We start from the raw sequence: 57,671 nt of genomic DNA on the forward strand, positions 1-57,671 counted from the left end.
GTACCAGATGTCAAAATTATATTCTCAGCTAAAACATCTATCTGGAAATTCAAGAGCCACTTTTGTGCAATTTGTCTATGATGACTCTGCCCTAAAGTATAACCAAATTCAAACAGTTTTTCAGATTGTTTTCTTTGTAATATGGCTCTTGCCGTTTCGGTCACAATAGCATTGAATTGATAATAGGGTTGTATAGAACCAAGTTCTATAAAGTCTCCTTCCTCCCGCATGTATGTATTTGATAAGGCCGCATTTGGGGAAACAAACGTCCCTTTTCCAATCGTTGCATAAATCAAACCTTTCGTTTCACAAAGTTTAAAGGCACGGGTAATTGTACTCAGATTCACATCCAGATAATCAGCTAATTCTCGTTGGGGCGGCAGCTTCGTATTAGGATATATCCTATGGTTTAATATATCCTGTTCCAAAAGCTCCGCAAGGGAAATATAAATCGGAAATTTCAACATAGCCCGGTTTGGTCTCCATGTCATCGGATAATCATCGAATGAATTAACAGGCATGACATACCTCCTCATATAACATTGTCTTGCATACATTATTGCGTTTGAAACCAAACAATGTCAATGATAATATTTATTTTGTATTGATTGTATGTATTTTAGGACCTTATGTACAGCCAATCGAAACGAAAGGAGACTATATGAAAGATTTAACACAGGGAAACGTATTTAAAACTATTTTCTATTTTTCACTGCCTATTCTGGCAGGCAATATTTTTCAGCAGCTTTATAACATAACAGACAGCATAATTGTCGGCAATTTTTTAGGAAAAGAAAGCCTTGCAGCAGTAGGTTTCAGCTATCAGATCAATTTTTTATTAATTGCCCTTTCAATGGGAATCTCATTAGGCGCAAGTGTCCTGATTTCCAGGTATTATGGTGCAAAAGAGCTTCAATTGGTGAAAAAGGTTGTTGACACCGGCTTTTTGTTTTCAATAATTCTATCAATTATCATTTCGATTTCAGGAGTCTGTCTTTCCTACAAAATATTAGTGTTTTTTCAAGTTCCTGAAAATCTTCTTGCCATTGCAAATACATATTTAAAAATTATATTTATTGGTGTAATCCCTACTTTCGCCTATAATTCCTTAACTAATATTCTAAGAGGTGTCGGTGATTCCAAAACACCAACCAATATTTTAATTATATCAACGTTTATCAATATTGTTTTGGTTATTCTCTTTGTCAAGGTAGTACGGCTGGGGGTGGCCGGTGCTGCTATTGCAACTGTAATCTCACAGTTTTTTTCTTTTATCGTATGTATGTTGTACATGGTACGCCGCTATCCGGAATTATCTATCCACTTTTTTAGTCTGCAGTTTGATTGTCACGAATTAAAGAAAAGTGTGGTAATTGGAATGCCCGCCATGCTTCAGACGGTATTTATCAGTGTTGGTTTTATGACCATACAGTATTTAATCAATGGTTTTGGAACTGACTGCATGGCTGCATTTGCTGCCGCTTCAAAAGTAGATTCCTTTGCAGAAATGCCCGCTTTGAATTTAGGGCAGGCTATGACAAATTTTACAGCACAGAACTTTGGAGCAAGGAAAAAAGACCGGATCATCAGGGGAGGAAAGTCTGCACTAACCATGGGAATCAGCATATCCGGCCTATTATCCATTATAATATTCCTGTTTCCGTCATTCTTTATCTCACTATTTAACCGCGACCCGGGCGTTGTCCAAATTGGAATCGGTTATTTGCGAACAGTATCCGTCTTTTATCTGGTTTTTGCTGCCATGCAGATATTAAACGGTCTGCTACTTGGTTATGGGAAATCCTTTGTTCCAATGCTTGCATCCATTGGTTCCCTGTGCCTTTTGCAAGTCCCTGTGGCAATTCTACTATCAAGAACAGACCTAATCTATAATGGTATATGGATTGCCGCACCTGTTGGCTGGATTGGCGGGTTGCTGATCCGTTCCCTGTATTTTCGGTACATCGCTAAGAATTGTTAAAAATACCACAGGATATGTTACATATACTATCCTCAACTTAATTAAATTGGTTATATCCATAATATCACACTTATTTCCATTTTTCTACAAAAATAAGTAAATCTTGAAATCTGAGGATAAATCTTACTAATGGTTTCGTATTATATTGAACTCTTCAGGGAAACATATTCATCAGTTAATAAACAACCAAGTACTTCGGTATAAAAGTGGAAAAGAGGTATAAATGAAATTGGAACTTTTAAACAAGTTTATTGAAACAATAAAATTTCAAAGCAAACATCCTCTTCCCCTGACCGTGGAAACCTTTAAAGCATTGGCCGATGCTGTAGTTCCTAAGACTTCGGAGCTTTCCGTTGGAGCATTAAAATTGCACACACAAGATTATTTAATCTGGACTTTAAATCATTTCGTAACACTGGTATTCGTGAAAAAAGGGATACCTGTTCCTTTGGCCAATGCAACAGCAGATATGCTCAATATAGCTGCTAATGAGTTAATTAAAAAGGATGGGAATATAAAACCTATCTGCTCTGATGTAATATCTGAAAAAGGTGCTTTTGCAGCTCTTGAACCAAATGACCGTATTCGTGCCATATCTCTATTGGAAAAGCTGCAATTAGACCTTACAAATTTACCGATTCCCTTTTACCAAAATAAGGGTAATGTACTTGCTGTCACACGTTTATTAACCTCTCTGACCACTTTTGGTTACTATTCTGAGTGGTCCGCTTTTGATTCTACGCGTTTCGTAACACCGGAGAAACGTATCATAGAGGAATTTCCTGCAGGTTGGAAAGAAGTGGGATACCCAGGGATTTCCAAAGGTTATCATGCTCTGCGGGGTTATTTATTTGATCAATTTGAAGAACAGGAAAAGCAAGAATATGACGACTAATGCGGATGTGATAATCATAGGTGCAGGCGGGGGCGGCCCCGTAGCTGCCAAAGAACTTGGTGAAAAGGGAATAAAAGTTTTATTGCTGGAAGCAGGACCATGGTATGGAAATAAAAAATGGCCCCATCCAAACCAGGAGAGAGGTGCCCAAAGCGATTCAAATCCTGACAATTTATCTAATAGGATTTTACAAAACTGTTTTACAGATTATGAAAGTGATATGAATGACACTGTGGCTGGAAAATTCCGTTGGGGTTCTGCCGATAGAAGCAGAGCTCCGTGGTTTCGGGATATTCCCCAAGGGGGATTTGCCTGGCAGATTTCAGGAGTAGGTGGAACTACACTCCATTACCTTGCCAATTCACCACGGGCATTGCCATTGGCAGTGGATGGTGCCTGGCCTATTTCTTATCGAGAGTTAATTCCCTACTACGAGAAAGTCGAAGCTACTCTTCCGGTTTCCGTTGCACCCATAACTACGAAAGAGGAACTATTTTTTTATGGTGCAAAGAAAGCGGGATGGACACTTTTAAAAACCCACGATATTATAACACCGGGATATCAACCCCAGCCCAATGCAATTTTACCTCCTGATCCTGATATCAACAATCCGGATTTTACATTCGATGGAAACAATCCAGGTTGTACGTTAAGAGGTCATTGTATCAATGGATGTAATATTGGACCAACTGTGGAAAAAGTAGCCAAACGTTCAACACTGGTGAGTTATATTCCTCTTGCCCTTAAAACAGGAAATGTAGAAGTTAGACCAAATACCTTCGTCACAAAAGTATTAACCGAAAATGTAAAAGAGGGTTTAAGGGCTGTCGGCATTAAGTATAAGGATACCTGGACAGGTGAGACCGGTGAATTAAGAGCAAAGGTCGTGGTCTTGGCGGCAGGAAGTATTGAAACACCCCGGTTATGGCTGAATTCAATGCTGCCAGGTAATCCATGGGTTGGCAAAGGATTGACAAATCATTGGAATGATATTGTTTCTGGTATATTTGACGAGAAAACGCTAATGAATATCGTAGAGGTACCCAGTACAGAACCATGGATAGGGCAAACTTCAGCAGCAAGATTTGTTTATCCGGGGCTGGGAATCATTGAGGGATTAGGCTTAAGCCCGGGATTTCACTCCTCACTATTATATACTTTGGGTAAAAAATACAATTTTTTACGTAAGCCTGAGCCGAATGAACCCTGGGATATGAAAGGCAGAGTTGTAGGTCAAGAACTTAAAAAATATATGCTGGAATATCCGAGAACCTTAAACATGTTAATCCTTACTGATGATGAAGTTAATCAAAAAAATGGAGTTGACCTTAACCCTATTCTAAAGGATGAGCATGGTTCCATCCCTGTGATTAAGTACAAACCAAGTAAAAATGATAAGGAAAAAAGGGATAGATTGGCCCTTATTGCAGCAGATATGTTAAAAAAAGCAGGCGCCAAGAAAATTCTACGTTCCGATGCTTTACCCAATTTATATGCCCATATACACAGCACCATGCGAATAGGGTTTGTTGTCGATACGAATTGTGAAGCTTTTCAAGTTAAAAGATTATTTTTAGCCGATAGCAGCGTTCTTTATAATAGTCTGGGAGGATCTAATCCAACGCTTACTACCCAGGCCTTGGCTGTGCGTACGGCTGAAAACTTAGCAAAAAAATATTTTGGTTAACATAAAATAGCATCAGCCAGCCTTGTTATTCCTTCTTCAATCTGTGATATGCTCAGTTCTCCATACCCCAGTACAAGCTGATGCTTATGCTTTCCTTTCCGGTATGAATAGTCCTCAACAAAATCCACATCAACCTTTGCCTGGCTGAGCCGCTCAAAATCCATCTCACTTAAATTCCGATCAAAGCTGATCAGAAGATGAAGACCTGCATTTTCTCCCGATATTTTGATGTGGTCGCCAAATGCTTTCATTAAGCATACTATCATATGCTTTCTTTTTCCTTCATATAATTTCTTCATTTTATAAATATGCCTGTCCAAAGACATGGAATCAATAAATTCTGCCATAGCCATCTGTTCCAATGAATTTACCCATATATTTGCTGTTTCCATCTGCTTCACCACTTGATCACGGATTTCATCGGGGACGATAAGATATCCCATTCTAAGGGATGGTGTAAATATCTTACTGAAGCTGCCGAGATAAATGACTCGGTCCGGCTGTAGATTTCGCAGTGGTTGGATTACCTCTCCCTGATACCGGAATTCGCTGTCATAATCATCCTCTATGATATAAGCATTATGTTCACGGGCATAGTGTATCAATTCCACACGACGCGCTGCCGGCAGTACGCCTCCTAATGGAAACTGATGGGAGGGTACAACATAAATGAGGCCGGCTTCCGGTATCGATTTCAGCTGATTAACCTCCATTCCCTGCTGATCCACATCAACCGGACATATTACATATCCGAATTTTTCGAAGGTATTCCTGACGAAATTGATGCAGGGATCCTCCATTATGATTCTGTTATCCCTGCTTAAAAGCACCGGTGCGAGTACCTCCATACCTCCGGAAGCACCCGGAACAATAATTATCTGATCGAAATCACATTGAATCCCTTTTACACGATAAACATAAGAACATATCGCTTTCTGAAGCTTTATATTTCCCGCATAGGATCCATATCCAAGGGTATATTGGTCGGCATCCAAACAGTTATTCTTCAGTATTTTAGCCCATTGGCTTTTTGGAAATGCATTACTGTCAGGATTACCTGCATTAAATGAGATTATACCCTTCTGCAAATTATGATTTTTGATTTGCCTGTCTTTGTTCTTTCTACTGCTATCCGGCAGAATACCGATTACCGATACATAGGTGCCGGAACCTAAGGTACTATTAAGATACCCTTCAGCAACTAGCTGTTCATAAACCTGGATAATCGTATTGCGTGCGACACCGAGTTCTTCAGCCAGTCTTCTCGTCGGGGGCATTTTCGTACCGGAAGGAAGCTTTTTGCAAAGAATCGCATCCCTGATTTGGTTCTCTAGCTGTCTAGCTATAGAAAGAGGTAACGTCCTGTCTATTTCAAATCCATATGTCATAAGTAACCTCCAAATTGGTTCTTAAAAACTTCTATATTATTGGAGCTTTCTGGTATTAATTTTAATTATATAATAGAATTTAGTAATATTCAATCAATAATGTTTTTATATGAAACCAGCATTTATTTGTATGGATTGGCATATAACGGCACGTATTAATCTATTTAACAGGAGGTAATTTTTATGAAACAGGTATATTTAGGTAACTCAATGGAAAAAGTAAGCGAATTCTGTCTTGGTTGTATGCTTTTAGGAACGTCCGTAGATAAAAATGTTTCCTTTCAGATTCTCGATCATTTTCTGGACCTAGGAGGAAATTTTCTGGATACGGCAAACTGCTACGCCTGGTGGGTCGGAACCGGAGAATACATCGGTGATGAAAGCGAAAATATTCTTGGGCAATATATAAAAGAGCGCGGCAACCGAGACAAGATATTTCTTGCAACAAAGGTAGGCGCAAGACTAAAAGATCCATATACCATCCGGGATGCGAATGGAGCTACGGAATGGGACAGGGTAACAAAAGAATATGAGGGGCTTTCCGCTGCTACCATCCGCCGGGAGGTTGAACATAGTTTGAGAAGGCTGAAAACAGATTATATCGACCTTTATTACACTCATGTATTTGACAATAATATTCCCCAGGAAGAAACCCTGGATACTCTGAATTCCCTTATAAAGGAAGGCAAAGTCCGTTATATCGGAGCAAGTAATATTTCAACCAATCAACTGATGGAAGCAAAGAACATCTGTGATATCAAACATCTAACCCCTTATCTGGTGCTGCAGCAGGAATTTTCATACCTGCATCCTAACAAAGATGCCGACCAGGGAATTACTAGACATGCTGATGAGGAAATGTTTGATTTTGTAGAGAAAAACGGCATGGCATTCCTGGCATACTCTCCCCTTCTAAAAGGAATATATGGCGATTATGAAAGAAAAAATAATTATTATAACTGGAGTCATTTTAGTTCAGAAGAATCCTTCCGTAAATTAAAACTGGTGGATGATCTTGCTGCAGACCTTGGCATAACGGCCAGGCAGCTTGTTCTTGCATGGATGCTGAAACTAAAGCCTGCAATCATCCCAATACTGGGCTTCAGCAGGATGGATCAGTATCTTGAGAATATATCGGCTTCAGATATAAAATTGACTGAGGAACATATGGCTCTTTTGGGAAGATGACATGCCCTGATGGCAATCAGATATAAATAATGAGAACACAGCTTTCAGCGTTTCTTTCGGCTCTCTCAAGTTGAGAAAAACGGGCAGGTGTGGTGAAAAAGGGCTGTTGCAAAATTCAAAATATAAAGCATATGCTAGACACAAGTTTAGTAAATTGACTATTTGCAACAGCCCCTTTCTCTTATATCTATACTGCTCTTGGCTGTCTGCCATCAATATCAGTAATCCCATACCTTAAGCCTATTTCTTCCGTGCGTAAAACCTCACCGCTCTGCTCAATGTTACTTTCATCCTGCTCCAACGCCGCAATGCAGCGTCCGACAAACTGCGGTGTTTCCATTTCTTCCGGACGAAGTGACGGGTCATATTTTGACAATTCAATCATTCCCTCTGTCCGTACATTTCCAGGATAGATTGAAAACATCTTTACCCCGTATTTTTTTAGTTCATGAGAAGCATCGGAGGTAAACTTGTCTATTGCTGCCTTAAACAAACCATTCGAAACATTTAACCAGTATTTTTTAGCACTAATGTAAGATATGTTTGCAATTAACCCACTGTGCTGCTTCACCATCATCTGAGCCGCATAACGGCTTGCAAGATAACTGGATCGTAATCCCACCGTATGAAGATCATCGTACAATGACATTGGTTGTTCCCAAAACGGCGTTTGAAAGAAATATTCATTCATGATATGGTCCGCAGCCGCCCACGCATTATTCACCAGAATATCAATTCTTCCCTGTTCCCTCTGAACCCGTTCAAACAGCTTTGTAATCTCCTCATCCTTTGAGAAGTCACAGCGATGAACAATTCCGATACCGCCTAACTGATTCACCTCATTTGCCGTTTCCTGTATAGTGGTATTCTTTAAAAAATCAGGTAATCCCTCGGAGCTCACCGTTCTGCCTGTTACATACACGGTTGCTCCATATTCCGCCAGTCCTAAGGCCACTCCTTTTCCAACTCCTCTGCTGGCACCTGTTATAACTGCTATTTTTCCTTCAAGATTATACATGATACATCCTCCTTAAATCGTTCCGATGCGCTGCAATAAAAAAAGCCATAATATCGATAGCATCTAACTTTAAATGTTATCCATATTATAGCTTATTGTTTCTTCTCTATCATGATGTTTTTTGCTGTTTTAATCCGGTGCCTTGATCGGAACCAGAATGTTTACATCATTACTGTCGTTTAGATTAAAAATGTTCAGCATACCGATTCCATTGGAACTAAGTTCAATTTCTTTCAGCATAATCCACCTGTACAGGTCCTCAACAAAAGTATTTCTTATCCTTAACATATCACCATAATAATGGAAACAAGCGTACCAGCCTTCCGGGAGATTACGTGGTTTTAATCCTTTGACTCTGTCCTTTTGCGATATATGACCACCAAAAAAAACCGTGTATTTTTTGCTTTCATCCTCATGACAGTTTACCACGCCGAATAATTTCCTTTCAGCCAAAAATTCTGAATATTTTAACGCAAAGCTGCTTCCCGTTGAATTAAGTTTATGCTCAAAGTTAGCATTATTTTCATTTACTTCCGTATATACACCATAGATATCCGTGCCTTCCAGGTACAAGAATGAATTTTTTAATGCAAAGGAACCTTTCATGTTCATAATATCTCTTACCACAACATTAGCCTTTTCTACCATATTAATTGGTATGAAACCTTTTCGATATACAATGGGAGCGATACCGAATTGTTTTTTAAATGCCCTGCTCAGTACTTCTGGACTTTCGTAGCCATAATCCATAGCTGCCCTTGTTACTGTGCAGTCTGAGACTTTCAGTTTTTCCGCTACTAATGTCAGTTTTCTCCCTTGTACATACTGCTTTATGCTGCAGCCAATCATGATTTTAAAAATTCTGCTGAAATGAAATTCTGATAAATAGAATTTCTTTGCTATTTCCTGTACCGACAAAGGGTCATTAATGTTGTTTTCAATATATTCAATAACCTCATTCATAAGCTTAACATAAGAATTCATCTGTATTCTTCTTTCCATGGCGGATAAAATACTGTACTACCCAATATACAATATATAATATATTTTTTTAATATTATTTTCATTCTATTCCAAACAACTCTGCCGGATTATCATATAAAATTGCTTTGCCGATTTCACACGCTTTGCTGACAGAGAACAGTCCTCGCCGGACTTTTTCTGAAAGCACCTCAGCGATATTTCTGCGTGCAATATATTGATGTCCGTAAATACCGTCTACGAAGCAATAGTCGCCTCCAAAACCGTTTATTTTATTATACGGTAAAAATTCCAGCCACTCACTGAGTATGTTTCTTGAAGCAACCGGCGATACAATATGCGCCCAACACATATCAATATAAACGTTCTTAAACATCTTGCACATAACTCCCAGCTCACTTTGATACGGGTAGCCGATATGGAAGATATCAAATTTCATATCAGGGTAATCCATAAAGATACGGTTTAGTAATCCGGGATGGCTGTTGGACAGGATATTGCCATGCCCCTCCTGTATTCCGGTGTGTATCTGCATGACCATACCTCGCTCCTGCGCAAGGCTGATAATGTAATGAAACATATAGTTTGAAAAATCAATATCACATTCAAAGCTATCTGATGTCTTATCGGTTTTTTTATTGTTCATGAGCTTATTAAAGCCTTTTTCAGCAATATACTTTTCTGTTCTTGCAAAGTCTAATGAACGTGAATAGGCGAGCGAACATTTAAGTATTTTGCTGGACTTCAAAAAATTATCAATTCGTTTTTCACACGCATGAAGATAATCATCTAATGTACTAATACTGATGCCTGCTTCTTTTTCCAGATCAACTATCTCCTGATAGCTATATGGGTAAACCATTGGCCGTATAAAATTCGCCATAATAAAATAATCCTTGTCACATTCTCTTTCACCAAAGCGGTCAAGTATTGCAATCTTGATTTTAGATTTTTCCTTAATTATTTTATGGTAATGCTGCTGGTTAAAGGTTTCCAGATAACGCCTGTTAAGCTCTTCGATGCTGCCTCTGTTAATTTCATCTATTCCGTAAATATCTCTCGCAGCGAATGCCACAGCTTGGCCATATCCTGTAAACTTGCTTTGTTCCCAATATTTTTCAATGCAATTCCATTTTTCCATAACGGACATTTCTTTACCACGCACCTTATCAAGCTGCTTTAATGGCAGTCCAGCGGTTACAAGGTCAACACTGAAATAATGGGTCAGAAACTCGCTGATTACGTCGCCCAGTTCTCTCTGCGCTTCAAACGGCATAAGATGCTCATGTGTGTCAATAATTTCAAGACTGTTTATATAATCCAGTATTTCTATGTTCAAAAGATTCCTCCAATATAACAATATTTATTAAAAAATCCAGTATTTATGTGGGGTTGCATGCTGATATACCCGCAATATCAATACTACTGCCACAACGTGCCTTGTGGGGATAAAAAATATGATATCACTTACTCCTTATGGTACAAACCCGTATGTCCAGTTAAGATATACTCTGCACTTTCAGCAATAGGACGAATTGCTTCCACACTTTGCATATCCTGGCGATGATTCATATTCATCATCCAAAGAAAGGGCAGAAAACCGCCTTTTCTTGAAAGGCGCAGCAGGTCTCCTGTAACAAGAATACGATTGTCAATCAGGTAAGCCGCTGAACCTGGCGTATGTCCCGGCACAAGGTGAAGCTTTATTGACACACCTCCCACAACAATTGTTTCACAATCGGCCATCGTATGATAAGGCAAAAAAGGTTTGTTATGCATAAATCCACGCCGCGCCGTTTCGCCGTTTATCATTTGTTCCTCCCCAGCGGATAGATACCGCTTGGCTTGAGGAAATGCCGTTAGACCGCCAGTGTGGTCATAGTCGGTGTGTGTTAGAAAGACATGTGTTACCAAATCAGGTGATATTCCCAATTTACGCAAGCCGCGCCCGGCAACGGCCGGATTCATGCCGGTATCGAACAGCACTACACTGTCCGCTGTTTTCAGAGCGTAGAAATTTACAAAACCACATCTGACTGCGAAAATGTTATCTGCAATTTTTTGTGTCGGGGCCGGACGAAAACGGCTGAAAATAAATACCAAGAGCACCAACACAGCTCCAAAAATAATATAAGAAATAATAGGTACCGCCTCCTTTACTATACCTTTATTTGTATTGGAATATGCAAAGGGAAATTTGATGGTTATTTTATTGATTTCTCATTCCGTCCCGTTTTGCATCTAAAAATCATCTCTTTCATTTTGTCTTCAGCCATTCCAGAACTGGCTCAAGATTTTCCTCTTTTACACCATCAAAACCGTTTTCAATGATCGTGATGGCTTCTTCGAGTCTTTCATCCTTGTCCTTGCGGCTTTTAAGCATCTTTAAAAACATGGACAGCATGATTTTATCCGTACCCTTTAACTCTCTCAGGGGAAAACATCCGCCACGCAGATAAAAAAATGGTATACCTTTAATCTTATTCCTTGCCGCAACTGTTTCGGTATCGGGCTCAGCGGTTCGTCCGGTGCCTGATCCACAAACAGCTTTGATGTTATACTTTCGCAATTTATCAAGCCCCTGTATCTTCCCGGCTTTCATCCAGCCAAGAAAAATGACTTCCTCGTCTTGAGTAATCCTTGAAAGTTCCTTTACTCGAAAAACCCTTAGTCCCGTCTTGGCAGCCAGCATATCGGCATACCTCTTTGTAAAACCCGTTTTCGATTCATAAACAATTAACATTATATTTTTAACCTCCCTTTCCTTCTAATTTCCCTAATTCCATTATATAACATTCAATCAAAATTACAAACAATTAATCCAAATTTCTACAGGTAAAAGTTCGCATTTCCTTATGTAAGAGCCAGAAGGCTTACTAAAGTTGATGATATTAAGAAGCAAAGTATACTCTGTACTCAATAAAAATAAGGGTTCCCCGGCACTAGAACCTCTGCATATAGTCTACTGCAAAAATTCCGGCACTTGGAAACCCTTTGTATTCTAGCACTTATATCCCCTTTTGCGGAGTATATCAGCTAATTACTTTCAGTTTCTCAAAATCTTCTCCATTGGCTTGCCTTTTGCCAATTCGTCCACCAGTTTGTCAAGCCACCTGATTTTCTGCATGAGCGGGTCTTTGATTTCCTCAACGCGGTATCCGCAAATCACACCTGAAATTTTGGAGGCATTCGGGTTTATCTGCGGGGCTTCGTTAAAGAAGGTTTCGTAATCGATATTCTTCACAATTTGTACTTGCAAGCCAGAATCATCATACCCCGTCAGCCAGCAAATCACAGCATCAACCTCGGATTTGGTGCGTCCTTTGCGCTCCGCCTTTTGAACGAGTAGCGGATAGACGTTCGAAAACGCCATCTTATATACGCGCTCGTTTGTCATAAAGTGTCACTCCCTTTCGCTTTCTACTTTATTCTACACCATATGATACCGGTGATGAATTCTAATTAATTGCTTTCCAAGCGGCAGCGGAATCGCTCCCTTGGAAATCTTATATCCTGTAAGCCGTTCCGCACTTGCCGGCGTAGCTTCACTGCAGGATTACAGCACTTCGGGCATTTCCATATTTCACCCGCGCTCCTTGTTATTATGCCACTGATACCTACTTGATAATCACCCACCGATGACTTACCAATAATAAAGCTATAAGTAACAAAACCAAAATGGTGAATACCGCGGCAAGTACGCTGATAACCTTATTAGTCCTGCCTTTCAGAGCCTTGGAGAACAAGGCATAAATACCAATCCCGATTATCCCTCCGAGCGTATTGCTAAACACGTCGGTGATGTCGGCTCTGCCGATAGCAAAAATAAATTGTATTATTTCAAAGACAAAAGTCAAGCCAACAATAATAAGAAGCTTTTTCACAAAAGACCACGGGGCTTTAAGCATACAAATATAGACTCCCAAAGGTATGAACGCAAGAATATTCATTATGATTTCGGCAAAGCGAATAACGCCGTTATCACCAAAAGACCCCAGAAGCTGGAACACTAAACAAGACCACATGGTCAAACAGTTTCGAACTCATACTATATCCATAGGAATATATATAATCACAATAAACTTTTTATGGCTCTCGTTAAAACAGTATCCCAAGGTCTTGACTCAATCACTCTAATACCATTCTGATTACAAGTATCTGCTATCCACTTCTCATATGCGATACTTATTTCGGCTCTGTAATGTTGTAATTCGCCACCTTCTCTTGATAAATAATTCTCCACTATTTGATTTATGTCTGATTCAATCACAAAAATTGATTTTACCTCAGGATTCTCGAAAGATTTTGTAAATTCGGGATAGATAAAATCGCCTTCAATAATAATAGGTAATTTATCTTCAATATGCCTGTTAACAATCTCTTTCAATACCGGAATCATTTCTTTGCTTACACCAATCAACCAGTTTACATTGCCGCCAACTCCGATATCTCTCCAATTTACACCAGTATTCCAATAATGTATTGCAGGAAAACTTTCCTTTGTTGTAACCGTTTCTACAGATAGGTGAATATCATCTACTTCCAAGACATTCACACCATAGAATCGAGCAATTTCATAAGCTATGCTTGATTTACCTGTTCCCGAAGCTCCACCAATAAATAAGACGGTCCAGTTTCTATCATTATTCACATCTTAACCCCTTTACAAATTCTTATTTACTAATTATATCAAACTTTCAATCCAAAATATAGTAGTTCATACACAAATCTACTCTTGGAACATATCACACTTTAAATCAGAAATATCAACAAAAGCTATCCTCGTATTTACAATCTCCAAGGTTCTGCCTGCATCATCTATTCGTGTTACCATTCCGGTTACCTGCACATATTCTCTATTCTGAAAATATTCCACAGTAATTATGTCTTCTTTCTGAATCTGTCTTAACTTCCAATCTAACACCTTCTTCTGCTCTTCCGATAAATCACGTTTAGGAACGATAATCCGTTCTTTTTCTGACACTGCTTCCCGAAACCCTTTTAATGCATCAAAGGGCATAAATTGTTTAGCGCGGCTTCTCCTGTCCATTTTAATCCTTCTATTCTCCACTTTTATGACCTCCAATCTGTCTGTTCCGTTCTATGGTGGTACCAGCTTCCTGCAAATCCATCCCACGTACAAGAGCATTTTTACCAAACTTTTCTTTGATTTCAAGCGCTGCCTTCTGTAGCTTCCTATCCTTTTCCAGTTCTGCCGGATTGGTAAATAAGTCATACTGTTCGTAAGCTTCATCAACAATATTATTGCATGACAGACTCAGCCGCCTTATTGGTTTATTCTTATCCACAATACCCTCATACAATCCCATCACATAAGGCAGGATAGTCCGGTAGGAATTAGTAGTAACAGACATGGATGCGGTTCCTATCGCCGGCTTTAATTCCAGCTCATTTGAATATCCAATCATCAATGACACAGAACCGGTAACCACATTTTTATCTACCATATCCAGACATAAGGCATCTGCCATCTCTTTTACAATCAGCTTGCACTCCTCAAAGCTATAATCCCTTGCAAGTACCTGACCGCTGGACATAGAATTGCTTTTTGACCTATATGCCTTTATATCCGCCATGGTGGTTGTTTCCTTTCCCCAGGCGTGGTCTATCAAAAGCTCTGCATCAATGCCAAACAACCGGTATAGCAAATCTTCATTTATGCGGGTAATATCACCCATATTAAAAATACCTATACTATTCAGTCTGTTTGCGATTCCCTTACCTATTCTCCAGAAGTCAGTCAGTGGCTGGTGCTTCCATAATGTTTTTTGGTAGAGTTCCTCATTCAGATATCCGATATTATCTTTCGCATGCTTTGCCATAATATCCAGTGCTACCTTGGCCAGATACAAATTTGTTCCAATTCCTGCCGTAGCAGTAATTCCTGTAGAGTTTTTAATATCCTCCATAATCCGTAACGCCACTTCCCTTGCGCTCATATGATACATGGAAAGATAATGGGTCACGTCAAGGAACGCCTCATCAATGCTATAAACATGGATATCCTCTTTCGAAATATATTTCAAATAAATACCATAAATATCCGCAGAATATTTAATGTAGAGTTTCATTCTTGGCGGTGCCATGATGTACTGCACATCTTTGGGAATCTGAAATACCCTGCATCGGTTCTTTATTCCCAATGCTTTCATGGATGGTGAGATCGCAAGACATATTGTTTTCTCACTTCTCTCAGGGTCAGCCACCGCAAGATTAGTAGTCAGAGGATCAAGCCCACGCTCTACGCATTCTACAGAAGCATAAAATGATTTAAGATCAATACATAAATAAATCTGCTCTTCCATCCAGGAAACACCTCCCTTATTTTTCGTTACCATGGTCTTAATCAAATTTTATTATACCACCAGAACATATGTTTGTATACATGTTTTTTCTGGAATTTTACGCTTTGAAAGGACTATGCCCGGTGTGAGTCTTGATATTTTAGCAAGTCTGGGATATAATATTTTATAAATATATATTCTAAAAATGCGTTGAAGAGAAAGAGTATGTAACAATAGCTTTTACAGAGAACCCAGTTGCTGAGAAAGGGTAAGGCGAAGGTTACTGAACATGGTCTTGGAGCAGCGTACCGAAAAGTTTCCTTTTAGGCTACGTCGGGATCTCCCGTTATAGAGATAGAGTATCGGTTATTTATACCCGTACTTGATGAGGTTCATTTCGTGAGGAATGAATAAATAAGGGTGGTAACACGAAGCATAGGCTCTCGTCCCTGAATATTTCGTATTCGGGGTGAGGGCTTTTTTATTATAAAAATATTAGCGAGATAAATACTTCGTATTATAAAAAAATGAAATGAGGGATAATAGTGAAAAATATTTTAATCGGAGGCGCTTGGCCTTATGCCAATGGCTCACTTCACATTGGCCATGTCGCAGCTTTGCTGCCTGGTGATGTTCTTGCAAGATATTATCGTTTAAAAGGCGATCAAGTTTTTTATGTTTCTGGTAGTGATTGCCATGGAACACCAGTAACAATTCGAGCAAAACAAGAGGGTAGAACCCCAAGAGAAATCAGTGAGCACTATCATAATGAATTTAGTTCTGTGTTTGGAAAATTAGGGTTTAGCTATGATTTATATAGTAAAACTTCAGATTGTTCGCACATAAGTTTTGTGACTAATTTTCATAAAAAGCTTTATGAAAGTGACTATATTTATGAAAAAACCGCGCCTCAGGCTTTTTGTGAACATTGTCAAAAGGTGCTGACCGATCGTTTGGTTAAAGGTATTTGCCCAAATTGTGGAAGCCAGACAAGAGCCGATCAATGTGATAATTGTGGCACGGTTTTAGAAGCCGAAGCAGTAACCGCACCTTTTTGTTCGGAATGTGGTAACGCCGTTGTCTTTTCAGAAACAAAACAGCTCTATATTGCAATATCCAAACTTGAACATCAGTTATCCAATTATCTATCATCAAAATCTTATTGGAGAAAAAATGCGGTTGCTTTTACTAAAAGATATATTGATGAAGGGCTAAGGGATAGAGCAATTACAAGAAATCTTGACTGGGGCATAGATGTTCCCAAAGAGGGTTACGAGGACAAAAAGATATATATATGGGCTGAAAATGTACTTGGATATTTATCCGTAAGCAAGGTAGTTGCAGAAAGCCAAGGAATTAAGTTCAATGAATTATGGGGTAGTAATGCACGGCACTATTATGTACATGGTAAAGATAATATTCCGTTTCATACTATAATACTACCAGCATTATTGCTTGCTCATGGCGAAAGCTTACGTTTGCCGGATGATATTATCTCAAGCGAATATTTAACATTGGAGGGAAAGAAAATTTCAACAAGTCAGAACTGGGCAATATGGGCTAAGGATATTGTTGAGAATTATAATCCGGATTCGTTAAGGTACTTCTTTATAGCTAACGGTCCAGAAAAAAGAGATACTGATTTTTCGTGGCGGGAATTTGTAGAAAGAAATAACAGTGAGTTATTGGGATCATATGGAAATTTTGTAAACAGAACCCTGGCTTTTTTGGTTAAATATAATGAAAGTACAATTCCGCCTGGTAAAATAGAAAATGATATTAAAGAAAAAATAGATGATATTTATTTGAAAGTTGGCCGGAAAATTGAAGATGGCCAGTTTAAGGATGCACTTGATCTTATATTTGATTTTGTTCGATTTGGAAATAAGTACTATGATTCGATGGAGCCATGGAAGAGCAGAGTTGAAAATAAAGATAAATGCGACCACACACTTAATAATTGTGTTCAGATTATTGCAAACTTAGCTGTATTATTGCAGCCCTTTTTACCGTTTTCTTCACAAAAAATAGCTAATTGGCTTAACTTATATAATGAGTGGAAACCGCAATATGTTCAAGAAGGGTATAAGTTTTCAGACATCTCCATATTATTTGAAAGGCTCGATAAAAAAATTATTGAAAAAGAAAGGGGAAAACTTGGATGCAATTAGCTGTCTTTCTTTTCGCGAGTCTGTTTAGGAAAATCAGTCAAAAATTTACTTTCTTTCACTGAATCCTTAAGTTTGACTGCCTTTTAAAGCGTGTTATTGCACGATACGGCATCGTAAATTCATTCGAGGTCAAAGACTGCCTGCATTCGTTGAAAGCAGTTCTTTGATCTCGAATCCAGTTCTTTGTAGTCATTGACTGCTTTCCCATATCTTTCAGAAAAGGCATTACCACAGTCCATTACAAATCCAAGTGCAGCGCAATCGTCTGCCATATAATGGTCTATCAACTCTATGTAATTGATTTTTTGATCTCTGAATTTGTCACACCATTTTACTGCAAAATCATGAACTTGTTTCATGTCTGCCACTATGGTTACCTCCGTTCCTTTAATTTCTAAAACTGGAATATCATATGAGCTTGAAGGAATGGTTTGCTTGATGCAATATCCTCTCCACGGTCTTCCTGATTGCTATAATCACAAAACATGTCCAAAACTTCATCTGTTGTGTTCCAAATTCTGTTTCCTGTCTCTGCTCGGTATCAGATGATGTTTCCGTGGTTGAATCCTCTTCAGCATTTTCAATCTTCTCAACTTCTAATGCCCAGTTGTTTTCATACTTTGTAGACCAATTAGCTTGAATATCTTTGCTTTATATTTTTTCAATTTCTCGCTTGATTTTCTTTTTACTTACTGGACTTACAGCGAACATATCAACGACTTTCGCCTGGTTACTTCAACTGTTCAATAACCAACTGTGAAAGAACCTTTATACCAAAATCAATTTCATCCAATGAAGCATTCGAATATGAAATCCTAATATACTGACTAGAGTGATACTCATACAAATCTCCGGGGTGAATAAGTATTTTATTTTTTAAGGCTTTTACAAACAGCTGATACATTGATATACCATCATTTAACCTAAGCCAGATGAAATATCCACCTGCCGGTATGTTCCATGAAGCGATGCCTTTGAAATATCGATTAAGTGCAGTAAGTGCAGTATCCCTTCTTATCCGGACGTTTTCACGCATCAATTTATTATGTTCAGCGTACAGCCCACTGGCAAACATTTCTGCAGCTACATATTGAGAGAGTGAACTAGATCCGTAATCGCTTTGCATTTTAATATCCGCCAATCTTCCAATAACCTGTTCAGGCCCGACAATCCATCCTATCCTGAGTCCCGGACTCAAATTTTTCGACATACCGCCAACATAAAGAACAAGGCCGTTTTTATCCAATGCTTTTAATGGCATTGGAGGCTGTTCATCAAACCATATCTCCCGGTAAACGTCATCCTCTATAACAGGTAACCTTTCCATTTCGCATTTTTCCAGGAGCGCTTTACGTCTTTCGAGTGACATTACAGTTCCTGTGGGGTTATGAAAAGTAGGTATTGTAAACAGCATTGATCCTCTTTTTCGCCTATGTCGTGCAAACAATTCCTGTATATTAATACCTTCTTCCTCTATAGATATTCCTGATAACTGCATACCAAAAGATTGAAAGGTTCTAAGTGAATAAAGGTATGAAGGCTTTTCCAGGTATACAACCGAACTTGAGTGCAGCAGTCCAAGAGAAATAAGCTGCAAGGCTTGCAAGGCACCGGAAGTAATTAATATGGACGAAGGTTCTGCCGCTATTCCCATAGTATCAAGATATTTGCATATCTCTTTTCTCAAATAAATTGATCCCCTCGGTTCTTCATAGCCAAGGAAATTTGCCGTTTCAGGCAGACCCTTCAATATTTTCTGTATCATTCCATAGGGAATCATTTTTGGAGATGGCTCACAGGAGCCTAACCTAATGATTCCAGGATCAAATTCCGCCTGGTTAATTAGCTGTATTATGTTCTGATTGGACTGATGAGCTCCTGAAGAGATATAGTTATTCCAGTTGTAGGCACGCTCCATAGGAAACAAAGTCCATGTATCGTTAATGATTACTGTACCGCCTCCAGAATTTCCTTCAATAACCCCTTCAGCAGCCAGCTCTTCCATTGCCGCTACTATAGTGCTCCTGTTTACGTCAAAAATATCAGAAAGTGTCCTCTGACTTGGTAATTTTGTTCCAACAATCCATTCTCCGCAGGAAATTTTGTTTTTAATATAACCAGCTATCTGCAAATGCAATTGGGTCGGGCTGCTTCTGTCCGGTCTCCAATCAATATCCAGCATGACATTACCTCCACTCATTACTGATGTAACTATACCACTTGGTTGGCCAAAAATCAACCAAACAATGGTTGGAGACATTTCTATGCGTTTTATCTATAATTATACCGATACAAAGAAATTAACCTATGGAGTAAAGATAAATATGATACCTATAAGAATTTTAAGCGATGATGATATAAAAGTCATCCTGGATATTCGTAATACCATTGCATGTGTTGAAAAAGCTTATATTCTGAAAGCCAATAATCAGGCAAGATTGTTCCCACTGATTTCCGAAGACCTGTCTGAAGGCAAGGCAGACATGGATATAAAATCCGGTGTTTTGTATAGTGATGATACCTTTGGACTAAAGCTTGTTGCATGGTTTGGTGATAATATAAAAGAAGGCCTCCCGTCCTTAACTGGTTTAGCAATGATATTTGACTTGAAAACAGGATTTCCGAAAGCCATTATAAACGCAAGCCATTTAACAGCAATGCGGACAGGCGCCGCTGGTGCAATCGGTATAAAATATCTAGCAAAACATGACTCTAAAGCTCTGGTTGTCACAGGTACCGGAACTCAAGCAGTATTTCAGATCGCAGCTGCCATTTCAGTAATGCCATTACTTAAAAAAGTTTATATCTATCATCCATTGAGATACCAAAGTGCTGAAAAATTTCAAAGCACAATTAAAGAGAAACTTGGTACAATAAAAATTGATATTGAAGGCGACCCAATGAATTACATTTGGATTCAAAAACTAGATTCAATTGATTTCATTGCTGTGGATCGTATTGAAAAAGCCCTTAATGAAACAGAGGTTGTAATAACCGTAACGCCTTCTCAAAAACCATATATTTTTCACAACTGGATTAGGCCGGGTACTCATTTTAGCTGTATTGGGGCAGATATGCCAGGTAAGCAGGAAATAGATGAAAAAATCTTTGATGCAGCTAAGGTTTTTGTTGATGACATTCACCAAGCTTCCTCAGTTGGGGAAACACAAAATTCCATAAAGTCAGGCATTATTAATGAGAAACATTTAATCGAAATTGGCAGGCTACTAAATGGCGATACCTATGGTCGGACATCAGAAAAAGATATTACTATATTTGATAGTACAGGTATTGCCCTGCAGGATCTTGCCGTTTCTAATTATATAATTAAAAAGGCTGAAGAATTGAAGATTGGTACAACGGTTTATTTCTAATATCACAAATATAAAAATCAGGAGATATAACAATGAAAGTGAAAGCGTATACTATTAATTCGTTTGCTAAAACTTCTTTAGGAGGTAACGGAGCAGGAGTTGTTTTAGATGCAGATTACTTGTCGGATGAAGAAATGCAAAAAATAGCTGCCGTCCTTGGCTTTAGCGAGACTGCCTTTGTTTTAAATTCAAATTTGGCAGATTTTAAGGTGAGATTCTTTACCCCGAGCGAAGAAGTCGATCTATGTGGACATGCTACGATAGGGACATTCTTTACCATGGGAACCCTTGGGTATATAAAACCGGGTAACTATTTACAGGAAACCAAAGCAGGAATTTTGGGAGTTGAAATAAAGGAAGACCAGTCAATTATGATGAGTCAGCCACTGCCGGTTTTTTTTGAAACAATTGATAAGAGTGAAATTGCCGATTCCTTAAATATTGAAATTGCCAACATCCATGAAGATTTGCCGGTTCAAATAGTATCTACAGGTCTTAGGGATATCATAGTGCCTATAAAAAACTTGGATGTATTATATTCCATAAAACCGGACTTTAAAAAAATATTTGAGATCAGTAGAAGGTATAGTGCAGTCGGTTATCATGTTTTCTCATTGGAAACAATTAATTTTTCAACCGCATGCTGCAGAAACTTCGCTCCCTTATTTGGGATCCCGGAGGAATCCGCTACAGGTACATCAAACGGCGCCTTAGGCTGTTATCTTTATAAATATGGCAAAATCAACTTTGGTCAAACTTCAAATATTATCATCGAACAAGGTTATGCAATGAAAAAGCCATCGGAAATATTCGTATCCCTAGCTGTTGAAGGAGAAAAAATCACAGGAGTTAAAGTTGGAGGCAGAGCATTAAATTTATCATCCATAGAGATTGATATTGAATAACTTAATCTTATAATAAAGGCATCAGAGCTTCGAGTCTGATGCCTTTACTTACACCTATGAAATTTTTATTTAAACAAGAGCTTTTATCCTTGGCCCCTACTTTAGTTTTATTGCTTTATCTTAGCTTAAAATAGTAATCGAAACATAATTATTCCGAATATATTAGCTATCATATGTGCAATGAAGGAAACATAAATATTCCGTGTTTTAATATAAATAACACCATAAATAATACCATCTAACAAGACACTCGCAAGATCAAACAAAACAGCGGATGGATTTCCCGGAGTAAAATGCATGCTTGCAAAAAGCAACGTTGAAAATGCGATAGCTGCATACGGTTTCATAAACCAACTTAATCTCTCAACAAAAAAACCACGATAAAGCATTTCTTCATATAAACAAACAAGAGAAGTGATAATCAATGTTATGAAAAGGACCATAACTGACTTTAATGAAAATGTCTGCAACGCTGATGGCATTCTTTCTCTTAAATGATCAATATAAGCCGGCATAAATGCTTTTCCAATTAATAATGGTGTTAGCTGTAACACCATGGTAACCAGAAATAGTAATTTTAAATTCTTCTGCAGATCACGTGGTGTTTGAGATATCTTAAAACCTAGATCACGAAACGAACGACGGCGAATTAGCATCTCAATCATCAAGTATAAGAATGCCGGTGCTTCAAGAATATACTTAAGAAAAATATTTGATACGAATACAGACGAAATAGTAATCAGCATAATAATTATCGTTTCAATCAATATTCTTTTGGATGTTAATTTTGAATTAGAATTGGTAGTTGTTTTCATTAGCGTACCTCTCATTTCATTTTTAGCTAATGATACAACGATTTCAGCGTTAACAAAATAATCGAAAGTAATGATATACCATTGACTTTAGTAACTATCTTTTTGCTCTTCCTAGAAATAATAATTAATGGTCCAAGTGCACATTCTGAAGATAGACGAGCAATTCAGCCCTGCTGCTTAGTTCCAGTTTTGATAAAATATGTGAAATATAGTTCTTAACTGTTCCTTCTGTCAAGAATAAAGTTTCTCCGATATCATGATTATTCTTTCCTAACAAAAGCTGCTTTACCACATCCAACTCCCTAGGGGTTAATATACCGTTCAAATCCTCTATCACTTTTTTTGAAGTATCGAATCCGGATATAACATTAACAGTTTTCCCTGATATGGAAGAATCCAATATCATACTGCCTAAACAAGCCCCTTGAATAGCACTCAGAATTGCCTTTGAACCAGAGTCCTTCATAACATAACCATCTGCTCCGTTTTTTAGGCTTCCGAATAGGTATTCATCTTCATCAAAAGTAGTGAGAATAATGATTTTTACATTTGGATATAACCTTTTCACAACAGCCGTTGCTTCTATTCCGTCCATTACCGGCATACGAATATCCATTAATATAACATCCGGCTGTTCAAAGCTCAGAATTTCCAAAAGTTGCTTTCCATTTTCTGCTTCACCAATAATTTTGACATTATCATCAAGACTTAGAATCATTTTTAAGCCTTCTCTGATTATATCCTGATCATCCGCAATTATAATCGTAATCATAAGCACTCCTTCAGTTATCAATAGGTATTTCCATCCTTAATATAAATCCACACCCTCGCCCGGTTTCATAGGATACAATACCATCCAGTTCTCCTGCTCTATCCTCAATAGCCGACAAACCATGTGATTTTATAACATAATCACAGCCTATTCCATTGTCCTTAACAATGACCGACAATATCTGTCCATTAATCGTCACCTCAATTAGTATTTCATTCGCATTACCGTTTTTCAGACTATTTGTAACTGCTTCCTGAATAGTTTTGTATATGCAATTCTTTATATCCAAAGGGACCTTTTCAGCCTGATTGTCAAATTCCAACAATATCTTTGCCCCGCTTTGATCAATACGATCAATTATCTCGTTTATGGACAATTTTAAATTATCCTCCGTTTTATCCTCTTTTAAGATATTAACGGCACTTCTTAAATCCTTTAAACATTTTAAGGACAAATTATGTGCTTTAGCAACAGAAATGCTTGCCTTTTCTTTATCATGATCAAGAGTCTGCTGGATGAATTCCAGATGCATGGAAAGTGCTGCCAGCCCATGTCCGATAGAATCGTGCATATCCTGAGCTATACGTGTTCTTTCCTTAATCTTTGCTGTTTTTTCAATATGTTTTGCATACTCCATTAGCTGTTTGTTTGCATTAACAAGCTCTTTATTAATTAATTCAATTTCACTTCTTTCATCGATATTTTTTCGATATAGATAAATTATCATAGTAATCGAAATATATATTACCAGATTTCTTATTGTCAGATCCTTAAGTATATAATTTGCAATAATAAATAGTCCACTATGTAAAATAATTAACGGAAATAAAATTCTTTCACTATAGATGATAAGCTCAATCAAAGGAAATAAATAGTATATTCCTGCCGGCAATGAGTTTAACCAAAAGGCATACAAGCCGGTTCCTATAATACTAACCGTAATGGATAAAAAATAGATTATGCCGGACCGGCGTTTCATCCTGTAATGCCGTAAAAGGTCATTTAGTATAAGTAATATCATTCCACAGACAAAAGCTGTATGCGTCCATAAATTGGGTACATTCTGTATAGCACATTCAAATATCACGGTGCCTGCGGTACATATGCGGAGAAGCAATATCATGTATTTCATTATACGATTCATTATATGTACATAACCTCACTTTACAGCTTCCTATCAAATCCATTCAGTTACTTCATCTATGCTTTTTCTTTGCCTCATAGGCGGGTTTTCATCCGGGCAGCCCAATGCCAGTGCGGCAACCATCTGACAATCTTTCTTCAGCCATTTACAGAGCTCTTCATATGCGAAAAAAATATCGCAGATCCACAAAGATCCGAGTCCGAGATTTGCAGCAGCCAATATCATATTTTGAATCGCTGCTCCCACTGACTGGACATCAACTGTTTCAGTAATTTGTTGTTCCACCGTTTTCTCCTGCCAGGGGTATGCTCCATAGGGGTTGAATATAAATATCGTAGCGGGGGCTTGTTCCATTATATTTGCTGAGTATTCAGCACTGCCTACGTTTCCATGCTGCGCCTTGAAGGCTTGAATGCCTCCTCTCATCACCTGTATCATTTCAATCCGTTTATCCCCTGTTACAACTATGAATTCCCAGGGCTGTTTGTTTTTGCCAGACGGTGCTTTGATGCCGGCCTCTAAAATGGTTCGGATGACATCGTTGCTTAATTTATCGCCTCTAAATCTGCGTATGCTTCTTCTGTTGTTGATAGCTTCCATAACATCCATAAATATTCATCCCTCTCTCCTTTTAATATCAATTATACTTAGGCAATTGCGAAACTATATAGTTTTCTGAATATACCATACAATTGATACGAATTTCAGAGCTTCAGTTGCCCTATGGGCAAAATTCAGCTTTGAAATTGTATTAATTGCATGGTATATAGATACAATATGTAAATTTCGCAATTACCTATCAATTATACTAAGAGAAACACTTTTCCTTGTAACTTTTTGTATACGGAATTGATTCTATTTTTTATTATATCCTGTTTCAAAGTATAATTCCAGTACGATCCACTTGTCCCTATCTCTTTTTATGCTAATATAACACTGGCTTAACGAGTGATTTGTTCTGTCCCTATAAAGGGCTCTTCCCTGCAAGCGCCCAGAAGCCTTTAGTGACCTGCCATTTATTGACCCCTTGACATCAATACTGCCGTCTCCACGTGAAACCTTTTACCCGAATATAATGTACATTATAAAACCGACTATAGTAATGATCCCATTAAGTAAGTTATGTGCAAACATTGGACCTAAAACACTTTTTGATTTAATAAACAGCCAACCAAAAAAGGTACCAAATATGAAGCAGGTTATTTGCTGCAAAAGATTAAAGTATGTTATTTTGAAAGGGTTCAAATTAAAATTTATATGGGCAAGCATAAAGATAAGGGTTGAAGCGGATATAGCAATAATTTGAGATTTTTGTTCCGATTTTAAAAATGTATTGAGTGAAAATAACATGACCGGAATAGTTAGTGACCTGAATAATAATTCTTCACTTGTACCAGTAAATAAAATTTCAAACAAAAAATACCCTAAAAAATTTTTAAATGTTAATGGATAAGTTAAGGCAGCTGACATAGATGTCATCTTGATTAATAAAATACTTCCACCTGTTTGAATCATAATCCATAAAAAACAAAAAACTTGCACCATTTTTATGGAGTATCGAAAATTTTTTGTATTGAAACCGAAATCTTTTAATGGTATTTTTAATGCTATAGAGATAAATACTATTATAATAGTAGTAATTATTGCTTGTAATATATGATGAATTGTTAGGAGTAAAAAACAGTTGTCTGGATCAAAACCACTAAATTGATTAAATAATTTTGTTGACATACTAAAACAGACAGAACTAATTACAGTTATTGTTATAAACAACATAGCGAACATCAAGAATATTTTTAAAAAATTAATGATATTACCAAAGATTTTTTTCATCTAAATTAACCCTCAATCATGATTTAAATCGGATGCAGAAGTAATGTTATAAAATAGCGAGAACATATTATTGGGATCAACTTTTTGGAATTGTCCCATTATGAAAATTGGGAATTTATCGGTTTTTTGTAGGATTTTTGCCTGACACAATACAGACGTTTTAATCTCTCTCTACGTCCCTGCTTAGCTAAGCAATTCCTATTCTTTTATTGCTGCCGTTCCTTCCACGGCTAGCTGTTTGTAACTTAGCCGGGCATACTACCGCCCGTACCCGAAATATATACAATCAAAACATTGTTTATCATAAAAATCACCATGCCGACCGTTTTTATCAATTAAGCTAATCAATTTCAAATCAGGAACTAGCTATAAAAAGTCAAGAGGAAACATCAAAATCCCAAGTGAGAAATACTTCATCAATATCGTTTGAGGGAATAGCTCCAGTTTTCTGATATAAGCCAACAGCAGATATATTGGAGCGATTAGTAGGAACAAACATTTTCATCATGGGTTTCGTAGTGCATAAGGATTTCAATTTCTCGACAAGAGCTGTTCCGATACCCCGCTTTCGATATTCATCAATCACTGTAATATCATACAGAAACATCATGCTCTGCTCTCTATCTGGCCTTTGGAGTTCATATGCAATTAAATATCCTACAGTTTTTGAGGCATCAACGGCAATGAGCAGATGATTAAACGGGTTTTCAAGGAAAGTTGTCATTGCAGTAGAAGTAGCTAATTCAATAGGTAATCCATCTGTGCATTTAATGGTCACCATTGCATTAACAGCTAAATCCACAAGATAGGTGTTGCAGTGAATAATATCCATATGTCACAGCCTTTCTGTTACACTTGTTATCATACATCCATCGTATAATACAAATCTTCTGCAGTCATTATTTATTTGTTAATATGAAAAGCGGTGAGAAACCCGATCAGGTACATAATAAAATTTGAACCATTATGTGCGATAACCAGCCATAAAAGACTTTTTGTCTTAATGAAAATCATTCCCCACCATATTCCCAGAATGAAGTTAAAGGCCACCTGCAGATAGTCAATTGAAACCAGTCGAAACGGTATGAATGTAAATCCAATATGCCCAATGGCGAATATCAAACCGGAAATGAGAACCGCATGGGGCAGTTCAAGCCTTCCTATACGGACGTTCCCATCCCAATATTTCATCAATGGCAGAAGCACCAACGCACGGTATAATGGCTCTTCTCCCAAGCCGGGCATAGTACCCGCATAACTTAAAGCTATTATCATATATTCACTGTCCGGCGGATAATAGCTCATAATATACTGGGCAAAGCCGGGATATAAATGTAAAGATACTATATAAAAAACAACTACAATCCCCGTCCACAATCCAAGAAAGCAGCCTGTATATTTAATCCCCTGTGCGCTGCCCCCCCATTTAAAACCAAGCTCGGCGAAGGGCTTTCGCAGTAAAAGCTTTAATGTCAGAACTGCAAGAAGACCTTGGAATAATTGATGAAGTACGTTAATCATATATCTATCCCCATAAATTATCCGGCTTTGCAACCATAGGGCCGTTGCTGTAGCAATCCTAGGTATAACAAGGGTTATCAGAAACAACAACAGAAACACCAGAATTTTCTCTATTATTCTTTTAGCATTTCTTTGCTTTCTCATTTATCTCTCCCAAGTTATCTCACAGCAATTTTTCATATAGCCTAAACCACTTCAATCCGTAGTTCCCGAGTCCCAAGTCAACTGTATCGATATATTTAAAACCACATTTTTCATAAAGCTTTATAGCAGGTATATTTCCTTCGTAAACATCCAACCTGATTGACTTAGCTTTTGATTTAATACTATGTTCAGTAGAAAAGTTCATTAATGCTTTGCCTACACCACATTTCAGAAATCTTGGATGTACCGCAAATGTATGTACAACAAAAACATCTGAATAGTCAGTCTCAAATTCCCATTTCGCTTTATAATATGCAGGTTCAGGCTCATGGCTTAAAATAACAGAACCAATGATCTTCCCATTATGTTTTGCTACATAGAGATTACCCTGTTTTATTCCGTCAATTGCAATTTGCCGGACAGGATAAACCCCCTTTATCCATCCAGGATAGTTTACTCCTCTTGCCAAATGATCATTTAAATCGTTATAAAGCATTTCTAATTCATCAATATCACTTGCTTTTCCTAAATCAAAAATTATCGGAGCATGCTGGCTTATCATGCAATGTATCCGCTTCTTTCTATATTATACTCATAGCTGATCTCAACATTATTTTTTACCATATTCCATACTGGGCAGAAAGATTCTTCAGACAGCTTGATCGCTTTTTCAAAGTCTGCATCCTCTGCATCCTTTGAGACCAGATTGAATTCCAGATGAATTTTCTCGAAGTATGTAGGGTGCTGCTCGCGCCTATCTCCTTTTATATTGATTCTGAGACCGGAAACATCCTTTCTCATTTTTCGTAATAATACTGCAATTGATGTGCCGCTGCAGGTCGCAAGGCTTATAAGGAACAGTTCCAGAGAAGTGTATCCCTCCCCGTCCCCTATGGGCGGATTATAATCAAGTATGATTTCAGGGTTGGATCTGGATACACCCTTGAATTTTACTTTCTCATTCATTAAGCTTGCAGTAACTATTAATTGTTCCGACATAATTAAAACCTCCTGTTTTCATTGATTTATATAATTTGATATTTCCACTTATGAATTTAATTCTTTTCTTTTGCTTCAGAATACCCTATCAATCCTTTACTTTTGCATACCAACAGTAAGATATCACAGACAGAATAATGTGTAATGTTCTTAATGATATCGCTCCTTCTTATGGTTTGATTGCAGTATTAAGTATGATGTTGAGAGCTTCCTCTCTTTCTTTTGTATCTCGGATATTTATACCAGAATAACGTTTAAATTCCTCCATTTTCAACAGAATCACCTGCATAGCCGAGATCATTTGGAGTGCTATAACCTTTATTTCGAGATCGCTCTTCGTCCCGCCATAGAGCTCTTTCAAAAGCGGCGTTATGAAGTAGCAAATACTCATATCACCATTCACGATCTCGTAGGAAAGTTGAACACGAAAGATTTCACTGTACTGTAGTGCAAGCTCCGCCGTTTGATAGAAAAAACCCTTCAATCTTTCGAATGGAGTTCCGGAACCCTCACTCGGAGATAATCCTTCCGCCAGATTCGCCATTTGTCCGGCTATAACCTCATAGACAAGCTTATCCTTTGAATGAAAATGATAGCTAACCGTACCTATCCCTACACCAGCTTGCTGTGCAATTTTACGGACAGTGATGTCCTCAACAGGGCAACCCTCCGATAGTAATTCCCTTACTGCTGATATGATTTTTTCCCTTGCTTCACTGTATGGCATCTTATTACTCCTTTACATTCACTGAACATGTTTAGTACATGTTCAGTATAATACTGAGTAAATAGTATGTCAAGAGGGTTTGTAAAATAAGTTTTGCTTAATTGAAAGGCGAGATGCAACTTTTGTAACCCAATCGTCAACATGCATTTGCCGCCTTGGCTTCCTATGACGGAGTCCATTTGAACTATCGCCGTATCCGGATTCTTGTCTATGAAATCGTAGTCGGGTTCTTATCCAATCAGCGGACGATTCCTTTAAAGGATAGACTTTCTTTTAGGTATTTCTGAAGGGTCAGTCTTTCTTCGTACGTAAAAAACTTTGACATAGTTACTCTCCTTTTTGACATTAACCCCTTCAGAATACATGGCAGTGAAAAGGTGTGCAAACAAAAAGACTGGTTCATCACCAATCTTTTGTAAGCCAGGACGCAACTACCTGGTATCTATAAATTCTATTACTTTATAAAGTTCAATTCGAATCGATAGGGTTGCATCTCGATTTTCAATTAAGGTATCGTTTCGTATCCTTATATTTTTTATACATTTACGTCCATTGCTCAACCGCAGCATGTTAACCCCCCACTGGTACGCTTTGTCTGATGAAGAATATCAATCAGACGGTTCCGTTTCTGTTCAATGGCTTGAATTTCATTCTTCACTTTTCATGCTGTTTTTGAAAGATGATAGTTAAGATTCACGAATCCATCACATATTATTAGTGACGAATATGTAAATTCATTTAATTTCTATGTTTACTATACCACAAAATCCCAATAATTTCAAGTCTTGAGGTGTTCGCAATTAAGGAGTATTAATTATATGAGGTGATGTTTATATGAAACAGAAAAGTATGACCGCTCTTGTTAGTGCTTTTTCAAGAGCATATCATTCTGAAAACAACGATATCAAAATATTCAATGATAGCGTTGCCAGGTTACTCCTATCCGAACAGGAATACAGTCAAATTGAAAAAAGCATGGCACAAGGCATTCAGTTTTTTAACCCCGGATTTAGCGGGAGCGACGTTGACGCCTTGAGATGGATTGTTGACAATCAATTGTCACCCTCGCCGCTGGGAAGATCGGCTTATGCCGAACAAGCACTAAGAAATGCGGTTAATTTTGGAGCGAAACAATATCTGATCTTTGCAGCAGGATATGATAGCTTTGCTTACAGGCAGCCTGGATGGGCTTCCCAACTCCATATTTTTGAGCTTGATCATCCTCTTATGAGCATGGAAAAGCAAAAGCGCATAAACAGTATTTACGAAAAAAAGCCTGATAATTTAACTTACCTGCCTGTTGACCTGGCCCTTACAGCAATTGACGAGTACCTGTTTGACCACACTGAGTTTGATAGATCAAAGCTTTCATTTTGCAGTCTGCTTGGAATCTCGTATTATCTATCAAAAGAAAATTTCACAAACCTGATCAGAGGCATCTCCAATACGGTATGTACCGGAAGTACTATTGTATTCGATTATCCTGACCAGGATACTTATACCGGTAAAGCCGGGGAACGTGTAAAAAAGCAGGCAATGATGGCTGGAAACGCGGGAGAAGCGATGTTAGCAAGTTATTCGAATTTTGATATGGAAGCCTTGCTTTCGAATTGTGGCTTTTTGATTCATGAGCACCTGGAGCCCAAAGAGATTACCAAGCAATACTTTGCTGAATATAACCAAGCAAATCCACAACATATTATGTCGGCATTTGATAATGTAAATTATTGTTTAGCCGTAAAAAAATAGCTGCCATATTCAAAATCTGCAATGTCATCTATAAGACAGGCAAAAAGTCGGGCTGAAAATTGCACTTTTTCAGCCCGATTTTTGTCTTTATTTTACTCCAAAACCACTACATACAGTGGTTGACCTGCCTCATTTGCCCTTTAAACCACTATTCGTCATCAGAATTATCGTTTCAACGTGCCTTGAACGTTCAAAAAAGATGCCGCTTGAGCCTGGTGGTGCCTTGGCGGCAGTGTATCAATCAAATGAGATGTGAGTCAGTATTCACTTGGAGTTAGCCAAATATATATGGTACTCTTATTGTTACCAGGTTCATATGCCGCTACATTGCCATTTTTATAAACCACTTGACCTCCGTCATGCTTAAATCCATACTGTGTTTCATCTGCACCACCATCTAATAAATCACCAGTAAGTGACCATAATGAGTTTCCCATCTCTTCTCCACAAAAGAAAATAAATGTTGTCAATATAGCATCCATATATTTACTATCATCCGAATTTGAATCATAGTCAAATTTCCATGTGGACGTATCAATACCAACTTTATTATCCTCTAAAACTAATGTCCAATCAGATTGACCAGCCTTTTCATAATCTTCTGCTGTAGATGGAGTTAAGCTTTTTCCGTATTTTGTTTCTAAGATATTGTTTAAAATATCAATATTTTCAGCTAAAGTTTTTGATGATTTATAAACTAATTCACTGTCTGTATCAGTATCATTCTCTCTTTCCTCTAAATCAATGGTTTCTATATTTTCTGCGATTGGTGTGATTTCGATTTCTGTATCTGACACACTTACATTATTATCCTTATTACATGCCAGTATGTTAAATGGCAATACCATTAACAATACTACCATCAAACTTCTTCTTAAATATTTTTTCATACAGCCTCCTTTCGTATCACTTACTTTAAATTAATATCCAGTGCCCATTGAGCCGTTTCCTGTACATTTTTATTAGAATCATTTAGTGTCATTAGAAAATACTTAACCTATTTTTTAGTCAAAGAAATCATTGAAATAATCTACTTGAATTATTCCACATGATTCATAGCCAAGTTGTATAGCAACACCTTTCATATTTTGTTCTAAACACATAATATAAAATTTCCTCCTAACTACAATGCAATTTGCTTTTTTTTGCTTTTATGATAAAATATTTCTATTCTATTGACAATATAAAATTATTATGGTTTTAGTTCAGTAAAAATGAACTATAGGAGAATATATGGAATTAAAACAGCTTCAAACTATTAAAAATATACTTACAGAAGGAAGTTACTTAAAAGCAGCAGAAAAGATGGGATATGCGCCCTCTACCGTTACACTTCATATTCAGCAGCTTGAAGAAGAGTTGGGAATTAAATTATTTGAAAAGGAAGGCCGTAGAATGCACCTCTCAAAGGAAGGTGATTTTTTTTGGATGAATGCCAAGTTACTTCTTGAACATGCAGATACTTTTAAAAAAGTGATGGATAACTTTGTTACTGGTCAAATGGGACATGTTAGAATAGGGACAATAAGTACAATTGGAAGATCTTTGCTAATTCCTAAAATAATAGATTTCTGTAAGGAGTATCCAAACATTAAACTGACATTTGAACTTAACAGTTCGGAAGTCATTACACAAAAAATAATAAATAACCAGCTGGATATCGGAATAGGGTTTGCTCCCCCAGCTAATCTTAACCTTTTGTTTGAACCTATTTGTTTGGAACCAATGGATTTGTTACTGCCTATAGGACATCCACTTGTCAAAAAAGAAGAGATTACTCTTAAGGACTTAAGTGATGTAAATTTACTTCTTACAGAATCCTACTGCTCTTATCGAAATGAGATTGATAAGCATTTTAGTACTTCAGGAATCCCCCTTAAATCTATGATACAAATTAACGATGGAAGAACAATTATTCAGTTTGTTCAAGCTGGTATTGGCTGTTCTATCTTACCTGTAGCTGCCATTGAACCAGTTCCAGATATGACAATAAGACGAAAATTAGCAAATATAGAATTTAGCCTAATGGTTGGTGTTATTCGTAAAAAAGTGCAACTGGAAAAAGCCTCAGAAAGGCTTTATAATGAACTTCTTTATGAGTTAAAAATACTTGGCGAATTAAAAAGTTGAGAAATATTGTAGATTTGGTATAATGAAACCTAAATCTTCCAATTACCCTTTCTATAAAGATCGGCCGAAAAAAGGCTCAAAATTTGCACTTTTGAGCCTAATTTTTTATCCGGCATTGAAAATGATTCATCTGCTTCTACCAACCCATTAATTAATGCCATCCTCAGTTCTTCTTTTGACAGACTCTCCACATATTTTACAATCTGATCGTAGCGTTCCTGTTCCCGATCCTCTTCTTCTCTTTCATATTCTTCAAATTCAGTTATGTAATTATCGGCTTCCTTAGGAAAGGCTGTAAAAAACAGGGCTATCTTGTGCTTACATACAATTTTTTTCCCATCGGCATGCGGACAATTGCATTTGGATTTTTTAGGATGCTCGGTGTCAATCATCACATGGTATGGTTCTTTCTCACTACCGACAACCTCTCCCTCGAATTCGATACCCCCTTGGCGTTGGTTTAATCTTTAAAAAATCTGCCTTTCACTCTGTGCCAAGATATTTTACACACAGATAGCTTACAATCTTGACTTATTACTTTAATGCGGCAACCGCTTCTTTCTCTGTATCATCAAATATAAACTTATATAATTCAACTCTATTCTTATCCCAATCTAAAACAATCGGATAAGTGATTCCATTGTATTTCTTAGGTGCGTCAAAGGCTCCGTCAACCGGAATTCGGAAGGTATCCAAGGTTGTTATTTTATTCTCAACCACATCCGCCATTGCTTTTTCTATCTGATCCTGTGTTAAATTCGTTGTCACATAACCCAGACTTTCTTTTGTAACGGATAGAATTTTGAACAGGTTTTTCGGAGATTTATAGCTATCAAATATCGCTTTTAAAGCTCTTTGCTGTCGGACAATACGGCCATAATCATTATTTACTCCGCCCAGGGTTTTTACTTTTCGTACACGGACATATCCCATGACCTGATTACCATTGAGATGATTAACACCTTTTTTTACATTTCGATTTTTCTTTTGCGATATGTAATTGGTTTTGTTAAGGTATTGTGCTTCTTCTTTCCCCAGCTCAATTGTTACGCCGCCTAATAGATCGACTATTTTCTCAAAGGATTTAAAATCGACCGATACATAACCGTCGATTTGGACCTTATAATTCTTTTCTATCGTATCAACCAATAATCTCGCTCCACCCCTTGCATAAGCAGAATTTAATTTATTTGCTTTATAACCTTGTATATCAACATAGCTGTCACGAAGCAACGAGGTAAGCTTTAAGGTATCATCTTTGGTATTGATGGAGGCAATCATCATGGAATCGGTATTTCTGGCTCCCCCGAATTCTTCGATACCGAAGATCAGATAATTGGTTACATAGTCTTCGTGCCTTGCTCCGTCAGCATGCTCTGCACCGCCTGCCGCATCGTATTCCTTGATAATTTCTTCGTTGTTCATATTGTGAGAGGCAAAGGTGCTTGCTGATTTATAGATAATGCTGCGTCCCGGCTTTGTTCCAATAATTAAGACAATTAGAATCAGTAGAATTAAAACCATAATGCCTGCCATTTTTAACACCTTATGATTTTTCTTTTTTCGAGAAGGAGACTTCTTTGGCTGCGGAGCCCATCCTTGCTCTTCCCTTTCTTCTATCTCCGTTGTATCTTTCTCTGCTTTTTCATCATTCATGATTTCAAGTACTTGCTGTTTTAATAAATCTTCTTCGTATCTATTTGACATAGGATCACCATTTCCGTATTTTATATAGAGTTATTAATGTTACATACTCTCTAATTATTGACCATATTATGATTTCTGTCAACTTATAAAGAAAAAACTGCGGTAGACAAAAACAGGAAGTAAAATCATATCGTACAGATACCCCAACACCGGTATAAAGTCAGGGATCAGATTACATGATCCCTTTTCCCCTCTAAAAACCATAATCAGCGATTGTAACTCATAGGAAGCCTGGCAGGTTCGACCGTTTCAAGGTCTTATCTGCCAGGCTTCCTATGAGTTATCCATTTATATTGTTTTTCTTCCACTTCAATATTAATACAGCAATCGCAATCAATAACGTAACTGTTGTTACAAGTCCACCCTCAGGGCCAAAATCCCCTCCTGTAAGTAAATTGGATCCTATTTGTTGTGTTTGAAAAATTTTTTCACCATTAGCAGCAAAACCGCTGACAGGAAGACCATAGATGTTTCCAAGAGCAAAATTCCAGGCAAAATGCAGCCCACAAACTCCCCATATATTACCGTTAAGAATGGCATAACCTGCGAAAAATACACCTGATAATATTAAATTTATAAAAGATAAAACTGTTACTCCAGAACTAAATAAATGAAGAATACCAAATATAATTGCTGTGATAGAAATTGCCATAACTGGAGTACAGTTTTTTTCTAAACTTGGAATTAGCCATCCTCTTATTGCGATTTCCTCAGAAGCACTTTGTACAATCCAGCCCAATGCTATACTACCGAGATTTATTATCATGTAACCATAATATAACGGATAATATTTTAGTTTTATCATTCCTGTTAAATGCAAAGTTAGGGTAATCGCTGTTATGGCACATAAACCTATCATAAATCCGGTAATATATAGTTTAAAAGGACTGTTGGCTTTTAAACCAATAGAATTCACAGGACGTTTTTCCACAAATTTTACCCATGAGAAGAAAATTGTTATCTGTGCTCCGCAGATTATTAATTTTCTTAATGTAATCATAATCGTCCCATTAACATTAGTCATCAACCCAAGAACGTTGAACACTGCCTGCACAAATAAACGTCCTAATCCAAGTCCAATCAACCACAATAAAAAATAAACTACAATTGTTAATGGAATATTTAATTTCACCTTACTTGTTTTTGGTTGTAGAAACAGCAAACTCTCTTTTAAATAATGATTTAAAACTTTCACGTAGCCTCCCACAAGTATATTTTTGAACATTAAAGTAAGCTTCTAATCCCCCTAAAAACGATTCTTCTAACAGTGAGATGCAAGATGGGATTTTGCACTAATATTTTGACAAAAAGCAGCAGATCTCCACATGCCTTGTTGCTGCAATTCTGATGACCGTTGAGCCTGGTACCCCCTTGGCGTCAGGGTATATTTTCAATAATTTCGACGCTCAACCCTTTTTTTAATAAAATATTTGTACTGATTATACCATGACAACTCTTATTTTTCGATGTTTAATTTAGTAAAGATAAAAGCTGCCAACAATAAAACCCTCAGTGTACTGAAGGTTTTAGTCTTAGCAGTTTTTCAGTAGAACTATTTACTCCAGTTCTACTTTTCAAATTGGAATTTGTCAACTTCTTTATATACTCACAAAAATTGATTAAAATTACATAGTAAATCAGCTAAAACTCTGAATCCGTGAAGTCAATTTTTCTAACTAATTTAATTCACTGTTTGACTTTCTTCCAAGGTACAAAAATTCCATAATTGAATTAAACTCTATTATATCAGAAGATTCACCATTAATTGCACCACTCTCCCTATAATAATCAATTGCACTTTCAAAATCGTTATATAATTTCCCATTTTTATTTATAATATCAGCTACTAAATTAATTCTCTCAGTACAAAGGTCATACATATTAGGTGCTGTAGTAATAATTATTCTTGCAAGCTCTTCTCCTGCTTTTTCAACAATATCTTTTTCCTCACTTTTTGTAACAGAAGGGGTAAGCATTAATTTCTCTTTCCTTTCTTCTATCCATTTTATGGCTGCTTCTTTATTGAGTGCTTTTAATAGTACCAAAGATAGCTTATCAATAATCATTAAGTTTTCAGGGTATTTACTATAAAGATATTCTAAGGTTATATGCCTTATAATAGGTGGTAAAATCGAAAATTGATGTACAACTCCCAAATTCGTTCCAAACTCATATTTTTCAAAATAAGCGATTAATAAATAAGCATATAAATTGAAAAGACTGTCTATTACAGTTTTTACCTCTTCTTCTGTTATCTCTCTTGTAAATTGGGTATGAGTGCATTTTGAACCCATTTTATTAATAGTCTTTATTGAATTTAACAGTAACGGATTATCTTTTTCTTTAATTTTTGATATGATTCTTTCATCGCCTAATGTAACTTTGGTTTTTTTAGGAAGGTTTAATATTCTTCTCACTATGACTTCAGCATATTGTCTTATTTTTGCAATAGTTCCCCTCCTTGAAGCACCTTCAAGATAAAAAGCATCATTTATTAAATCATTAACTAATGCTTCATAAGCTTCATTATTAAATTTAGTCATTTAAGTTTCTCCTTTCTAACGCTCCATACTATAAATAGTCAGCAGTAAAATCCCGCCCTACAAATTCTAATTTGTCTGTTGCTTTTTCATTGTTTATTGTCTTTATAAACATAATCTTATCTTCCTTACTATCCAACACCACTCCCATGTTTTTTATCCTCCTTGCTTACTTATTTGGCATCCTATGACACTCATCCAGATATTTGTGGGCAAATGATATTAATGTCAAAATATCTAGAGCCTTTGTCTCTTCCACTCTCCAGTTAATTTTAGGTGTATGGGCTGCTGGGTTTCTTGCCAAATGAAATATAGCTTCTAACAATTCCTTTACTCCAGTAAACTCACTTTTTTCACTATCTGTCTGCATAGAATTAAAAAACAGATATGGATCACCTTTAGCAAATGCTTTTTGAAACAATTCTCCACCATCTGAAGACAAACCGGTTATCTGGCGTACACGCTCTGCCAATCCTTTAGCTGCTTCAAACACTGCATCATAGTAATCTTCCCGCAAATAATCTTTAATGCAATATTTCTGTACCTCATTGTGAATTGTCCTATTATAAAGTTCCGCTTTAGATGATTCACACGCCTATCTACTTCGTCCAATGTTGTTGCCTTCACTACATCAACGATCTTCCCTTCTTTACTAACAGACAAACCAGCTAATAATAACACTTTGTTGGTTTCTTCTAAAAGATGAAGATATTTTTCTCTATTACTTTGCACTGTAAAGGCTACAGGGTTTAACGCTTTAACAATGAAATCAAAAACCCGCTGAAACGATTTATTGGTGTTGATTTCATTCACCAAGCAATTATACAACCAATCTCGCTTATTTAAGCCCAATGTATAACTGTAGCCGTTGTTGGAGCTCCCATCATCAGCTAAATCTATTTGACTCTGTTGCAATAACCGAGATAATTCACTTTTTGAAAATCCCTCGCTGGCATGAGCTAAAACGTCACATACAGCTTTTAGCTGCTGTTGATCTAATATTTTAACCTGCCATTTAACCACCTCCATCCTATATAAAGCGAAGATCACATACAAGCAATGTTATCCATATCACTGATGAAGTAACATTCATATTTAAATATTCAAATCATCTACTTAATAAATTGTCTCTAAAATCATTCAGCATTTTTTTCAAAATAAGTGCATTTATATAATCTTTTTTAAAAGCACTCATTACATAGCCCTCTATATTTGGAAAAAGAGGAAGTCTTCCTTCAAAATCGGAGGCATTATAGTATGTATAATTTTCTTCAGCAAACTTATCAAAATTTATTTTCTCAAGCTCCGAATCAAATATAAGAACGCATTCTAAAAATCGTCTTCTTGATGTAAATTCTTCATCCATGTCGTCGGTAATATAAAATTTATGAGCAATATAATCTATTGACCCTTTAATGAAATACTTATAACTAATATCCCAGTTCATCCTATTTTTATCTAATGATAGCCCGTCAGTTTTGGGAGTTACTGTGAAGTATCGACCACCATCTAAGGCCGCCCCCCTAAGGAGTCTAATAATGTTTGATGATAATAGATGTTGATATCATACCAGTGAGGGCGGTTATCATATTGCCCAAACAGGTAGAACTCATAACCATCTCTGTCATCAGAGGCTGAGACATTTTCTATGATAAATTCCGGTGCAAACTTATAGTATTTTCTAGATTCTTCAGGCGAGTCAATCCAATCTTCTGGACTTTGTAAATACAGAATGATGCGTTCAAGTGCTGTGGCATTTATTCCAAAGCGTTTTTTCCAAAGGGTTTCGACAATATTAATATCAGCTGAAGAGTTTTTAGGTGTGTTGGTATCTATAATTCGTACATAAATGTTATTCGCAAAAACCCCTTGATACTGTTCCGTCAAATAATAGCATTTGGTTTTCAAGAGTTACTATCTCTTTTCCTACATCGTAACCGTCAAACAAGAAAGTGGATTTTCAATGCATTATGTTTATGAGATAATCACTTAAATTACTATTACAAGTATTTTGAGCCTCTCAAAATACGGATAGGAGGATTTTAAGTGACGACACAAGAAGTAAAGAATCATTATAGTTTACAGAAATGGTCTTCCATTATTCAAGAGTGCACAACCAGTGGACTTCCAGTCAGACAGTGGTGTCAACAAAACAGCATTCTTGAGGGGAGTTATTACTACTGGTTAAGAAAAATACGCATAAAGACATTAGAATCCCTTCCTGCAGTCACAACAGAAAATGCAATTCAGCCCGTTCACCAGGAGAATACTGTTTTTGCTAGACTTTCAGTTCCTCAGAGAACTATGACTGCGGATGTTTCTCTGTCTGTAAATGGAGTTGATATTGGAATTAATAACACCGCTACAGCTGAATTAATCCATTCGGTTTTATTGGAGATAAAACAACTATGTTAGGTGATATCTCACGAGCTGAGCATATCTACCTTGCCTGTGGATATACTTGTGTTTCTACTTTCATCCTGTGCCAACATACTCCTTAATGTAATTTCAAATTCATTATTTACATTGATTGAATCTAAATTTTCATTTTCAAAATGCATATTAATCCCTCGCTCTCTTAAAAAACGTATTATTTTTAAAACCTCTAAAGTATCTCTTGATATTCTACTGATTGACTTTGTAATAATATAGTCTATTTTGCCTTTTGCAGCTTTCTTGAGCATTTTATCCAGTTCGGTTCTTCCTTTTCTACGCAGTCCGCTTTCGACATCATAAAATACACCGGCAAATCTCCAATCTTTATTATTTTTTATCATTCTTGCGTAAGCTTCTATCTGGGTATCCAAACTATGTAACTGAGCTGGACCAAATGTACTGACACGACAATAAGCAGCAACTTTCATCTTTTTATTCTCTTTAGGTGCAGAGGGTATAATCCAGATATTTTTCATTTGTATTCCTTCACTATCTATATAAAATATTATGGTGCATTAATATTTTATCAAAAAAGAAAAAACGTGAAAGTATCGTATCATTCTTTCACGTCAAAATATATTTCTATTTAAGACCCTGTAACCTCGCTATTTATAAAGCTTCTGAGCGTTGCAACAGGATTACGGTCTCCACATGCCTTGAACGGTCAAAAAAGATGCCGTTTAATCCTAGTTGGGCCTTGGCGGGAAAATGATTTTTGAGAATTCTCATATAGATTCACTTCATCTTATTGAGTCTTTTTTTATATCCCGACAACTACTTCAATTAGGACTTTTATCCGTTTATATTATATGTAATAAATTTAGTAATTTTATGAAATTAAATATCCATCCGCACGTCTCAACATGCGTGATGAAAAATTTGGAATACTACATGGCAAAAACTCTGTGGTATATTATGAGGGTATAAAGTTGAGTGACATTTTACCCACTTTACCCAATGATTTCTTTACTTTCTATATTGCCCCATCTTAAATTACGTTTAGGACTGCCAAGAAAATATAAATACATGCATTACTTATGCTGTGTGCCATATATGCTCCAATTAGGCTTTTTGTTCTCAGAAAAATGTAACCGCATGACAATCCCATGACCGTTGTCACAACAAGTTGAAGTGGAACCAAGTAAGTGATTTCAAAAGGATACAGTGTCATGCCAATATGCCTTAATGTAAAAACCAATGTTGAGGCAAGCACTAACGCTATGTATAAATACTTTTGGCTTTTAAAGATTGGCTTCCATAGTGTTAATAGTACCAGGATAAGAAACCCTCTAAAATACACTTCCTCCAAACCCGAGATAAAAAGTTCAAACAAAAAGATGCCAGAATAATTTTTTAGGTTGAATTGGAAATGAAACTTATAATCAAATAAACCATTTCTTGCTGCGATTGTACCAATGCTAACATAGAGCGTCATAAAAACAACAAGAAAAAGGACAACCAATCTCAGTGAAAGCTTTATATTAATTAAATTAAAGCCACATTCTTTGAGGTTCTTTTTAGTGACTACACAATAAACTATGATACAAAACATTGAAATCATTGCACAGATTATACCATTTAAACTTAAAACTATATACACGTTTTCAGGATCCCAATGTTTGAATACCGGATACAAGAACTTAACGACAAATCTCATAACATGAAAACTCATCTGGTGACTTAAGAGATAGAATAAGATAATCTCAATAGGTAGTAATATCACTAATATGTACTTTCTCATTCTAATATTCCTTTCATGTTTTCTTAAGATATTATACCATACTCAATAGAATGAAGAAAACAAAAATCACCTGCTAAAATGCACTCAGGATATCCATCTAAAGTTCTTCTATATCTTAGGATCGTTTTAAGATACTTAACTTAATAGTCTTCATTTAACAACTCTTTAATCTATTGAATATTTTTTAACAACGATATTTGATCTGTTGTACATAATATTTTTTATCTTTTGCTATAAGATTTGCTTCTGCCAAAATGTTTCTACTTCCGTCATATGTCCAAAATTCCTCACCCCACCTGTAACAGTAGAGTAAGGAATTCATTCAAAGCTTACTCGTAAATTCACTTTATAATCACATAAACGCTTAAAATCAGGCTTTTCTCCCCAGCAGACAGACCGTCTCCACATGCACCGTTCCAGGGAACATATCAACCGTCTGTACCTCCGGTATCACCTTCTCCGCCTCTCCCGTGATATGATTCCTTAATATTTTCCTCAGCTATCAGCTGCTTCGTATATCCGAGCTTAATGAGCTGTTCATAAGCATTCCATACATGATCTGGAATTTCCTGATAGATTTGATATCCTTTACGTGGATACAATGCGATCCGCTGCATATCTCCCACCATGATATTAATTATCTCATCCCGATCTATATCTTTACTGGGATTATTATCACAATAATCCTCAAAACTCATTTGCGGAGAAGTCACCATTACATTCAGTTCAGTCCATTGCTTCTTAAAGGTAGCGAACGTCCTTCTTTCCATATATGGTTTTTGAACAGCAATAACACTGGATGGAATAATATCTTTTCTACAAAGCAGTTCTCTTGCCAATAAGACATTCTCTCCAGTATTGGTAGATCTGTCTTCAATCAGAATCTTATCCTCTGGTACCCCAGCCTTTATAGCTATCTCAGAAAATATATGTGCTTCTGGTTTCGCCCACAAACCTTGTGTAAGTCTTCCCAATCCACCAGAGAAAACTATAATTGGTGCAAGACCATTCAGATAGAGCTCAGCTCCTCTAACTGCAACCCTTGTATCATGACTGCCCAGAACAATGATACAATCGGCTTTTTCAACCTTATGATTCATATGATGATAATCCCATATGATTTTTGCCAGACTATTAATATCCATAAAACAGTCCTTTCTATCCATTAATTAAAAAATTCCATCACTTTAACATCCATGCGAAAGGGAACGGTTACATTATTATACCATAACGGATAAAAAAAATAATAGGATATCATTCTTTATGGTTATAACTATTCACTATTTAATCTCAATTATCACTCCCATTACAAACAAATCTGCTTATTGTTACTTTTTATCGCTAAAGTTATTTATTCTTAACTTTATTTGCCAACTCAGCTAAATTTGAAACAATATAATTTGGTTCGATTCCCAGTCTTTCTACAGGCTTATTTAAACGGTTAATCCAACCTACTGTAAATCCGAACGATTTTGAACCGGCCACATCCCAACCATTAGATGAAACAAAAAGTATTTCATTTTTGTTTACCCCTAAATTCTCAACTGCTAAATTATATACATTTGCTTTAGGCTTATATGTTTTTAGAGAGTCGACACTTATAATAGCATCCATATGTTTATCCAGATTTGTATTTGCAGCCAATTCCTTAAGCATTTTCGGACTACCGTTCGATAAAATCGAAAGTTTCCAAGGGCGAAAGGCCTGTAAAGATTCCACTACTTCCGGGTAAAGATCTAAATATAAGTATTCATTCAAAATGTCTTCTATTGTTCCTTTACTATACTGTAAATTAAGTTCATCCAGGGCATAGGATAGGGCATCTCCGGTTAATGACCAAAAGTCTTGATATCGATCCATTAAGGATCTAAGCCAGGAATATTCCAATTGTTTTTGTCTCCAAACCTGACTTATCTGGTATCCTTTTCCTGGATAAATTTTTTCACATTTCCTGACTATAGAATGTACATCGTATAAAGTACCATAAGCATCAAATACAACAGCCTTAATCAATTTAACCACTCCTTTTATAATTATTGTAATTGGAGTATATCACACGATATTGTATTAGTAAAATTGATAATTGAAATAAAAACTATTATGATTTATAATAGTTTTTGAGGTGTTCTCTATATGGAAATAAAACAATTGAAAACTTTTTTAACTTTAGCGAAAACAGGTAATTTTAGCTATGCTTCTGAATTACTTGGGTATGCACAGCCTACTGTTACTACCCATATAAGATTATTGGAAACTGAGTTTAATGTTAAGCTTTTTGAAAGGCTTGGGCATAGAACCAAATTAACTCCGGAAGGGGAGCGTTTACTTTATTATGCGGAAAATATACTCAAGTTCTCATCTGAGGCAGTATCAGCATTTTCTGATTATGAAACAACCGGCGGCAAAATTATAATTGGTGCGAATGAATCGTTTAGTGCTGTTCGTTTACCATTAGTACTAAAGAATTTTATCCAAAAATACCCAAATATTAACATCAGCTTAAAATTTGGATCCGTGAAGTCAATCCATGATTTACTTCAAAATAATGAAGCCGATATTGCCTTTTTTTAACCCGTGAGATTTCATTTCCGGACCTAATTGTAGAGACGATGATTGATGAACCTATTGTAACGGTTGCTTCACCTAACCATCCCTTTGCCCTAAAAGCTTCCGTTAATATCAAAGATTTCGAAAGTCAGGATTTAATAACTACACAGGAAGATTGTACTTATCGTGCCATGATCGATGATCTTTTAAATGGAGCAGGCGTTCATCCCAAAACCACCATTGGCATAAATAACATTCATGCTATAAAGCAGTTGGTTATGAGCGGACTTGGAATTTCAATATTACCGCGAGTTTCTGTTGAATACGAAATTACCCAAAGCTTACTTACTGAAATTTTATGGGAAAAACCTCCTCTTCCGGTTTTCACTCAAATTGCTTATCATAAAAACAAATGGCTTTCTCCCACTATTATGAATTTTTTGGAGATGGCAAGGGAACTGAAGAAGAAAGTCTGATGCTCTATCCTATCAATAGTATTCCGGATTAATATAACTCTTGCTGTTCGGCTATGTGCTTCCACGTTGCCTAAACGCCACTAGAGACTTTCACCCATTAGAACCCGCCCATGGCGGGCAAACAAAAAGATCTCTAAACCTTCCATAATCAAGATAAGAGTGTAGAAGTATTCGTTACATTTGTCGAGGATTCTCATACCTCACTGCTCAACAACTTCACCTGCTGTAATAAATCCTTCTATTATTAAAAGTAAATTGTATTTCTTCAATCAATATAGAAAAATCATCCTTACGGTTGGAATTAAACTATACGGTTATGTCTCCCTTTGCGGCAATTTTTCATTTACTTATGATGTTCTTAATTGTTTTATCAATTCCAGAAGACAACCTTGTTACAATTAATATAGCTAAAATACATGCTATAATAACAATAATAATTGTAGCATTCTTAATACTATCAGCTTGCCCGGTAATAGTGGATTTTGGTATTAACGCACAGAGCGCAGCTCCAGTGTCGCTAACTTTAGAATACAGGAATAAGGAGGTAGCGCCCTTATAGTTAACATATTTTGAACCACTTACTTCTTTCCCTGCCATTGCTTCCTTATAGAAAGCTTGGTTTACGAAGATCTTTTCTGATTTGAGTGCTTCCATATCAATACTAGGATCCTTTTGCTTTAACGAATAATCAATAATCTCTTTTCCATCCAGGGTTACCAATCCTAGAAAACCGGTTTTGTCAAATTTCAGATCAGAAAGAATATTTTTCACAACGTCTGCCTTAACATCGATAATCAGGAATGCATTAACATTGGAAACATTTTTAATAAGTCTCATGGAATAATCATCTGCACTTGTTTTCAACTGTTTATCAAGAAACGCATCTTCGCCATCCCATACAGTTTCAGTTTTATTATTATCCAGAATTTTGCTTAAGTCTGTTTTCTGAAAGCTTTTAAAAATTCCACTATCAATGCCTTCGCCGGTTGAAATAGAATCAACATTATCATTAATTAAATATATATTTTGGATGAATTCATCCGTTGCCTTCTTGGAACATAAGGTATTAGCAATGGAATCTGCATATACAAATGCTTTTATCTTATCATCGTGGCTTAGAGAATACCTTTGGATTAAACTATCATTCGCATACAGTATCGCGCTTGCCTGGACAGATTTAAAACCAAACTTCATACATTCGCCTGCCATATTAATTATATCTTCTGATGCCTTCTCGTATTTACTCTCAATAACTTCTGAAGCTTTTAAAAAGGATACGATTCCCAAGAGGATGATAAATAGAATAGGAACCATAAAGGAAGCTATTAATTTAAACTTAATTGTCGCAAAAAAACTCACTTTCGCTACATTATCATGAAATTTTTCGCTTCTTGCCTTTGTATTTTTTTTAACAGCCACATTTACAATTTTCGTATCTTTGAATCGTTTCTCCTTCAAAGTCTTTTTCATAGTAGGTATTATTCTGTTAAAAATGCTGTCTCCCGTTCTTTTCATATTTCTCCTCCGGTATTTTAATTTGATTAAATTGAATGATGTTAAGTAAATAACTTTTTACTTCAACCTCTTTTGCAGGGAATACTGCAGATTCTTCTACGGATATAATTAACTGTACCAAGTAAAACCATTATAACATAATATGGTAGAAAATTCCATTAACTATTGTCTATAATTAAGTATAATCTAATCATGTTAGATTTTTGAGGCAGGAGTTATATGATAAAATACGGATAGATATTGATGGCTTAATGACTTTGTTTTATTATAATTTAAGGTGATTCGTATTTTGAGAATTCATACAATAATGATAATTTTAATATAGTTCCATCAAACTGACCACACTTCTGTGAATACCTTTTCCAGTATTAATTAACAAATAATAACAAAGAAAAGCAACCAGCGTTATCACTGATTGCTCATTATCCTTTATTTTCGTTCTTTCATTTACTAATTCAATTCTTTGCCTATTCCCTTGTTTTGTAAAACATAAATTGTAGATCTGAACATTTTATCACTCAACACCGGTGTGTACTTTGCTGCTCTCCAAATCCAATAATAAATTATAGAGTTAATATTCCGGCTGTATTTTTAATTTTAAGCATCCAAAATGTAGATTCAATTTCATTAGCTAGCCGTTGTCTTCGATTCTCTCCTAGTCCCATATGCATCCCCATTACCCAATACCCTTCCTTTTCCGTAAGAAATTGTTTCGGCAATATATATGTACCATCTACTGTTCGAAAAGATTCCAAATAATTAACAGCAGAAATAAACCATTGAGAGTTAACTGCATTTTTAAAATGTGCCATAAGTTCTAATCTTTGCAATAATAATGAACCACATTTATCAAAATCGGTAAACGAACTATTAAAGCACGGCAGCTTTACATCCCAGCCCATAGAATAATATTTTCCTCCCGGTGCAGAAAGTATTCCATATCCATCTGGTAATGCTTGATATTCCGTATTAAGAATATAATCTATAATATTATAAATTTTATCCATATCACAAATATCACAAGAATCAATCATTGCTGCAAATCCATATACATCAAATATTAATGGATATTTATACCACCCGTTTTTATATAAATCAGGTTTTATGATAGGTCTTCCCTTAAAAGCTACTGGAATTCCCCCATATACCTCTGCATTATCATATAGGTCATAGTCTAGCGATTGTGTGAAATCATATACATGAATTAACCGCTTTTTTAAGAAAGTTATAATAGCTTCATCCCTGTAACCTGCCAGCAGAAAGGATGCAGCAAAAATAATCAAGGCAAATACATCCCACTTTCCTTCATCTTTCTGTATCATATCCGAAAACCATCTTCGAAGAGGCAAGGTCTTTTCGTCAAATTCCTTGATACCTGCATGTAATCCCAGATTAACAAGTTTATTCATGCAGTTTTCAAAACAGGTGTTAAAGCTCCCATGATAATTTCTTAAGCTTACTTCATTTGGTTTGAAATATGAAAGCCATGATCTAACTTCATTACTACTTAATAATTCTTCTTCCAATACTGAAATATTGACCGGTATATTATTTTTACATATTTCATCAGCAATTCTATATCGAATCACTGCATTACCATTTTTAAAAAGCCAGTCAAGTGCGCTCTGGTAACCCATGATACATCCTCCATTATACTATAATATCCATTATATCAGATTGACAAATAAATACAATTATCATGTCTTTCTTTTACAAAAAATATTAGGTATTCCTATCATGTAAATTCCACTAATGCCCAGCTTACTTATGACTTTCAATTGTTTTAAATTCGCTCTAAACTCTTATACTTATTCCCTATATCTTAGACAAGCACTGATTTACCGGTAGCGATCGGATTGGGTATTCTGGCAATTGCAATTCTCATTTTTACACGAGGGGAACTTGGCTACAAGTTATTCTGCGATTACTTTATTACTAATTACAAGATTTTTACACTTTCTTTCTGTTAAAAGAAGCACCGCCTGCGTCGAAATGACGACAGGCGGCCTAAATTCTTTATTCAATTAACCCTATTTATCCGTACTACCGTCTCCACATGCCTTGAGAAGACAATAAAGATGCTGTGCAAGGATGGTATCCCCTTGGAGGCAAAGTACATTGTATATTAGATTATCGATTTCCAAAGCATTGTATCAATCTCATTATCCCAAAGCGTAATTATACTTAGGGAGATGTCATAGCGATAATTTGATTGCCTTTTTCGGACAGGTGTCAGCACAACTTCCACAGAGAATACATTCTGAATTATACATTTTTTTCATCTGTACCATATCTTTCACATCCAGACTCATTGGGCAATTTTTATTGCATAATCCACAAGAAGAACATTTTTCCGGTTCGCAATTCAGCTTTATAAATGAATATTTGAAATGTTTTCTTATTTTAGTACCAATGATCAGAAAGGGGGCTGCCCAACATACATAATGGCAGAAACCTCTTTTCCCACTGAGCAAACATATAAGCAAAGCCAAAGTCAAACAAACATAATACACCATATAAGCCTTCATATCCATCAATGAAATCCCATGATGAGTGATAGTAATATATGTAAAATCAATTTTTTTGATTCCATCGTTGAGAAAGAAAAGAAAGATGATTGCAGACAACCATGGAACCCAGATAAAGAATTTTATGAGATTCAATTTCCCACCCTTTGCCTTTTTGTCAACGGCAATCATGCAGCATTCTTGTAAGCCGCCAACCGGGCATAACCAGCCACAGTAAGCTCTACCGAACAATAACGATGACAAGAATAGTATCCCGAAGACAATCAAGCTTCCACTTACAATTCCTTCCATAGCTCCAAAAAAAGGAATTGCCGGTGAAAAATAATCGAAAACGATTGGCAATGTCAAAAATGTAATAAGTACAATACCTCTTCTAAGTTTTTGCCTCTTCATATCATATATCACCTCCGTTTTTTTGTATTCGCTTTACTAGAATTATGATACATAACCAAAGCATTACAATTACCATGCTCCAAAGTACAACAAATTTTGTTATTGTCACTACGCTGCAGATTGATGCGAGCATCGGAAACTTGGATGGATAATGCATGCAAATGAAAAGAAGCATAATATTTTCACCTATATCCAATAGACTCCTTATAAAAGGAAGAAGATACAGATATCGCAGTGAGGAATGGATATCCGCTTTCCGGGTCAGATATGTAATAAAAAGAGAAGTGAGCAGCATAAATAGCATAATAAACAAGAAATCAACATATAGGTTTTTAATGAAGTCATTCCGTCCGATTGCTCCGATTTTATCCAGAAATTCCTTAAGTGAATGCATGTTGTATCCCCAGTACCTCATGTCTGGAATTTCCTCATGCATGCCTTTTATTCGCAAAGTCAGCTGATGCATTATTAGGAGAACTCCGAATAACATAGGTAATAGTGGAAGGAACCATCTTCGGTTTGCATAGTTGTCCATTTTATTCGATATTCGTTTCAGTAATTGCATGTTTACTCCTTATCTTCTCACGATAATCAGGCTGGATCATTTTTTAAGCTTCCAAGTATCAAATCCATTGATATATCATTGAAATCCTCTTCTAACAATGAAAAATAGCTTATAAAATTATCCCCTGTGGATGCCATAAGACAATAATATCCAGTCATTATGAATACCAAACTAAAAGCGATCTTTCTCGGATTAATTCCTGGCTTTATGCTACCATCCGATACACCATCAGCAATCACACAAGCAGTCTCTTCAAATAACTGTTGATTTAGTTTCATCAATTCTCCTTGGTAAAAACTATCCTGTAGAGCTTTTTTTTTCACTTGTCCCTGCCAGCTAATGATTTTCAACATTTGTGGGTTACTTTTACATAGTTGAGCTAATTGTTTACTTGCCGAACATAGTTTTAAAAAACCAGTTTTTTCGGACTGATATCCACGACTGATATGCGAAAGCAATTTATCATAAATATTATGGACAACAGCAAAATACAACTCTTCTTTATTTTTAAAATATCTGTACAGTGTACGCCTAGTGATCCCCGCTTCATTTGTAATAATATCAATGGAAGCTGAATCAAACCCCATTCTACCAAAAACATGTTCTGCAGCCGTGATAAGGGTTTCTCTATATCTTATCTCATTTTCCTTCCGTGACATATTAGTATTACCTCCATAACTAAATTGAAAAGTATAACGTTAGTATACTTTTCGATTATCAGTTTGTCAATACCAAAACGAATAAATATTTTCAGAGCAATGTTTTCAAAGGATCAAATTTTCAAATAAATCCTTATATTCATTTGTACAGAAATTTCACTGACTTCAAAAAGTAAGAACTTTGTAATCTCAGTTGAAAATTACAAAGTTCTTACCTTTCATATGGGACTTATGTTACATCCCCTTTTGATATTAAACATGAACCTTAGTCGTACACGTCTATAATGAGGATCAACAATATACAAAGCATTTGGAATCATAATTTTTTTTATAAAGCGTCTCCATTCTTACCATAGTTATCATGTTTATACATACCCGGTACTAGTGTACAAATGATATTCCACATATTTATAACATCTTGTGGTCAAATCCTACTTTTTGCCCTCCGAACCACATTTCGTCATCATTATTATCGTTTCCACGTGCCTTGAACGGTCAAAAAAGATGCTGCTTTAGCCTGATGGGACCTTGGCTTTTGTGTTCCGTTGGATTTATCCCATGTTTCCTTAATTTTAAATATCCTTTGCGATGAGCTTAATGGCAGCCATAGCTCCATATAGCCTGCATCCGGATTTTTATCATAATATATCTCGGCAGCGAAATCGTCGCAAGTCAGGACTTCCACTAAAACATACAAAATTCCTTACCCCCAATCACGGAAAGTAAGGAATTCTATCTCAATTTTCTTATAGTACAACTGCATTTCATATTAATTTCACGATTATTACAGCAATAATATAACATAAACATATTACCATAATAATCCATGAAATTCCATAAATATTAATAAACAATTCTGTATAATAAGTAGCAAGCTGGATTAATCCAATGTCCCTCTGTTTTCGTTTTTCCTTCGTAAAATATATTAAATAACTATCTCTTCACTTAAATTCATAAAGCACCTCGTGTTTAAAAGTTTATAATAAATGCGAAGTGCCACTTTTTAAATAATTTTAAGTATTTAGGTTAACGACATTGCCTGCTAAGCAGGTATGTCCCCAGACAGTTTTAGCTTCTAGCATAAAACACAACAATAATGTAGTTCGTTTACGATAGCACTTTTCGCTGTGGTTGACCCAAGACTGGCCGATGAATGCATTCTTTTCATATTGCATACCCCTACTTTATTAATCGCTTATAAGCTCTCAAAACCATTATTTCTAATAACATTCGAATACCAGTTAGCACTTGCCTTTGGTGTTCGCTTCAAAGTATTATAGTCCACGTGAATAATTCCAAATCGGATGGATAGCCCTTCTGCCCATTCGAAATTATCCCACAGTGACCAAACAAAATATCCCTTTATCGGAATACCTTCTCCTAATGCTTTATGTAACATCTTCAGATAATTTCTAAGATAAATTAATCGAATCGGATCGGTTACAGTACCATCGTCATCTACCCAGTCATTTGAAGCACAACCATTTTCCGTAATGATAATGTTCTTTGGATGATAGGTATCGTTAATACTCTTTAATAAATCATAAAAACATTTCGGTTCATATTCCCAACCATTCTGAGTGACAGGTTTCCCCGTATTTACACCTGAAGCATATAACGGCCACCTGCCTCCGTCTTTTACATAGGTGCCATTGTAATTATTCAATCCAAAGAAATCAATATCCTGGCATATTAGTTCCATGTCCCCCGGTCTTATGTCAGGAAGGATTACCCCCTGTTTAACCAAATAATCAAAGTATTCCTGCGGATATGTACCCTTAAATATCGGATCACAAAACAGGGTATTCATCTCAGCATTCTGTCTGTTAGCTGCTGCAATATCTGCTGCTGAATTTGGATCTTCCGGATATATCATACTCATGTTAACCTTAATACCGATGTTTCCAGACAAGCCGCTTTCACGAAATGCCTTAACCGCAGTTCCATGAGCCAGATTTACATGATGAGCAACCGTTAGTGCAGAAGAATAATCCTGATAACCGGGTGCATGTACCCCAAACCCGTGTCCCAGAAAAGAAATAACCCATGGTTCCAATACAGTAATCCAGTTATCTACCAAGTCTCCTAATTCCCGGTACATGGTTCTGGCATAATTATCAAACCAGCCTATAATCTCCCGATTCATCCATCCGCCACGTTCCTGCAGCTTCTGCGGAAGATCCCAGTGGTAAAGTACTACATAGGATTTGATACCATTTTCACGAAGGCAAGTCAGTACATTTCTATAAAATTCAATTCCTGCCTGATTTACTATACCGATTCCATCCGGTATCACTCTTGGCCAGCTTATAGAAAACAGGAAATTCGGATATCCCAACTTTTTCATCATCCTGATATCATCCTCGTATGTATGATAAAAGTCACAGGCCACATCACCGGTTGTTCCATCCTTGATGTGGCCCGGAGTATGGCAGAAACGATCCCATATGCTTTCGCCTTTTCCGCCTTCGTTCCATCCACCTTCTATCTGATAAGAACCAGCTGCTACACCCCAAGTAAAATTGCTTGGAAATTCATACTTTTTCATAGCTTTGTCATCCCCCATTCCCGTTTCAATATCTTTCATATACGTTTGTTGACTACTTCACATATAATACCGTAGGAACAGATTTATAGCCTACACCCATTGTATCGATTCCCATATCAATTAGTTGCAGAAAATGTTCTCTGGTTCGGATGCAGCCGCTGTCTTTAACCTGGCACTTATCACCTACTTCTTCCATCCTCAATTTTATAATTTCAGGTGTCGCACCGCCTAATCTTACCCCAGCCTTTGTTAAATCAATAATCTCCTGTTCCGTGAAATCTGGTTTTTATTACAGAATAATCAATGTACTTTGCTAATTTGCTTACTGTCATTTCACTGGATTTTTTACTTGGCTTCATATTTTACTTTCTCCTTTATTCTGTCTTACAATTTGTAAAGGTATTGTTTTAAATGTATGATACATTTAAATATATAGCACTTTCCACATGTTTTGTCAATATTATTTATTTAAATGTATTATTAGTTCCTGCTTTTTTATGAAATAAGTTATATAATCACATCATTAAATGTATCATACAATTATAACATCATGGAGGTCACTTTTATGGGAGCTGTCGGTTTTCAACCATTGACCCGACATTAATTGGTCCATGATACTGGGTATGAATCACATCTGGGAGGAATTTCTTGAAAAGGTCGCACCTAATATTACTGTATCCGCAAAGACTGTATTTTCAGATTTAGCTAATCCCGAAAAGCGCACAAAAAAGGATATCCTGAAATGTCTTTCTCTTACAAAAGATTTTATGAAAGCAGGTTTTCATGTTATACTAAGTCTGAATTTAAAAGAAGCTTGTGAAATCAGTGAAGCGATGGGTGTAACGATAACTGATTACCGTACAGCGGATACTTATTAGCACATTTTACGTCTCGTTACTTCTTCTTCCGCAAACAAATGATACTCTGAAGGACAATAAAGAAGCAGAGCATTGCCATGCGTGTGATCTGCGGCTGCCACGGATCCTGGCTGCCTATAACGGGTAACGACCAGTAATAACATTCCGCTTGTCTAATACGTCGAAGAAAGTACCAAAGATATTACCTACACCGCCGGTAAGCAATTCCAAGCTTATGAGAACCTCCATAATGTACACTTTTCACACTAAAGAAAAATTTGTGACTGTGGCCACAGTCACATTACTTGCCAGTTGCGGAAAGCCGGAAATTGTACTTTTAAATATAGAATCGAATTAATCTAAAATTATTAAATAGGGTATCAAACCGAACAACTATTAATACTAAAATCACACATATTCGGTCATGAAATGTAAGGTAAGAAACTGTTAAATTTAGTATAATTTCAGTAGCTTAAAGATTAGGCTATACAAAAAATTAAAGGAGCGATACAAATGAGTTTGGATTTCAGAATCGAAAATAAGAATGCTTTTCGTGTGGTGGGCATTTTAACACATACCACAACCGAAAATGATGCCTGCATGACAACGGTTCCCGCGTTATGGAGCGAAGTCATTAACAAAGGTAAGAGTACCGAGATTATGGCATTGATGAATCAGCCTCCGTTCGGTATAATGGGTGTGAATGTTTATAATACTGACCCAGCCAACCCGAAAAAATTTGACTACTATATTGCAAGTTCTACGGACAGGCCCGTACCTGACGGTATGGTGGAATATACGATTCCAGCGGCTACATGGGCGGTTTTCCCTTGCAAACGCACTGAAACAGCGAGTGTCGAGGTTCGTATCGTAACAGAGTGGCAGCCAACCTCCGGCTATGAGCTGCTTAATTCCGGCTATGATACGGGAGAGATGAAATCAGGAGCCCCGGATTTGGAAGTCTACAACGATAAGGATAATGCCGAGGTATGGGCAGCAGTAAGAAAAAAATAATGTAGAAAAGGTGATTGTATAATGAATTGGTTGGATGGCTTTAATCAGGTAATTGAATATATTGAAAAAAACTTAGAAGGCGAGATTGATTACGAGAAGATTACCGCTGTGTTCGGGTATTCCGTTTATCATGTTCAGCGGCTTTTTGCTATGATAGCCGGAGTACCCCTTTCCGAATACATCCGTAACAGGCGTCTTTCTAAGGCGGCGGTGGAGCTTCAAGGCGGCGAAGATAAGGTAATTGATGTTGCAGTCAAGTATGGCTATAGCTCGCCAAACTCTTTTAACCGGGCATTTAAGGCTTTGCACGGAGTATCTCCCAGCGATGTTAAAAAGGATGGCGTTTCGATTAAAGCATATCCTCCCCTTTTCTTTGAACTCACCGTTAAAGGAGCACAGGCGATGGACTATCGCATTGAGAAGAAAAACTCTTTTCGCATTGCCGGCGTCAAACTGCATACTACTATGGAAAATGGCGAGTGCTACCGCAGCACCCCGGAGTTTTGGCACGACTTGATGAAAGATGGCGGGCAGAACGATATTATGGCTCTCATGAATGAGGAACCTGCCGGACTTTTAGGCGTGAGCAACTATTGTATAGATTTTAGCACCAGCGAATTCGACTACTATATTGCCTGCGCTTCGAATAAGCCGGTGCCAGATGGAATGAGCGAATTTACCGTTCCTGCATCAACCTGGGCAATTTTCACTTGCACGGAAAAAGAAGCAGACGCGGTGCAAAAGCTGGAACAGCGTATCGTGATGGAATGGCTCCCCACAAGCGGCTATCAATTTGCATACGCCCCGGACATCGAACTGTATTCCGAGGAAGTATGGGAAGTATGGATACCGGTCACAAAATAAGGTCTTTTTATATTCGCGCGAAAGTAGGAATAAAGTAATGGCAATCTATAACGAAATAACTTGTACAGTCGCGTGTAATCGGCTAAAGCGGAAAATTCCTTTCTCGTGGGATTTGAATATCTATCGTGGTTGCGAACATGGATGCAAATACTGTTACGCCATGTATTCGCACCAGTATTTAGGCTCCCAAAGGTATTTTGAAGATATTAATGTGAAGACGAATATTGTAGAGCTTTTGGAAAAACAATTAAGTAGTCCTAAATGGAATCGTGAAGTTGTAAACATAGGCGGGGTGACGGACAGTTATCAGCCTGCTGAAGCCAAGTATAAATTGATGCCAGACATTCTCCGGCTCATGATAAAGTATAAAACGCCTTGCATTATCTCGACGAAATCGGATCTCGTACTGCGGGATTATGATTTGATTGCCGAGCTTTCGCAAATTACCTATGTAAACGTCGCGGCAACCATCACTTGTATGGATGAAGGCATAAGAGGAAAAATTGAACCCGGCGGCGTGGATTCCCTGAAAAGATTTGCCATGCTAAAAGAGTTTTCCAAAACAAACGCATCGACAGGTTTGCATTTCATGCCTATCATACCTTACCTGACCGATACGCAGGAAAATATTGACGCGCTATACAGCAATGCCAAAGACTGCAACGTCAGCTATGTCCTTCCCGGTGTACGGTATCTTCGCGGCAAAACACGAGCGACCTTTTTTGAATTTATCAAACAGGATTTTCCGGGGCTTTATGAACTATTACAAGCATTATATAAAACGGGTGGCACTGGTGCGGACTATAAAAATGAGCTTTACAAAATGGTAAACGAGTTAAAAGAAAAGTACAAGCTTTCAAGCAGTTATTCAAAACCAATGAAAGAGAAAATGCACAGACAATAAAAGTTATGCAAATTGATATTCTTTTTGCTGTTAGTAAATGCACAAATTAACATAGTCTTCATGGGCTTTTGGGACGAAAGGTATACTAAGCAAAATATGGCTCTCTGTTGGTAAGTCCGGGCAGCCTAACCGTCATAGCGGCACCGGTTACCGTTCCCCGCCTCTCTCCGTTCATCAACCATTAACCCGCAAACACGATGCGGGCTGAGGGCGTTGCTTGATGTCTTTGAAAACATATTACTTTTACGTATACTCGGACAATATCCTGTCTTCTACGAAACTTTGGCAACAATATGCTCTTGGATTACAACGTTTAAATTTATTATGCTTTACATTTGGTTGTTGTCTATTGCAATACAAACTGTTGTATTTGGAGTAAACTCCATTAGGAGATATCTCTGAATCGGAATATAATCTATTTAATATTTCATAGGAGCGGACCAAATCTCGTTATTTGAATTACTTCGCTTCTATTTTACTATAATGCCAAGTACTTCCAGTCAAGTGCTCCTGCTTTCAATATCTATATAAATAATCGTCATGATTTCTTACTTAGTAAGCAAACCGTTTCCACATGGCTCGAGCGGTCATTATTGATGTCTGGGTTAAGGGGAACATATCAACCGTTTTTTATAGTTTACAAGGTTTTA

The 57,671-nt window shown here is 36.8% G+C and carries 61 protein-coding genes and 1 other annotated feature (1 of these 62 running past the window's edge); of the genes, 16 read left to right on the forward strand and 45 right to left on the reverse strand.

Features of this window, described 5'->3' with window-relative positions:
* On the reverse strand, positions 1 to 521 hold the 5' end (the start) of the coding sequence (locus Ana3638_RS23440; RefSeq protein ID WP_161840191.1) for an aminotransferase-like domain-containing protein. The gene continues 868 nt to the left of window position 1, outside the view; the window shows 521 of its 1,389 coding nt (coding positions 1–521); it begins with the start codon at positions 519 to 521; the stop codon falls past the left edge of the window.
* A 140-nt stretch (positions 522 to 661) separates the two neighbouring features.
* On the opposite strand from Ana3638_RS23440, the gene Ana3638_RS23445 reads away from it, so the two are divergent.
* The 3 genes from Ana3638_RS23445 to Ana3638_RS23455 all read left to right on the forward strand — a co-directional run bounded on the left by Ana3638_RS23445 (position 662) and on the right by Ana3638_RS23455 (position 4,563).
* Positions 662 to 1,981 carry an MATE family efflux transporter gene (locus Ana3638_RS23445; protein WP_161840192.1) on the forward strand — a complete coding sequence of 440 codons (1,320 nt, stop codon included), beginning with the start codon at positions 662 to 664 and terminating at the stop codon, positions 1,979 to 1,981.
* A 223-nt stretch (positions 1,982 to 2,204) separates the two neighbouring features.
* The gene (locus Ana3638_RS23450) at positions 2,205 to 2,876 is read left to right on the forward strand and encodes a hypothetical protein (protein WP_161840193.1); all 672 of its coding nucleotides are present in this window, start codon (positions 2,205 to 2,207) and stop codon (positions 2,874 to 2,876) included.
* Entirely contained in the window at positions 2,866 to 4,563 is a 1,698-nt protein-coding gene (locus tag Ana3638_RS23455) for a GMC family oxidoreductase N-terminal domain-containing protein (protein ID WP_161840194.1), read from the forward strand. Before Ana3638_RS23450 ends, Ana3638_RS23455 begins: the two co-directional genes overlap by 11 nt.
* Here the strand turns inward: Ana3638_RS23455 and pdxR are convergent.
* Positions 4,560 to 5,951 carry a MocR-like pyridoxine biosynthesis transcription factor PdxR gene (gene pdxR / locus Ana3638_RS23460; protein ID WP_161840195.1) on the reverse strand — a complete coding sequence of 464 codons (1,392 nt, stop codon included), beginning with the start codon at positions 5,949 to 5,951 and terminating at the stop codon, positions 4,560 to 4,562. The two genes, Ana3638_RS23455 and pdxR, sit on opposite strands and share 4 nt — an antisense overlap.
* Before the next feature lie 183 nt (positions 5,952 to 6,134).
* Between pdxR and Ana3638_RS23465 the strand changes: the two genes are divergently transcribed.
* On the forward strand, positions 6,135 to 7,139 hold the full coding sequence (locus Ana3638_RS23465; protein WP_161840196.1) for an aldo/keto reductase: 1,005 nt from the start codon (positions 6,135 to 6,137) through the stop codon (positions 7,137 to 7,139).
* A gap of 187 nt (positions 7,140 to 7,326) precedes the next feature.
* Here the strand turns inward: Ana3638_RS23465 and Ana3638_RS23470 are convergent, their stop codons facing one another.
* The 10 genes from Ana3638_RS23470 to Ana3638_RS23515 all read right to left on the reverse strand — a co-directional run bounded on the left by Ana3638_RS23470 (position 7,327) and on the right by Ana3638_RS23515 (position 15,464).
* Positions 7,327 to 8,157, reverse strand: a complete 831-nt coding sequence (locus Ana3638_RS23470) for an SDR family NAD(P)-dependent oxidoreductase (RefSeq protein ID WP_161840197.1) — start codon at positions 8,155 to 8,157, stop codon at positions 7,327 to 7,329.
* A 129-nt stretch (positions 8,158 to 8,286) separates the two neighbouring features.
* Complete coding sequence (locus Ana3638_RS23475) at positions 8,287 to 9,141, reverse strand: helix-turn-helix domain-containing protein (RefSeq protein WP_161840198.1); 855 nt, start codon at positions 9,139 to 9,141, stop codon at positions 8,287 to 8,289.
* A 79-nt stretch (positions 9,142 to 9,220) separates the two neighbouring features.
* Positions 9,221 to 10,477, reverse strand: coding sequence for an amidohydrolase family protein (locus Ana3638_RS23480; RefSeq protein WP_161840199.1), 1,257 nt, complete (start codon positions 10,475 to 10,477; stop codon positions 9,221 to 9,223).
* Positions 10,478 to 10,605: 128 nt separating this feature from the next.
* A complete protein-coding gene (locus Ana3638_RS23485) occupies positions 10,606 to 11,247 on the reverse strand; it encodes an MBL fold metallo-hydrolase (protein WP_161840200.1) in 642 nt (213 codons plus the stop codon).
* Positions 11,248 to 11,395: 148 nt separating this feature from the next.
* On the reverse strand, positions 11,396 to 11,881 hold the full coding sequence (locus Ana3638_RS23490; RefSeq protein ID WP_161840201.1) for a flavodoxin domain-containing protein: 486 nt from the start codon (positions 11,879 to 11,881) through the stop codon (positions 11,396 to 11,398).
* Positions 11,882 to 12,184: 303 nt separating this feature from the next.
* Positions 12,185 to 12,535, reverse strand: a complete 351-nt coding sequence (locus Ana3638_RS23495) for a DUF2200 domain-containing protein (protein ID WP_161840202.1) — start codon at positions 12,533 to 12,535, stop codon at positions 12,185 to 12,187.
* Between the two features lie 220 nt (positions 12,536 to 12,755).
* Positions 12,756 to 13,046 (reverse strand): VanZ family protein, encoded by a 291-nt coding sequence (locus Ana3638_RS23500; protein WP_246240561.1) that lies wholly within the window; start codon positions 13,044 to 13,046, stop codon positions 12,756 to 12,758.
* A 164-nt stretch (positions 13,047 to 13,210) separates the two neighbouring features.
* Positions 13,211 to 13,789, reverse strand: coding sequence for a hypothetical protein (locus Ana3638_RS23505; RefSeq protein ID WP_161840203.1), 579 nt, complete (start codon positions 13,787 to 13,789; stop codon positions 13,211 to 13,213).
* A 78-nt stretch (positions 13,790 to 13,867) separates the two neighbouring features.
* The gene (locus tag Ana3638_RS23510) at positions 13,868 to 14,209 is read right to left on the reverse strand and encodes a YolD-like family protein (protein ID WP_246240564.1); all 342 of its coding nucleotides are present in this window, start codon (positions 14,207 to 14,209) and stop codon (positions 13,868 to 13,870) included.
* Complete coding sequence (locus Ana3638_RS23515) at positions 14,199 to 15,464, reverse strand: Y-family DNA polymerase (RefSeq protein WP_161840682.1); 1,266 nt, start codon at positions 15,462 to 15,464, stop codon at positions 14,199 to 14,201. The genes Ana3638_RS23510 and Ana3638_RS23515 overlap by 11 nt, the downstream gene beginning before the upstream one ends.
* A 180-nt stretch (positions 15,465 to 15,644) precedes the next feature.
* Positions 15,645 to 15,897, forward strand: a binding site (T-box leader).
* A 91-nt stretch (positions 15,898 to 15,988) separates the two neighbouring features.
* Between Ana3638_RS23515 and metG the strand changes: the two genes are divergently transcribed.
* Entirely contained in the window at positions 15,989 to 17,614 is a 1,626-nt protein-coding gene (gene metG / locus Ana3638_RS23520; protein WP_202621533.1) for a methionine--tRNA ligase, read from the forward strand.
* 119 nt (positions 17,615 to 17,733) lie between these two features.
* Here metG and Ana3638_RS23525 read toward each other — a convergent pair whose 3' ends face one another.
* A complete protein-coding gene (locus Ana3638_RS23525; protein WP_246240567.1) occupies positions 17,734 to 17,982 on the reverse strand; it encodes a hypothetical protein in 249 nt (82 codons plus the stop codon).
* Positions 17,983 to 18,344: 362 nt separating this feature from the next.
* On the reverse strand, positions 18,345 to 19,796 hold the full coding sequence (locus Ana3638_RS23530; protein WP_161840204.1) for an aminotransferase-like domain-containing protein: 1,452 nt from the start codon (positions 19,794 to 19,796) through the stop codon (positions 18,345 to 18,347).
* Between Ana3638_RS23530 and Ana3638_RS23535 the strand changes: the two genes are divergently transcribed.
* Both Ana3638_RS23535 and Ana3638_RS23540 read left to right on the forward strand, forming a co-directional pair.
* Positions 19,795 to 20,988: an ornithine cyclodeaminase family protein gene (locus Ana3638_RS23535; RefSeq protein WP_246240570.1), complete on the forward strand. Its 1,194-nt coding sequence runs from the start codon at positions 19,795 to 19,797 to the stop codon at positions 20,986 to 20,988. The two genes, Ana3638_RS23530 and Ana3638_RS23535, sit on opposite strands and share 2 nt — an antisense overlap.
* Positions 20,989 to 21,020: 32 nt before the next feature.
* Positions 21,021 to 21,893, forward strand: coding sequence for a PhzF family phenazine biosynthesis protein (locus tag Ana3638_RS23540; protein ID WP_161840205.1), 873 nt, complete (start codon positions 21,021 to 21,023; stop codon positions 21,891 to 21,893).
* 125 nt (positions 21,894 to 22,018) lie between these two features.
* Here Ana3638_RS23540 and Ana3638_RS23545 read toward each other — a convergent pair whose 3' ends face one another.
* The 11 genes from Ana3638_RS23545 to Ana3638_RS23595 form a co-directional block, all read right to left on the reverse strand.
* Positions 22,019 to 22,708, reverse strand: a complete 690-nt coding sequence (locus Ana3638_RS23545; protein WP_161840206.1) for a CPBP family intramembrane glutamic endopeptidase — start codon at positions 22,706 to 22,708, stop codon at positions 22,019 to 22,021.
* A 124-nt stretch (positions 22,709 to 22,832) separates the two neighbouring features.
* Positions 22,833 to 23,480 carry a response regulator gene (locus Ana3638_RS23550; protein WP_161840207.1) on the reverse strand — a complete coding sequence of 216 codons (648 nt, stop codon included), beginning with the start codon at positions 23,478 to 23,480 and terminating at the stop codon, positions 22,833 to 22,835.
* A gap of 10 nt (positions 23,481 to 23,490) precedes the next feature.
* Positions 23,491 to 24,624 carry a sensor histidine kinase gene (locus tag Ana3638_RS23555; protein ID WP_161840208.1) on the reverse strand — a complete coding sequence of 378 codons (1,134 nt, stop codon included), beginning with the start codon at positions 24,622 to 24,624 and terminating at the stop codon, positions 23,491 to 23,493.
* A gap of 33 nt (positions 24,625 to 24,657) precedes the next feature.
* Positions 24,658 to 25,233, reverse strand: a complete 576-nt coding sequence (locus tag Ana3638_RS23560; protein WP_246240573.1) for a nitroreductase family protein — start codon at positions 25,231 to 25,233, stop codon at positions 24,658 to 24,660.
* A gap of 453 nt (positions 25,234 to 25,686) precedes the next feature.
* On the reverse strand, positions 25,687 to 26,457 hold the full coding sequence (locus Ana3638_RS23565) for a CPBP family intramembrane glutamic endopeptidase (RefSeq protein WP_161840209.1): 771 nt from the start codon (positions 26,455 to 26,457) through the stop codon (positions 25,687 to 25,689).
* Positions 26,458 to 26,833: 376 nt separating this feature from the next.
* The gene (locus tag Ana3638_RS23570; RefSeq protein ID WP_161840210.1) at positions 26,834 to 27,289 is read right to left on the reverse strand and encodes a GNAT family N-acetyltransferase; all 456 of its coding nucleotides are present in this window, start codon (positions 27,287 to 27,289) and stop codon (positions 26,834 to 26,836) included.
* A gap of 71 nt (positions 27,290 to 27,360) precedes the next feature.
* Positions 27,361 to 28,122 carry a CPBP family intramembrane glutamic endopeptidase gene (locus tag Ana3638_RS23575; RefSeq protein WP_161840211.1) on the reverse strand — a complete coding sequence of 254 codons (762 nt, stop codon included), beginning with the start codon at positions 28,120 to 28,122 and terminating at the stop codon, positions 27,361 to 27,363.
* Between the two features lie 19 nt (positions 28,123 to 28,141).
* Positions 28,142 to 28,684 (reverse strand): GNAT family N-acetyltransferase, encoded by a 543-nt coding sequence (locus Ana3638_RS23580; RefSeq protein WP_161840212.1) that lies wholly within the window; start codon positions 28,682 to 28,684, stop codon positions 28,142 to 28,144.
* Positions 28,681 to 29,121: an OsmC family protein gene (locus Ana3638_RS23585; protein ID WP_161840213.1), complete on the reverse strand. Its 441-nt coding sequence runs from the start codon at positions 29,119 to 29,121 to the stop codon at positions 28,681 to 28,683. Before Ana3638_RS23585 ends, Ana3638_RS23580 begins: the two co-directional genes overlap by 4 nt.
* A 169-nt stretch (positions 29,122 to 29,290) precedes the next feature.
* Positions 29,291 to 29,848, reverse strand: a complete 558-nt coding sequence (locus tag Ana3638_RS23590) for a TetR/AcrR family transcriptional regulator (protein ID WP_161840214.1) — start codon at positions 29,846 to 29,848, stop codon at positions 29,291 to 29,293.
* 431 nt (positions 29,849 to 30,279) lie between these two features.
* The gene (locus Ana3638_RS23595) at positions 30,280 to 30,417 is read right to left on the reverse strand and encodes a hypothetical protein (RefSeq protein WP_161840215.1); all 138 of its coding nucleotides are present in this window, start codon (positions 30,415 to 30,417) and stop codon (positions 30,280 to 30,282) included.
* 265 nt (positions 30,418 to 30,682) lie between these two features.
* Here Ana3638_RS23595 and Ana3638_RS23600 point away from each other — a divergent pair, with 265 nt between their 5' ends.
* Positions 30,683 to 31,597, forward strand: a complete 915-nt coding sequence (locus tag Ana3638_RS23600; RefSeq protein WP_161840216.1) for a class I SAM-dependent methyltransferase — start codon at positions 30,683 to 30,685, stop codon at positions 31,595 to 31,597.
* A gap of 257 nt (positions 31,598 to 31,854) precedes the next feature.
* Here Ana3638_RS23600 and Ana3638_RS23605 read toward each other — a convergent pair whose 3' ends face one another.
* The gene (locus Ana3638_RS23605) at positions 31,855 to 32,487 is read right to left on the reverse strand and encodes a hypothetical protein (protein WP_161840217.1); all 633 of its coding nucleotides are present in this window, start codon (positions 32,485 to 32,487) and stop codon (positions 31,855 to 31,857) included.
* A 343-nt stretch (positions 32,488 to 32,830) separates the two neighbouring features.
* On the opposite strand from Ana3638_RS23605, the gene Ana3638_RS23610 reads away from it, so the two are divergent.
* Entirely contained in the window at positions 32,831 to 33,727 is an 897-nt protein-coding gene (locus tag Ana3638_RS23610) for a LysR family transcriptional regulator (RefSeq protein WP_161840218.1), read from the forward strand.
* 29 nt (positions 33,728 to 33,756) lie between these two features.
* Here the strand turns inward: Ana3638_RS23610 and Ana3638_RS23615 are convergent, their stop codons facing one another.
* From Ana3638_RS23615 to Ana3638_RS23655, 8 genes are all read right to left on the reverse strand, one after another.
* Entirely contained in the window at positions 33,757 to 34,119 is a 363-nt protein-coding gene (locus Ana3638_RS23615; RefSeq protein ID WP_246241218.1) for an SWIM zinc finger family protein, read from the reverse strand.
* Positions 34,120 to 34,261: 142 nt separating this feature from the next.
* Positions 34,262 to 35,434 (reverse strand): LCP family protein, encoded by a 1,173-nt coding sequence (locus Ana3638_RS23620; protein ID WP_161840220.1) that lies wholly within the window; start codon positions 35,432 to 35,434, stop codon positions 34,262 to 34,264.
* A gap of 280 nt (positions 35,435 to 35,714) precedes the next feature.
* A complete protein-coding gene (locus Ana3638_RS23630; protein WP_161840222.1) occupies positions 35,715 to 36,629 on the reverse strand; it encodes a CPBP family intramembrane glutamic endopeptidase in 915 nt (304 codons plus the stop codon).
* A gap of 481 nt (positions 36,630 to 37,110) precedes the next feature.
* On the reverse strand, positions 37,111 to 37,977 hold the full coding sequence (locus tag Ana3638_RS23635) for a hypothetical protein (protein WP_161840223.1): 867 nt from the start codon (positions 37,975 to 37,977) through the stop codon (positions 37,111 to 37,113).
* Positions 37,978 to 38,143: 166 nt separating this feature from the next.
* Positions 38,144 to 38,491: a TIGR02391 family protein gene (locus Ana3638_RS23640; protein WP_161840224.1), complete on the reverse strand. Its 348-nt coding sequence runs from the start codon at positions 38,489 to 38,491 to the stop codon at positions 38,144 to 38,146.
* Positions 38,422 to 38,997 (reverse strand): hypothetical protein, encoded by a 576-nt coding sequence (locus Ana3638_RS23645; RefSeq protein ID WP_161840225.1) that lies wholly within the window; start codon positions 38,995 to 38,997, stop codon positions 38,422 to 38,424. Before Ana3638_RS23645 ends, Ana3638_RS23640 begins: the two co-directional genes overlap by 70 nt.
* 85 nt (positions 38,998 to 39,082) lie before the next feature.
* Positions 39,083 to 39,421, reverse strand: a complete 339-nt coding sequence (locus Ana3638_RS23650) for a hypothetical protein (RefSeq protein WP_161840226.1) — start codon at positions 39,419 to 39,421, stop codon at positions 39,083 to 39,085.
* A 62-nt stretch (positions 39,422 to 39,483) separates the two neighbouring features.
* Positions 39,484 to 39,882, reverse strand: coding sequence for a hypothetical protein (locus Ana3638_RS23655; RefSeq protein ID WP_161840227.1), 399 nt, complete (start codon positions 39,880 to 39,882; stop codon positions 39,484 to 39,486).
* 138 nt (positions 39,883 to 40,020) lie between these two features.
* Here Ana3638_RS23655 and tnpA point away from each other — a divergent pair, with 138 nt between their 5' ends.
* Complete coding sequence (gene tnpA / locus Ana3638_RS23660) at positions 40,021 to 40,389, forward strand: IS66 family insertion sequence element accessory protein TnpA (protein WP_161837892.1); 369 nt, start codon at positions 40,021 to 40,023, stop codon at positions 40,387 to 40,389.
* Positions 40,390 to 40,397: 8 nt separating this feature from the next.
* Here tnpA and Ana3638_RS23665 read toward each other — a convergent pair whose 3' ends face one another.
* From Ana3638_RS23665 to Ana3638_RS23680, 4 genes are all read right to left on the reverse strand, one after another.
* The gene (locus tag Ana3638_RS23665; RefSeq protein WP_161840228.1) at positions 40,398 to 40,886 is read right to left on the reverse strand and encodes a recombinase family protein; all 489 of its coding nucleotides are present in this window, start codon (positions 40,884 to 40,886) and stop codon (positions 40,398 to 40,400) included.
* 512 nt (positions 40,887 to 41,398) lie between these two features.
* Positions 41,399 to 42,151 (reverse strand): CPBP family glutamic-type intramembrane protease, encoded by a 753-nt coding sequence (locus Ana3638_RS27205; protein WP_408609487.1) that lies wholly within the window; start codon positions 42,149 to 42,151, stop codon positions 41,399 to 41,401.
* Positions 42,152 to 42,579: 428 nt separating this feature from the next.
* Positions 42,580 to 43,296 (reverse strand): YdcF family protein, encoded by a 717-nt coding sequence (locus Ana3638_RS23675; RefSeq protein WP_161840230.1) that lies wholly within the window; start codon positions 43,294 to 43,296, stop codon positions 42,580 to 42,582.
* A 202-nt stretch (positions 43,297 to 43,498) separates the two neighbouring features.
* Positions 43,499 to 44,164 (reverse strand): haloacid dehalogenase type II, encoded by a 666-nt coding sequence (locus tag Ana3638_RS23680; RefSeq protein ID WP_161840231.1) that lies wholly within the window; start codon positions 44,162 to 44,164, stop codon positions 43,499 to 43,501.
* 120 nt (positions 44,165 to 44,284) lie between these two features.
* On the opposite strand from Ana3638_RS23680, the gene Ana3638_RS25870 reads away from it, so the two are divergent.
* Positions 44,285 to 44,722 carry a LysR family transcriptional regulator gene (locus Ana3638_RS25870; protein ID WP_161840232.1) on the forward strand — a complete coding sequence of 146 codons (438 nt, stop codon included), beginning with the start codon at positions 44,285 to 44,287 and terminating at the stop codon, positions 44,720 to 44,722.
* 38 nt (positions 44,723 to 44,760) lie between these two features.
* Positions 44,761 to 45,174, forward strand: a complete 414-nt coding sequence (locus Ana3638_RS25875) for a LysR family transcriptional regulator substrate-binding protein (RefSeq protein WP_161840687.1) — start codon at positions 44,761 to 44,763, stop codon at positions 45,172 to 45,174.
* A 339-nt stretch (positions 45,175 to 45,513) separates the two neighbouring features.
* On the opposite strand, the gene Ana3638_RS23695 is transcribed toward Ana3638_RS25875, so the two are convergent.
* The 7 genes from Ana3638_RS23695 to Ana3638_RS25575 all read right to left on the reverse strand — a co-directional run bounded on the left by Ana3638_RS23695 (position 45,514) and on the right by Ana3638_RS25575 (position 53,578).
* The gene (locus Ana3638_RS23695; RefSeq protein ID WP_161840233.1) at positions 45,514 to 46,689 is read right to left on the reverse strand and encodes a cache domain-containing protein; all 1,176 of its coding nucleotides are present in this window, start codon (positions 46,687 to 46,689) and stop codon (positions 45,514 to 45,516) included.
* A 563-nt stretch (positions 46,690 to 47,252) separates the two neighbouring features.
* Positions 47,253 to 48,326 (reverse strand): hypothetical protein, encoded by a 1,074-nt coding sequence (locus Ana3638_RS23700; RefSeq protein ID WP_161840234.1) that lies wholly within the window; start codon positions 48,324 to 48,326, stop codon positions 47,253 to 47,255.
* A 558-nt stretch (positions 48,327 to 48,884) separates the two neighbouring features.
* The gene (locus Ana3638_RS23705; protein ID WP_161840235.1) at positions 48,885 to 49,610 is read right to left on the reverse strand and encodes a 4Fe-4S binding protein; all 726 of its coding nucleotides are present in this window, start codon (positions 49,608 to 49,610) and stop codon (positions 48,885 to 48,887) included.
* A gap of 591 nt (positions 49,611 to 50,201) precedes the next feature.
* A complete protein-coding gene (locus Ana3638_RS23710) occupies positions 50,202 to 50,834 on the reverse strand; it encodes a TetR/AcrR family transcriptional regulator (RefSeq protein WP_161840236.1) in 633 nt (210 codons plus the stop codon).
* A 469-nt stretch (positions 50,835 to 51,303) separates the two neighbouring features.
* Positions 51,304 to 51,531 carry a hypothetical protein gene (locus Ana3638_RS24755; protein ID WP_202621534.1) on the reverse strand — a complete coding sequence of 76 codons (228 nt, stop codon included), beginning with the start codon at positions 51,529 to 51,531 and terminating at the stop codon, positions 51,304 to 51,306.
* Positions 51,532 to 52,029: 498 nt separating this feature from the next.
* Positions 52,030 to 53,421 carry a GH1 family beta-glucosidase gene (locus tag Ana3638_RS23720; RefSeq protein WP_202621535.1) on the reverse strand — a complete coding sequence of 464 codons (1,392 nt, stop codon included), beginning with the start codon at positions 53,419 to 53,421 and terminating at the stop codon, positions 52,030 to 52,032.
* A 13-nt stretch (positions 53,422 to 53,434) separates the two neighbouring features.
* Positions 53,435 to 53,578, reverse strand: coding sequence for a hypothetical protein (locus Ana3638_RS25575; RefSeq protein ID WP_246240579.1), 144 nt, complete (start codon positions 53,576 to 53,578; stop codon positions 53,435 to 53,437).
* 427 nt (positions 53,579 to 54,005) lie between these two features.
* Between Ana3638_RS25575 and Ana3638_RS23730 the strand changes: the two genes are divergently transcribed.
* The 4 genes from Ana3638_RS23730 to Ana3638_RS23745 all read left to right on the forward strand — a co-directional run bounded on the left by Ana3638_RS23730 (position 54,006) and on the right by Ana3638_RS23745 (position 57,021).
* A complete protein-coding gene (locus Ana3638_RS23730; protein WP_161840237.1) occupies positions 54,006 to 54,260 on the forward strand; it encodes a hypothetical protein in 255 nt (84 codons plus the stop codon).
* A 492-nt stretch (positions 54,261 to 54,752) separates the two neighbouring features.
* Positions 54,753 to 55,253, forward strand: coding sequence for a GyrI-like domain-containing protein (locus Ana3638_RS23735; protein WP_161840238.1), 501 nt, complete (start codon positions 54,753 to 54,755; stop codon positions 55,251 to 55,253).
* A 21-nt stretch (positions 55,254 to 55,274) separates the two neighbouring features.
* On the forward strand, positions 55,275 to 56,117 hold the full coding sequence (locus Ana3638_RS23740) for an AraC family transcriptional regulator (RefSeq protein WP_161840239.1): 843 nt from the start codon (positions 55,275 to 55,277) through the stop codon (positions 56,115 to 56,117).
* A 37-nt stretch (positions 56,118 to 56,154) separates the two neighbouring features.
* Positions 56,155 to 57,021 carry an SPL family radical SAM protein gene (locus tag Ana3638_RS23745; protein ID WP_161840240.1) on the forward strand — a complete coding sequence of 289 codons (867 nt, stop codon included), beginning with the start codon at positions 56,155 to 56,157 and terminating at the stop codon, positions 57,019 to 57,021.
* Positions 57,022 to 57,671 lie beyond the last annotated feature (650 nt).

This window comes from Anaerocolumna sedimenticola, from assembly GCF_009931695.1.
Lineage (GTDB): Bacteria > Bacillota > Clostridia > Lachnospirales > Lachnospiraceae > Anaerocolumna > Anaerocolumna sedimenticola.

What these genes read in the sequence shown, in the direction of transcription:
- Ana3638_RS23580 (WP_161840212.1), bottom strand. Translation starts at nt 28,684, where the DNA reads ATGATAAGCCAGCATGCTCCGATAATTTTTGATTTAGGAAAAGCAAGT.
- Ana3638_RS23635 (WP_161840223.1), bottom strand. Translation starts at nt 37,977, where the DNA reads ATGACTAAATTTAATAATGAAGCTTATGAAGCATTAGTTAATGATTTA.
- Ana3638_RS23575 (WP_161840211.1), bottom strand. Translation starts at nt 28,122, where the DNA reads ATGAGAAAGCAAAGAAATGCTAAAAGAATAATAGAGAAAATTCTGGTG.
- Ana3638_RS23470 (WP_161840197.1), bottom strand. Translation starts at nt 8,157, where the DNA reads ATGTATAATCTTGAAGGAAAAATAGCAGTTATAACAGGTGCCAGCAGA.
- Ana3638_RS23495 (WP_161840202.1), bottom strand. Translation starts at nt 12,535, where the DNA reads ATGACAAACGAGCGCGTATATAAGATGGCGTTTTCGAACGTCTATCCG.
- Ana3638_RS23450 (WP_161840193.1), top strand. Translation starts at nt 2,205, where the DNA reads ATGAAATTGGAACTTTTAAACAAGTTTATTGAAACAATAAAATTTCAA.
- Ana3638_RS23550 (WP_161840207.1), bottom strand. Translation starts at nt 23,480, where the DNA reads ATGATTACGATTATAATTGCGGATGATCAGGATATAATCAGAGAAGGC.
- Ana3638_RS23700 (WP_161840234.1), bottom strand. Translation starts at nt 48,326, where the DNA reads ATGGGTTACCAGAGCGCACTTGACTGGCTTTTTAAAAATGGTAATGCA.
- Ana3638_RS23735 (WP_161840238.1), top strand. Translation starts at nt 54,753, where the DNA reads ATGAGTTTGGATTTCAGAATCGAAAATAAGAATGCTTTTCGTGTGGTG.
- Ana3638_RS23665 (WP_161840228.1), bottom strand. Translation starts at nt 40,886, where the DNA reads ATGAAAAATATCTGGATTATACCCTCTGCACCTAAAGAGAATAAAAAG.
- Ana3638_RS23465 (WP_161840196.1), top strand. Translation starts at nt 6,135, where the DNA reads ATGAAACAGGTATATTTAGGTAACTCAATGGAAAAAGTAAGCGAATTC.
- Ana3638_RS23605 (WP_161840217.1), bottom strand. Translation starts at nt 32,487, where the DNA reads ATGAAAAAATATTTAAGAAGAAGTTTGATGGTAGTATTGTTAATGGTA.
- Ana3638_RS27205 (WP_408609487.1), bottom strand. Translation starts at nt 42,151, where the DNA reads ATGAGAAAGTACATATTAGTGATATTACTACCTATTGAGATTATCTTA.
- Ana3638_RS23515 (WP_161840682.1), bottom strand. Translation starts at nt 15,464, where the DNA reads ATGGAAGAGCAGATTTATTTATGTATTGATCTTAAATCATTTTATGCT.
- Ana3638_RS23745 (WP_161840240.1), top strand. Translation starts at nt 56,155, where the DNA reads ATGGCAATCTATAACGAAATAACTTGTACAGTCGCGTGTAATCGGCTA.
- Ana3638_RS23650 (WP_161840226.1), bottom strand. Translation starts at nt 39,421, where the DNA reads ATGAACTGGGATATTAGTTATAAGTATTTCATTAAAGGGTCAATAGAT.
- Ana3638_RS23540 (WP_161840205.1), top strand. Translation starts at nt 21,021, where the DNA reads ATGAAAGTGAAAGCGTATACTATTAATTCGTTTGCTAAAACTTCTTTA.
- Ana3638_RS23620 (WP_161840220.1), bottom strand. Translation starts at nt 35,434, where the DNA reads ATGTCAAATAGATACGAAGAAGATTTATTAAAACAGCAAGTACTTGAA.
- Ana3638_RS23555 (WP_161840208.1), bottom strand. Translation starts at nt 24,624, where the DNA reads ATGAATCGTATAATGAAATACATGATATTGCTTCTCCGCATATGTACC.
- Ana3638_RS23560 (WP_246240573.1), bottom strand. Translation starts at nt 25,233, where the DNA reads ATGGATGTTATGGAAGCTATCAACAACAGAAGAAGCATACGCAGATTT.
- Ana3638_RS23730 (WP_161840237.1), top strand. Translation starts at nt 54,006, where the DNA reads ATGAATCACATCTGGGAGGAATTTCTTGAAAAGGTCGCACCTAATATT.
- Ana3638_RS23710 (WP_161840236.1), bottom strand. Translation starts at nt 50,834, where the DNA reads ATGTCACGGAAGGAAAATGAGATAAGATATAGAGAAACCCTTATCACG.
- Ana3638_RS23570 (WP_161840210.1), bottom strand. Translation starts at nt 27,289, where the DNA reads ATGGATATTATTCACTGCAACACCTATCTTGTGGATTTAGCTGTTAAT.
- Ana3638_RS23740 (WP_161840239.1), top strand. Translation starts at nt 55,275, where the DNA reads ATGAATTGGTTGGATGGCTTTAATCAGGTAATTGAATATATTGAAAAA.
- Ana3638_RS23500 (WP_246240561.1), bottom strand. Translation starts at nt 13,046, where the DNA reads ATGCTTAAAGCCCCGTGGTCTTTTGTGAAAAAGCTTCTTATTATTGTT.
- Ana3638_RS23585 (WP_161840213.1), bottom strand. Translation starts at nt 29,121, where the DNA reads ATGTCGGAACAATTAATAGTTACTGCAAGCTTAATGAATGAGAAAGTA.
- Ana3638_RS23695 (WP_161840233.1), bottom strand. Translation starts at nt 46,689, where the DNA reads ATGAAAAGAACGGGAGACAGCATTTTTAACAGAATAATACCTACTATG.
- Ana3638_RS23490 (WP_161840201.1), bottom strand. Translation starts at nt 11,881, where the DNA reads ATGTTAATTGTTTATGAATCGAAAACGGGTTTTACAAAGAGGTATGCC.
- Ana3638_RS23545 (WP_161840206.1), bottom strand. Translation starts at nt 22,708, where the DNA reads ATGAAAACAACTACCAATTCTAATTCAAAATTAACATCCAAAAGAATA.
- Ana3638_RS23455 (WP_161840194.1), top strand. Translation starts at nt 2,866, where the DNA reads ATGACGACTAATGCGGATGTGATAATCATAGGTGCAGGCGGGGGCGGC.
- Ana3638_RS23705 (WP_161840235.1), bottom strand. Translation starts at nt 49,610, where the DNA reads ATGAAGAGGCAAAAACTTAGAAGAGGTATTGTACTTATTACATTTTTG.
- Ana3638_RS23720 (WP_202621535.1), bottom strand. Translation starts at nt 53,421, where the DNA reads ATGAAAGATATTGAAACGGGAATGGGGGATGACAAAGCTATGAAAAAG.
- Ana3638_RS23615 (WP_246241218.1), bottom strand. Translation starts at nt 34,119, where the DNA reads ATGATTGACACCGAGCATCCTAAAAAATCCAAATGCAATTGTCCGCAT.
- Ana3638_RS23475 (WP_161840198.1), bottom strand. Translation starts at nt 9,141, where the DNA reads ATGAATTCTTATGTTAAGCTTATGAATGAGGTTATTGAATATATTGAA.
- Ana3638_RS23675 (WP_161840230.1), bottom strand. Translation starts at nt 43,296, where the DNA reads ATGGATATTAATAGTCTGGCAAAAATCATATGGGATTATCATCATATG.
- Ana3638_RS25875 (WP_161840687.1), top strand. Translation starts at nt 44,761, where the DNA reads ATGATTGATGAACCTATTGTAACGGTTGCTTCACCTAACCATCCCTTT.
- Ana3638_RS23595 (WP_161840215.1), bottom strand. Translation starts at nt 30,417, where the DNA reads ATGCTGCGGTTGAGCAATGGACGTAAATGTATAAAAAATATAAGGATA.
- Ana3638_RS23565 (WP_161840209.1), bottom strand. Translation starts at nt 26,457, where the DNA reads ATGAAAAAAATCTTTGGTAATATCATTAATTTTTTAAAAATATTCTTG.
- Ana3638_RS23610 (WP_161840218.1), top strand. Translation starts at nt 32,831, where the DNA reads ATGGAATTAAAACAGCTTCAAACTATTAAAAATATACTTACAGAAGGA.
- Ana3638_RS23535 (WP_246240570.1), top strand. Translation starts at nt 19,795, where the DNA reads ATGACATTACCTCCACTCATTACTGATGTAACTATACCACTTGGTTGG.
- Ana3638_RS25575 (WP_246240579.1), bottom strand. Translation starts at nt 53,578, where the DNA reads ATGGAAGAAGTAGGTGATAAGTGCCAGGTTAAAGACAGCGGCTGCATC.
- Ana3638_RS25870 (WP_161840232.1), top strand. Translation starts at nt 44,285, where the DNA reads ATGGAAATAAAACAATTGAAAACTTTTTTAACTTTAGCGAAAACAGGT.
- pdxR (WP_161840195.1), bottom strand. Translation starts at nt 5,951, where the DNA reads ATGACATATGGATTTGAAATAGACAGGACGTTACCTCTTTCTATAGCT.
- Ana3638_RS23530 (WP_161840204.1), bottom strand. Translation starts at nt 19,796, where the DNA reads ATGCTGGATATTGATTGGAGACCGGACAGAAGCAGCCCGACCCAATTG.
- Ana3638_RS23600 (WP_161840216.1), top strand. Translation starts at nt 30,683, where the DNA reads ATGAAACAGAAAAGTATGACCGCTCTTGTTAGTGCTTTTTCAAGAGCA.
- Ana3638_RS23445 (WP_161840192.1), top strand. Translation starts at nt 662, where the DNA reads ATGAAAGATTTAACACAGGGAAACGTATTTAAAACTATTTTCTATTTT.
- Ana3638_RS23590 (WP_161840214.1), bottom strand. Translation starts at nt 29,848, where the DNA reads ATGCCATACAGTGAAGCAAGGGAAAAAATCATATCAGCAGTAAGGGAA.